Here is a 57,671-nt window from a genome sequence, read left to right as displayed (position 1 = left end):
ATCGTAGTCCTGGCCACCTTCATAGAGATGGACTTCCGCGCGGAAATACGTATCCGGGGAGCCGTCATCGTAATCGTCTGCCAGTTCCTTGTCGGGCTGACTGGCATCGGGCTTGAGTGTGGCCTTGGGATAGATGCCGTAAACAAACCCGGTTTCATCCCCCTGGCATACGGTCAGCTGGACCCACTGGTTGTGTTTCTCCGTGACGGTGGTCTCGTAGCCGTTTTTCCGTATTTCCTCGGCGAACTCCTCCAGCGCGGGCTTACCCACGTCCCGAATATATTCGTGGACCTCCGCCAGAGACGGCAGTTTGAGCGCATTTTTCAGTCGCCGCTGCCAGACTACGGGGTTTCTAGCACTGATAGGCGCGACAATGGCGGATTGGGTGGTGCGTTTAACGGTGTCTGTACGCAATGCCTTGACCAGCCCGTACATCGCGCATAACAGAATGGCCGAGAAAGGCAATGCGCTGGCGATAACCGCGGTCTGGAGCGAACCCAGGCCTCCCGCAAGAAGCAGTGCGATAGCAACAACGCCGATCAGTGCACACCAGAAAATCCGCTGCCAGAGTGGAGTTTCATCTTTTCCGTGAGAAGAGAGCATGTTGACGACCAGGGCACCGGAGTCGGCTGAGGTGACAAAGAATACGATCACCATGATGACCGCGACAAAGGAGAAAACCGACGAGAAGGGGAACTGCTCCAGAAACTGGAAGAGTGCTACCGACTGATCTTTCGCAACGATTTCCCCCAACTGTGTCATCCCCTGATCGAGAATCATGTGGATGGCGGAGTTGCCAAAAAAGGTCATCCATAGCATGGTCACCAGTGCCGGAACCAGCATGGCGCCAATGACGAACTCACGAATGGTCCTGCCCCGGGATATGCGCGCAATAAACAGGCCCACAAAGGGGGACCAGGACATCCACCAGCCCCAGTAGAGAATTGTCCAGCCTCCGAGCCAGTCGGTGGGCTCGTAGGCAAACAGGTTGAATGTCTTGCTGACGATTTCCGATACGTAACTTCCGAAGTTTTGCACGAACGCCTGCAGCAGGTATACCGTACTGCCCAGTAACAACACCATGATCAGAAGTATCGCGGCGAGGGTCATATTGAGCTGTGAAAGGCGCTTGATCCCGGCATCCAGCCCGAGAACTACCGAGACTGTGGCGAGAATGGTGGTAACCACAATCAATACGACCTGCACCGACTGTCCCACTGGTAGCCCGAACAGATGATTGAGCCCGGAGTTGATCTGCAATACGCCGTAGCCGAGCGTAGTGGCGACACCGCACACGGTACCGACAATGGCGAATACATCCACCGCGTGGCCAATGGGGCCGTATATACGCTCGCCGATCAGTGGATACAGGGCGGAGCGCAGGGTGAGAGGGAGTTTGTGGCGATAGCTGAAGTAGGCGAGTATCAGGGCCACAATGGCGTAGATGGCCCAGGCGTGGAAGCCCCAGTGGAAAAAGGTCAGCACCATGGCTTCGCGGGCGGCAAATACGGTACCCGTTTCGCCAACCGGTGGCTGCAGGTAGTGCATGACCGGCTCGGCCACGCCGAAAAACAGTAATCCTATCCCCATACCAGCGGAAAACAGCATGGCGAACCAGGAGGTAAAATCGTACTCGGGCTCCGCGTGCTCCGGCCCCATTTTAATTTCGCCGAATCGGGACATGGCAATAATGATGGTGCCAATCAGAATCACCGCCACCGTTAACACGTAGTACCAGCTCATATGCGTTACGATCCACGTCTGCATGGTTTTAAACGTGGATGTCGCGTGGTCGGGAGCCAGAACGGCATAGGCGACCATCATCAGCAGTACCGCGGTGGCCGAGTAAAATACCGGTGGATTGAAATGAGCCGGTTGTTTACTACTGTCGATAGTGTCAGGCATTCCCGAGTCCTAAAATGTACCACCCCTACGTAGAGGTATAATTTTGCGCCGATTGCTCACAGCATAGACGAAAGTTAGCCTTATAAACACAGCTCATATTATTGCCGGTTGATATGTGGAAAATTTCTCAAACTGTCGAAATTCCTCTGGAAGAAGTCGAGATGCACGCGATGCGGTCCGGTGGCGCCGGCGGCCAGAATGTCAACAAGGTGTCCACGGCGATTCACCTGCGCTTTGACATTCAGGCCTCCAGCCTTCCCCCCGTAATAAAGGAGCGCTTACTTGGCTTGCGCGATCAGCGGATTACCGCCGATGGCGTGGTGATCATCAAGGGGCAGCGCTTCCGTACCCAGGAAAAAAACCGGGCGGATGTACTGGAGCGCTTGAGTGAGCTGATTGTCAGCGTGGCGAAAGCCCCGAAAAAGCGGGTACCCACCAAGCCCACTCGCGGCTCCAGAGAGCGTCGCTTGCAGCACAAGTCCCAGAGGGGGAAGATAAAGTCTCTGCGTGGAAAAATCACCGATCACTGAACGCTCATATATCAGAAGGAGAATTCATGCCCACCCGATACAGCGCGCGTGACCTGAAACAATTTGCCAGCGATCTGTTTGCATCAACGGGCCTCGCTCGCGTACGTGCCGATGTGATGGCGGAAACGTTTTTGCAGGCGGATCTGATGGGGTTTACTACCCATGGGTTGCACCGTGTGGCGAGCAATCTCAATTGGCTGGAAAGCGGTGCTTCACGCATTGAGGGTAACCCTCATGTACTGTCGGACCGCGGAAACTGCTTTAACTGGGATGCGGAATTCTTACCCGGTCCCTGGATTGTCAGTCTGGCCATTGACCAGGCGCTCGAGCGGGTCCAGGAACACGGCGTTGTGACCGCAACCATTCGCCGCAGCCAGCATATTGCCTGTCTGGCCGCCTACCTTCCAAAGATTATCGAGCGCAATTGCGTAGGAATTCTCACCTGCTCCACCCCCGCAGAAGAAACCGTTTCTCCACAGGGCTGTAAAACGCCCCTGTTTTCCGCCAACCCTCTCGCTTTCTGCGCGCCTGCCGCAGACTACCCCCTGTTATTTGATATCAGTATGTCGGTGACCGCCGGTGGCTATGTCGCACGTGCGGAGCGAGAAGGTAAGCAGTTGCCGGAAAGATATCTCAAAGACAGTGACGGTAAGCTGTCTGCTGATCCGGCAGTCTTTGCCGAGGGCGGTAGTATTCTGCCCGTGGGGGGAGCAGATCACGGTTACAAGGGCGCGGCTTTGTCCGCCATGTTGGAAATTCTCACCATGGGGCTTGGCGGCTATGGTCGCGCAGATGATGTGGCAGCGGATGATGAAGCCAATTCTGTATTTCTGCAGATTATCGACCCTAAAGCATTTGGCAGTGAGCAGAGCTTTCTTCGCCAGACCGCAGCACTCACCCATCTATGGGAGTCCTGTGAGACGGATGGCGGCGGGGCCCCACGGGTACCCGGCAAGCGGGCCTGGGATCTGCGTCGCGAGCAGATGGCACAGGGCGTTTCACTTTATCCCACCATCGAAGAAGATTTGCAGAAGCTTTCCAGTGAATACGCCATTCCCATGCCGGCGGTGATAGGTGACTGAAAACCATTTTCAATTTCACCACTGGTGAAATATGGGTTACCGGGATAGCTGGTAACTTACTGTTCACTGACCGGTCATTTTAGTGGCACCTTAGTGTCACTTTGCCCCCGTATGGTGCTGTCAACTACACGGCGGGGCCAAGAGATTCCGTCGACTTTTCAACGACACACTCTCTGGGGGCAATCATGGCGTCTTTGCGTCACCTATTTCCTGTATCAACTCTCACCCTGGCAGTCCTTGCCAGCACCAATATCGCCAGTGCACAGGATGCCACTGTGACAACGGAAACGACCGGGCTCGAAGAGGTGGCAGTCACCGGTCAGCGTCTGTCCCGTACGCGGGCGCTGGATATCAAGCGGGACATGCCGGTGGTAATGGAAGCCCTGGCAACCGATGACCTTGGCCGCCTGCCGGACAAGAACGCGGCGGAATCCCTGAATCGCCTGCCCGGTGTCTCCATTCTCATTGAAAAAGGTGAAGGTCGCTTCGCGTCTATTCGCGGTATCAAACCTGACTGGAACCGGGTGAACGTCAATGGCTTTGTCACCGGATCTCCGGAAAAAGATGGCAGCGGTCGCTCCATGCCGTTGGACCTTCTCGGCGGTGAGTTGTTGCAGCGCGTGGAAGTGTACAAGGCGAAGACCGCGGATATGGACGGTGAGGGCATCGGCGGCGCCATCAATATCGTGACCAAGCGCCCTCTGGAAGGCGACGAATTCAATGCAACCGCAAACCTGCGCATGGGATTGGAAGAGGCGGATCAGGAAAATCCGTACTACGACGGTAAAAACCCTCAGAACTTCGACTTGGCCGTCTCCGGAAAAATCAGTGAAAAACTGGGCTGGAACCTGGGGGCTTCTTCAACGGAACGGGAGTATCTGGCGCAGGGTATCTATCAGGACGACTGGGCCGAAGTGGATGGCCTGATGTTCCCGGAGCAGACAAAAAACAACTACTACGTGATCGGACGCGACCGCGTAACCCTGATCGGTGGCCTGGAATACCGCCTCAATGACACCACCGATATTCTCGCTCAGGGTTTTTACAGTGAATTCGAAGAGTTCCAGCACCGCAATCGATTCCGTCAGGGTATCGAGCAGGATGCGGACCTGATCGACCGTATAGAGGGTGACAGGGTGTATATGGCCGAGGGCGGCACTTATATCCGCGCTGACCTGCGCCGTGAGGATGTGGAGAAAACCCTGACCAACTTCAGTCTCGCGGGCAACACGGATCTGGATCTGTGGAAACTGGATTACGGTGTCAACCTGAGCCGCAGTGAGCTGCACGAAACCAATTCGGACTGGTCTTTCCGTCAGGACGATTCTGTGGTGATGGGCCCGGACAGTTTTGTCGTTAACGGCGATGGCGTTGTCGAGATCAATCCAGGCGCGGCCGTGCACAACGTGGCCGAGAACCTGCGCTTTGACTCGGTCGGTTATCAGAATGATCGCGCAGAGCAGGACATCCAGAGTGCGCGTTTCGATGTGGAGCGTTTGTACGACTTTGCCGGATCCGAGTCGAGCGTGAAATTCGGCCTGAAGGTGACCGCCAACGAAAAGCACTTTGATTTCGGCAATCGGGATTACGGTGTGATCCGCGATACGCTGAGTAACTATCCAGTGACCGATGGCAGCTTCCAGAACGATGTCAATGGCATGCGCCAGGACAATCTCTGGTTTGATCTCGACGCACTGAATGCACTGTATGGCAGCAACCCCGGCCTGTTTGATGCCGACAGCGGCAATGTCGCTGCCCAGCTGGGGAGCGACCGCACTGTGGAAGAGACCACCTCTGCGGCCTATGTGATGAATACCCTGCGTTTCGATCGCCTGGATGTGATTGCGGGCCTGCGCTACGAGCAGACCGATCTCGCCTCCAGTGCCTCGCAACAGGATGCGGAAGGCAACTACTCCACCGTGTCGATTGAGGGTGACAGTGATGTGCTGCTGCCGTCCCTGGTGGCCAAATATCTGATCCGCGATGACCTGATCGCCCGCGCATCTTTCACTACCAGCCTCGGGCGCCCGGATTATGCCGACCTCAGCGCCAGCTCCCAATTTGGTGTTAACGATGACGGGGACGCGGTGCTGTCCATTGGCAACCCGGACCTGTTGCCCTATGAAGCGGACAACTATGACCTATCCATGGAGTGGTACCCCAGTGAGTCCAGCGTCATCTCCCTGGCCTGGTTCCGTAAAGATATTGATAACATCATCGTCAATGATGAGCAGGTAATTGACGGCGGGGTGTATCTGGGCAGTGACTACGGTGTGGAAGAGTTAACCGTGCGCACCGTCAAAAACGCGGATACCGCAGAGATTACCGGCTACGAATTCAATCTGCAGCATCAGCTGGTCAACCTGCCCGCGCCGTTTAATGGATTGGGGGCCAGTTACTCCTACACGGATATCGACGCGACCTTCTTTGACAGTAACCTGGGGGTAAACCGCAAGCTGGAAGGGCAGCCGGAGGAAATTCAAAGCTTTACCTTTTTCTTTGAAAACTACGGTTTCTATGCGGGGCTTACTTACAACTATAACGCCTCATTCCTGACCGACCTCAACAGCCTGGAAAATGTGGCGGATGATATTGAGCAGGGTGAGTTTGGACGCTGGGATTTCCGTGCCTCTTATGCGGCAACCGACAGCTTCTCGGTCTATCTGGATATCAATAACCTGAACAATGAACCCACCACCGAATTCCAGGGGGGGGATGAGAGTATGAATACAGAATACGAATATGTTGGCTCCACCTATTACCTGGGTGCCACTTACGCCTTCTGACGTATTTGGTGGGTTAATGGGCTCTCCCTGGGAGAGCCTTTTTTTGTTTCTACATTCTGAGAAAAAAGGTTGGCATGAAATTGGCAGAGTATTTTACAGGGTCGACAAGCAACGTCAGGCTAACAAGTGTCATGCAGCTGTTGCTGCTGTGGATAGTAGCAATATCGGTTACTGCGGATGAGCGATTGCGTGCAACCACCCTGGAGACATTCGATACTTTCGATGCAAGGCAGGGAATTGCAGTGGATAAGCAATTTTTTTATGCGGTGAACAATTTCCGTATCACCAAGCACCGCAAGTCCGATGGCGCACCGATACTGCAGTGGGATGGTATCAGTGAACAGGGGCCGTTGATACATATGGATAGCGGAATGGTGTGGAAAGGAAAACTTTACGCATCCCACTCAAATTATCCAGAATGGCCAATGACCAGTTCGGTGGAAGTATGGGATACCGAGACCATGGAGCATATCGCAACCCACAGTTTTGGCATCGAGCTCGGGTCCTTTACCTGGTTGGATCGCCATAACGGTTACTGGTGGGGTGCCTTTGGAAATTACGACAAGGTACAAAAAGGGCAGGAGATCGCCTACGGTCAGACCATACGCACACAGGTAGTGAAAATGGACGAGCGTTTTCAGGTTCTTGCGCGCTGGACACTGCCGGAAAATGTACTCGAGCGCATCGCGCCAATGAGCAATTCTGGGGGCAGTTGGGGCCCGGACGGGTATCTCTATCTGACTGGTCACGATCATCCGGAAATTTATGTTATGGAACTTCCTGCGCATGGTTCTGAGCTGCGCTGGGTCGCAACAATTGAGGCACCGGAAATACACGGGCAGGGAATTGCCTGGGATCGCAGTAGTCGCCAGCGAGAGATCTGGGGGATCCGCAAGCAGGATCGCAAGGTATTCCGCATGCAGGTTCCGCTAGTGACGGCGCCAGTTGACGCCGCGATCGGCAGTCAGATACGTGGCCCCGGACAGTTCAGCCAGGATTGAACGGCGGCATCGGGGCGGGTTGTTCGACGTGTATTTTGCCGAAACGGCGCCGTTTAGGTCTACATTAGGGGGACGTGTCTTAAAAAGACCGTTTCCCAGCGACGTTAGGCGAATACACAACACGGAGAATAGCGCCGATGACCGAGTTCCTTCGACTGTCTGCACTGGAATTGCTCAAGGGGTACAAGGAAAAACAATTCTCTCCGGTTGAAGTAACCCAGGCCATGCTCTCGCAGATAGAGCGCTGTAATCCGCTGGTGAACGCCTACAACCTAGTTGATGAAGAAACCACACTCACTTTTGCAAAAGAATCTGAGCAACGCTATCAGCAGGGGAATCCTAAGGGGACTCTTGATGGAGTGCCCGTCGCCATTAAAGATGTGTTCCTCACTCCGCAGTGGCCCACCATCAAGGGCTCCAAAACCATTGACCCGAACTCTACTCTTGGCAAGGAAGCGCCGAGTGTCGCGGCACTCAATCGCCACGGCGCCGTGCCATTGGGCAAAACCACCACGCCGGAGTTTGGCTGGAAAGGGGTGACCGACAACCCGGTAGATGGCATTACCCGAAACCCGTGGAACCCGGACAAGACGGCCGGTGGCTCAAGTGGCGGCAGTGCCGCTGCAGTTCCCCTTGGAATGGGACCTTTGGCGCTGGGTACCGATGCGGGAGGCTCCATCCGGATTCCCGCCGGATTCAGCGGCCTGGTGGGGCTCAAACCAAGCTTCGGCGAGGTACCGCACTGGCCCGCGAGCCCATTCGGCACACTCGCACACGCGGGCCCCATGACCTGGACGGTGGCGGACTGTGCACTGCTGATGAACGTACTTTCTGAAGCGGACTACCGGGATACCAACGCTATTCCCCGCCGTAATATCGATTACCTCGCGGCCCTGGAAGGTGAACCGCAGGATTTGCTACGCGGTGTGCATATCGCATTCAGCGCAACTCTCGGGTATGTGCAGGTGGACCGCGAGGTGGAAGAGAAAGTGCGCGCTGCAGCGGAGTTATTGCAGTCACTTGGCGCGGAAATCACCGAAGTGGCCCCCGGCTTTGATGATCCGCTTGCGGCTTTCGGTCATCTGTTTTACGGCGGGGCCGCCAATGCTCTGCGCAATATCAGCAAAAAACAGCGCATGATCATGGACCCTCAGCTGGTTGCGGTATCTGAAAAAGCCGCGCAGCTTTCCATGCTGGATTATCTGGAGGCGGTGAACGAACGCGCTGCGTTATGTGAGCGTATGGCGGCCTTTCACGGAAAATATGATTTGTTGCTGACACCCACATTGCCGATTACGGCATTTACCGCCGGTCGCGAAGTGCCCGAGGACTGGCCTAGCACTCGCTGGCCCTCATGGACACCTTTTACTTATCCGTTCAACATGACAGGACAACCGGCTATTTCGGTTCCCTGTGGCTTTGACAGTGCCGGTCTGCCCATTGGTTTGCAGCTTGTGGGAGCGCGCTTTGATGATCGCTCGGTTCTGCGCGCGGCTCAGGCTTACCAGTTGGCAGCGCCGCTCACCGACAAGCGCCCCGAGCTCTTCTTTGCGAATTCTGCAGCAGATACCACCGAAGGGGCCGGTTCATGAGTCGCATAGATTTTGATTTTTACGAATCGGAAGATCCGGTCTGGAACCCCGCACTGTTAACGATACCGGTGCCGGGAATTCGCAAGATGGTCAATATGGCGGCGTCCATGGAGGATGTTATCCATCTGTCCATCGGGCAGCCTGATGCGCCTACACCACCCCATGTGGTTCAGGCAACGGTGGATGCTTTGAATGCGGGGCAGACTGGCTACACCATGGATGCGGGTTTGCCGGAATTGCTCGACGCACTGGCGGAATATTACGGAGAGCGTTCGGGGCGCACAATCAGCCCGGAAAATATTCTGATTACCACCGGAGCCACCGAGGCAATTTATCTGGCACTGACCGCTGTCTCCGCGCCAGGTCGTGAATTCATCGTGCCTGACCCCTCATTTATGTTGTATGCGCCATTGATTCGTATGAATGGTGGGGAAGTAAAATACATTCCCACGCGGGCGGAAAACAATCATCAGCTGGACCCGCAGGAAGTTATCGATGCGATCGACACCAATACCCACGCCATTATTCTGAATTCTCCGAGCAACCCCACCGGCACGGTTTATCCGCGGGAAACCGTGGAAACCATTGTGCAGGAAGCGGCCTACCGTGGAATTTATGTGATCAGCGACGAGGTATACGATCATCTGATCTACGACGAGCGCGGCCTCGACAGTTACGCCAGTGTACTGTCCTGCTGTTCGGATCTGGATCATGTCATGGTCATGAGCAGTTTTTCCAAAACGTTCAGTATGGCGGGTATGCGGGTCGGCTGGTTGATTGCGAGTCAGGGCGCCATCCGCAAGTTGCGCCGCTACCATATGTTCACGACAACGGTGGCTAACACCCCGTGCCAGTGGGGAGGCGTGGCCGCTCTGAAGGGAGACCGAAGCTTTGTCAAAGATACGGTGAATACCTACAAAAAACGCCGCAATCGCCTGGTGGAACTGGTAGATGAAACGCCGTTTCTGGAAGGCTATGTACCGGAAGGTGCTTTCTATATGTTTCCCGCATTGCCCGAAGGGGTAAATGGCAACAATGTGGCACTGCGGCTGCTCCGGGAAACCGGCGTGTGCACGATTGCCGGTGATACCTTTGGAGATAGCTGTCGCAATGCCTTGCGGTTCAGTTACGCCACCTCCATCGAAAATATCGAGCGCGCTTTCGAGCGGATTATTCCGTGGATGGAAAAGCAGGATTTTGGCTGAGCAGAGATATTCGGCCGAGCCGAGTGTCGTCGACCCGCCCGCAAGCTTTTTCTTATGGCTTGCCGGGGCGGTTTCATGACGCCATTTTTATTTTTTGCATTGAATATTGATGCGACCCCTTAATTGCCCTACTCTGGTGCAGCTTCAATCCAGAAAACAATAATGAGATTTGGGTCACGATAGAATTTCGTGACGAAGTACAAAGCGATCTATCGGTCCCGATTTCATAAAAATAATAGGACGGGTAATTATGCGAGAATTCAGAACCAAGGCACTGACCCTGGCAGTAATGGCGGCAGCGGCACTGCCGGTATCACCGGCGTTTTCCCAGGAGCAGGGCGATCCCGCAAGCAGTGATCACGGGGTGATGGAAGAGGTCATCACCACGGGCACCCGCAAAGAGGGGGTGTCTCCTACCGAGACTCTTTCACCGGTGGATGTGCTCGGCGGCAGTAAATTTTCCGCTCAGGGCAGTTTTGATCTCACCGAGTCCCTGGCCAAAGTGGCACCATCGTTCAATACCCAGCGTTTTCCCATTGCCGATGGCACCGCGTTCATTCGTCCGGTGACACTGCGCAACCTTTCTCCGGATCAGACTCTGGTTCTGGTCAATGGCACCCGCCGTCACCGCTCTGCACTGGTGAACCTGCAGCTGGCACCGCTGGGCACCACAAATCAGGGTGCGCAGGCGGTGGACTTTGCGGCGCTGCCTTCCATGGCCATCGAGCGTGTTGAAGTGCTGCGCGACGGTGCTTCCGCACAGTACGGCTCTGACGCCATTGCCGGTGTGGTCAACGTGATTCTGAAAGACGACGCAGAGGGCATCGCGCTTTCCGCTCAGACCGGTGAATACTTCGACGGTGACGGTGCCCGTACCACGCTGGCGGCGAACGGCGGTTTTGCTTTGGGCGACCAGGGTTTTGTTAACGCCACCATCGAACATTCCACCGCCGACAAAACCTGGCGCGGTGCTGCGCGTCCGGATGCGGTTGCGGTCGCTGAAGAGGTCGGTGTGGAAAACGTACCGCTGGATGGACTCGGTCAGCGCTGGGGTGACCCGGAAGTGGAAGCGCTCAAGTTCTTCGTAAACACGGGCTTCGAGCTGAATGACGCCACCGAGCTGTACGGCAACCTGGGATATTCCAAAAACGAGACCATTTCCGATTTCTTCTACCGCGGCCCGGTACTGGATCCGTCTGCAGAATTCACCGCCCGTGAAACATTGCAGGCAGACGCAGACGGCGACTATATGCCGGACGATGCCCCCCAGTCTCTGGTGGACGATATTATTGCCCAGGGCCTGAACCCGGCAGACTATCTGGTGGCGGATAGCAGTAGCGATAGTGGCTTCGTACTGCGTAACCCCATCTACACCCAGTTCCCCGGTGGCTATAACCCGGCCTTCGGTGCGGATATTACGGATTTCTCTGCAGTGGTTGGTGCCCGTGGTGAATGGGCCAACGGTATCAGCTGGGACCTGCGTGCGCGCAGTGCCGAGAACGAGGTTTCCTACGTTCTGGAAAACTCCATCAACCCGAGCCTGGGGATCAATTCCCCGCTCACTTTCAATCCCGGCACACTCACCCAGTCCGAGACCAGCGTAAATGCGGACTTTGTAAAACCTATCGACGTTACCGCATTCGCCTCACCGCTGAATCTCGCATTTGGTATGGAGTGGCGGGATGAAACCTACGAGATCGGTGCCGGTGACGAGGCCTCCATTGCCGTGGGCCCGACCGCCTCGGTGTTCGGTGTTGGCTCCGATGGTTTCCAGGGTTTCCCGGTGGAGGCGGCCGGTGAGTACAGCAGTGTAAGTACCGCGGCCTATGTGGATCTGGAGGCGGATGTTACCGACAAGTTGCTGCTGGGTGCGGCGCTACGTTTTGAAAACTTTGAAGAGTTCGGCTCCACCTTCGACTGGAAACTGTCTGCCCGCTACGACTTCACCGAAAACTTTGCCCTGCGCGGCACCGCGAATACCGGCTTCCGTGCGCCAACCCCGGGGCAGGTGAATACCCTGAACGTGACGACCACTTCAGATGCGGATGGCAATCTGATTCCAAACGGCACCTATCCGGTGAATCACCCGGTGGCAATGGCGCTGGGGGCCAAGGAGCTGACACCGGAAGAGTCCACCAGCTTTACCCTGGGTGCGGTGTGGAGTCCGCTGGATAACACCAGTGTGACCATCGATTACTACAACATTGAGATTGAAGACCGCCTGGCACTGCGCAACAACACCATTGGTGATGCAGAAGTGGCGCTGCTGGAAAATGCCGGTGTAGCCAATGCGTCCCTGCTGAATGGCAGTAACGCCAACTATTTCGTCAATGCCTTTGATTCCGATGTTTCTGGTATTGATCTGGCGGTCACCAGTGATTTTGATGTGGCCGGTGGCCTTCTGGTGATGGACCTGCGTCATAACCACAATCAACAGAAGGTGGACAAGGTTGCCCCGGACACCATCAATCAGTCCCGGGTCTTTGATCTGGAAAACCAGGTGCCCAGCGATCGTACCACCCTGACCTTCGATTACGACTCCGGTGACCTGTTCAACGGCTACCTGCGTTTTAATCGTTACAGCGGTTGGGAGAGCACTTTCGGTCTGTTCGGCCCCGGTGATGCTTCCGATGCTTCTGCTTACGGCAGTGAGATCCTGGTCGACCTCGAAGCGACGATTACTCTGGCGGAGAACTACAAGCTCTCCCTGGGTGGCGAGAATATCTTCGATGTGCGCCCGGATGATGAAGCGGACCCGACACTGCAGTTTCTCGGTGTGCGCCAGTCACTGACCTCACCGTTTGGTTTCAATGGTGGTTTCTGGTATCTGAGAGCCAGCGCGGAATTCTGATTCCGTTACAATTTCATTGACGGTAAACAGGCCTCCCTCGGGAGGCCTGTTTTGTTAAGGGTTTCAGTGAAAGCTACGTACGTGCTGGATTTCTTTCCAGACAATACCGTCGAGCTTTTTCCCGATCAGATGGATCACAGAAAATTGCTGCTGTTTCGCGTCCCGGCTGATCTGCAGGTTGCCTTCAATCAATAGAATTTTTCCGCTGAGAATTTCCTTGCGGTAGCGCTCCTGTACCTGCTGCCACAGAACCACATTGATTACACCGGTCTCATCCTCCAGGGTCAGAAACAGCACACCGGCCGCACTGCCTGGGCGCTGTCGGCAGGTGACCAGACCGAGCACCCGTATTCTGTCGCCATCCCTGCGCCTTTCCAGATCGCAGGCGCGGACAAGATTGTTAAAGCGCTTCTGCCTGCGCAGCAGTGCCACCGGGTGTTCGCGCAGGGTCAGGCCGGTACTCTGATAATCGCTGTAGATATTGTCTTCCTGGCTGGTCTCCGGCTGATGTTGTGGCGGGGTCGCGTGCTCCAGTTGTGTGTTCAGTGCCTGCCAGGTGCTGTGGAAACGGTTCTCGCCAATACTGTAAAAACAGTTGGCATGGGCGAGGATGGCGCTCTGCTGTTGGGGGATATCGACCCGTTGGGCAAAGTCCTGCAGTGACTGGAAGTTGCCCTGAACTCGCTCTGTCTCAATAGTTTCCACGGTTTCTTCGGCCAACCCTTTTACCAGGCGCAAGCCCAGGCGGATGGCGGGGGCCACCGGAGTTTTGCCATCGGTACCCTTTGTGCCATCGGCCAGCGCCAGGCTGTGGTGCCAGCTGCTGTGATTCACATCCAGCGGTAGCACCTTCACATTGTGACGTTGGGCGTCGTATACCAGTTGCGCCGGGGCGTAAAACCCCATGGGTTGGCTGTTCAATAGCCCGCTGTAGAAAGCGGCGGGGTGGTGGCATTTGATCCACGCGGAAAAGTAGGCGAGCAGGCCGAAGCTGGCGGAGTGGGATTCCGGAAAACCGTAAGAGCCGAAACCTTTCATCTGCTCGAACAGCCGCTCTGCAAGGCTGTGCTCGTAGCCATTGGCCAGCATGCCGTTGATTAGTTTTTCACGAAACTGCAGCAGGTTGCCGTTCTTGCCCCAGCTGGCCATGGCGCGGCGCAGGGCATCCGCCTCACCGCCGCTGAAGCCGGCGGCCACCATAGAGAGCTTGATCACCTGCTCCTGGAAAATCGGCACACCCAAGGTGCGCTCCAGTACCGGGCGCAGGTTTTCATGGGGGTAGTTGACGGGCTCGAGTTTCTGCTTGCGGCGCAGATAGGGGTGCACCATGCCTCCCTGAATCGGGCCCGGGCGCACGATGGCAATTTCTATTACCAGCTCGTAAAAGGTCTGCGGCTGCAGGCGCGGCAGCATGCTCATCTGCGCGCGGGATTCGATCTGGAATACCCCCACGGTATCCGCGCGGCACATCATTGCATACACCGCCGGGTCGTCGGCGGGAATATCCTGCAGGCGCATGCGCTTGCCGTACAGTGCCATATAGCTAAGGGACTTGCGCAGGGCGGTGAGCATGCCGAGGGCGAGAATATCCACCTTCATCAGCTTCAGGTCTTCGATATCTTCCTTGTCCCACTGAATGATGGTGCGGTCATCCATGGCCGCATTTTCGATGGGCACCAGCTGGCTCAGCGGCAGCTCGGTAATCACAAAGCCGCCCACATGCTGGGACAGGTGGCGGGGGAAACCGTAAATCTGCTCCAGTAGCCTGGGCAGCATGCGCCCGGCTACGCTCTCTGGAGCGATGCCAACCTTTTTCATCTGCTGTGGAAAATCCTCCAGCTTGTCCCACCAGCTGCGTTCCGCCTGCAACTGTTCAATAACTGCTGCCCCGAGCCCCAGTGCCTTGCCGATATCCCGCAGTGCACTTTTAAAACGATAGGTGATTTTGGTGGCTGCGAGCCCGGCGCGCTCGCGGCCGTACTTGCGGTAGATGTACTGGATGATTTCCTCGCGCCGCTCGTGCTCGAAGTCCACATCGATATCCGGCGGTTCATTGCGTTCGCGGGAAATAAACCGTTCGAACAACAGGCCGATCTTGTGTGGATCAATCTCGGTGATAAACAGGCAGTAACACACCACCGAGTTGGCCGCGGAACCGCGCCCCTGGTAGAGGATGTGCTGTTTGCGCGCGTACTGGACGATGTCGTAAATGGTGAGGAAATAGTGCTCGTACTGAAGCTCGGCGATCAACGCCAGCTCGGTTTCGATTTGCTGACGAATATGCGCTGCTGGCCCATGAGGCCAACGGATCGGGATACCGGTTTCCACCAGGTCTCGCAGGTAGTCACTGGCACTTTTGTTTTGCGCAACTACTTCTGACGGGTAGTGGTATTGCAGTTCTTTCAGACTGAAGGTGCATTGCTCAGCAATTTTCAGTGTGTTGTCGATGGCACTCTGTGGATAAAGTGCAGTGATTTCCGGCAGGCTGCGCAGGTAGCGTTCCGCATTTTGCTGCAGGCGGTAGCCCAGCTGGTCCAGGGTACAGTTGTGGTAGTTTGCGTTCAATACATCCTGCAGTGGTTTGCGGCTACGGTTGTGCATAAGTACCGCGTTGGTAGCAACCAGCGGTAGCCGCTGGGATCTGGCAAAAGCCAGTAGCTTGTGCAGCCTCTGGTTTTCACTAGGGAGCAGGTGATGGCTCAGGGCGATAGAGAGCCGCCCGCCGAAATGTTGTTTCAGCGTATCGGGAAGTGTGAAGGGCTCGCTGCCTGGAAGCCACAGGCACAGTGCATGTTTGCAGTGATTGAGGAGGTCCTGAATAAACGTCCGGTACTGGCCTTTTTCGGCGCGCAGGCGCGAAGTGGAAATCAGCTGGCAGATTTCGCTGTAGGCAAGCCTGTCCGGTGCGAGTAAAACCACTTGCTGCGATTCTTCCTCCAGGCGAAAGAAACTGCCACAAATCAGCTTTAACTGACTGCCCTCGGCTTGAAGTTTCTCCAACTCTGCATAAGCCCGCACCACCCCCGCCATGGAGCATTCATCGGTAATCGCAATTGCGCAATAACCGAGTTGATGTGCGGCCGCAATCAGCTCCTGTGGATGCGAGGCACCCTGTAGAAATGAAAAGTTACTCTGACAAAAAAGTTCGGCGTACTGCATACCGATAAATATCCGATACGTCATACCGGTGTATTCCGGTATCAGTTGCTCGGTGGATTCGTTGGCCTCCTGTAACCTGGATCCCGGATCAAGTCCGGGATGACGAGGTGAATGGTTGAAGTGTTTACGTGAAACCCCATCGCTCGTCATGCCAGCGTAGGCCGGTATCCAGTTGCTCGGTGGTCGTTAGACTCCTGCAGCTGGATCCCGGATCAAGTCCGGGATGACGAGGTGAATAGTCGGAGTGTTTACGTGAAACCCCATCGCCTGTCATGCCGGCGTAGGCCGGTATCCAGTTGCTCGGTGGTCGTTAGACTCCTGCAGCTGGATCCCGGATCAAGTCCGGGATGACGAGGTGAATGGTTGAAGTGTTTACGTGAAACCCCATCGCCTGTCATGCCGGCGTAGGCCGGCATCCAATTGCTCGGTGGTCGTTAGGCTCCTGCAGCTGGATCCCGGATCAAGTCCGGGATGACGGGGGCGATTAGAGGATGTCGTAGTACAGATCTCGCCACTCTGGATTGCTACTTTCAATCAGGTTCAGCTTCCAGCTTCGCCGCCAGTTCTTTATCGCTTTCTCTTTTCGAATGGCACTTTCCATCGTGTCATGTAGCTCGTACCATGCAAGGTTTTTCACTCCATACTCCCGAGTGAAACCTTCGACAACGCCTTCCTTGTGTTGCCAGATACGCTGCACAAGGTTGGATGTAACACCCGTATAAAGTGTGCCATTACGCTGGTTTGCAAGAAGGTAAACACAGGGTTGTGTTAACCCAGTCATGAATAAACCCCGTGCAGATACCAGTCCTCTGACGCCAGATCCTGGTATACCCAGTAGAGACTGCCGTGGGCGCCGCGGGCGATGTAGTAATCGCGGGCGTGGCGGCGGTGTTGCCACCAGTAGCCGTCGATGCGTTCCGGACCCTGCAGCAAATGCAGCTCGCCGTCGTAAAACAGTTTGTGATCGCGCTGCTGGATGCGGTCGGGCCGCGGCAACAGCCAATTGGGGCGGGGCGCATTCACGGGCGTGAGCTGGTGGCTGCGGGATTTACTCTGCAGGGTGAGGCTGTCGGCGTTTTGCCAGGCTTGTTCCGGCAGGTAGCTTTCCTTGAGGGTGACGCCGGAGAGGGCCTGGTGCCCGAGGCGGGCCTTGAGCTTGTCGATCAGCTGGTAGCTTTCGTGCAGCTTGCTGTCCTCGTCAAAAAAATCCTCCCGCAGGCTGTGACTTTCAATGGGACGCAACTGCTGGCACTTGAGGGTCAATGCCTGCACCGGCTCTTTCAGTTCTACCCGTTCAAACTGTAATTTTGTCAGTGCGATCAGGCGTTGGGGGTCGAGCAGCGGGCGGGAGATATCCACATGGACCTGCTGGTGACCGCGGCTGCCGTAATCCAGAACCCAGCACAACTGCTGACTGTATAACTGCCGACGCTGCAACTGCCGGCACAGCTCACGCACCAGACGGCCGGCGGGGAATAGCAGTTGCTCACTGTTATCCAGTGGGCTCGGGAAAAACAGCTCGCTGTGAAATTCTGCCGGCGGCTCGAAGCTAGGTACCGGATCCGGGCGGGTGCCGTTCAGGCGGGCGAGGTAGTCGATGAATCCGCGACCGAAGCGACTGCCCACCTCCGACAGTGGAATTGCCAGCAACTGGCTGACGCGCTTGATACCGCAGGCATACAGCTTGGCGATGGCCTTGTGATTACAATCGAGCAGTTTGCTGGGGGCGAAGCTGATCCACTGGCGCCACTGTTGAGGGGCCGGGGCGGTTTTGGCTTCTGCCAGCCACTGGCGGTGTTCCGGCAACTGGCTGAGCAGGTGTGCGGCGCTGGGGCTGTGGCCCAGGCCCATAAAATGATGGATGCGCATCTTGCGCAGCTCTTTGCCCAGTTGTTGCAGCAGGGGCGCCAGGCCGTGGTGTGCCTTGAGGCTGCCACTGATTTCCAGATACAGGCAGGCGAAATTGTTGTCTGCCTGGTTCTGTTCGCGCTCGGCGTTGCGTGGGGAAACCACCGGGGTAAAGCTGTAGGCCCACTGGGCCAGTTGCTGTAACAGCTGTTCTTCCCGCTGCGGGTCCCGCTCCAGCAATTGCAGTTCGGCGCAGTAGGTGCAGGCGGTGGCGATGCTGAGTCCGGGTTCCACATTGTGGGCATTGGCCGCGGGGTTGGCTTCAATGATGAGACTGTTCTGGGCCACGGCCACCGCGGCACTGTCACCGGCGCGGTGGGCGCGGGTCAAGGCTTCCAGGGGAAGTTTGGGGAGCTGGATGCAGAGCCAGAGCATGTTGGGATCTCCTGTCGGAGCCTGGTTAATTGGTAGATGCGCTGCGCTTATCTACCCTACGGCCTTGTTGCTGGTGGCCGTTTGTAGGGTGGATAAGCGCAGCGCATCCACCAGGGGCACGCCGTTGATTCAGTGCAGCGGCTGGTCTCGCCGCACCAGGTCCGGGTTGCGCGCCAGATGCACGCGCTGGCCGGACTTGCCACTCAGTTGTTTGAACAGGTGCAGCGCCAGCTGCTCGCCGTCGCTCTTCAGTTGCAGGCGCAGTGCTGCCGGAGACGGGGTTTGTGCACAGGAGCCGGGGCGGAAGTGGAAGTGCAGGCAGTCGCCATCGCGGGCGGCTATCTGCAGCCGACGCAGGTCTTTGTCGGCCGGGGCTTCCCTGTTCTGCCACTGGATCAGCGCACCGCAGGCGCCGGATTGCAGGGACTGCTCTGCCGCCCACAGCTGATCCCGCTGTCCTCTGGGGTGCAGGATCAGCAGTTTCTCCAGTTGCACGCCGGCCTGTACCAGTGCCGGGGCGTAGGGGATATGCGGCGGGTTGATCAGGATCACCATGCGCCCCTGACGGGTGAGTTCCGCGAGGGTCGGCAGGATCAGTGACATCTCGCCGATACCAGCCTTGTCGACCAAAAACTCCGTGCTGGCCGCGCGGGGCCATCCGTGCCCGACCAGCAAGGCATCCAGCCCGCGGTAGCCGGTACTGATTCCGGTGCGGGGACGGCGCTGGCCACTGGCCAGTTGCCAGATGTCCGGGCGGGTCAGCAGTTGCTGCAGCGGCTCGTCACTGGCCTGCTTGGCTGGCTGATCACCTAACTGCTTGTTTTGCAAAAAGTTTTCGGCGCTGTTCACGATCGGCTCGCTCCACACGGGTGGTCTGATAGGGCTTTGCTGTATGGGTATACAGCGTCTACTGGTAATTTATACAGTAGTCGTCCAGTGTCGGCAAGCCCGCACCAAGTCTGTGTGCGTCAAATTCGACACGCCTCTGTGGCACTTTTTTGAACAAGGTAAAACGGCTATGATTCGGCCTCTTCAAATGACCGCCAGAAATGGACCAATACCAGATAAGCGAGGGGACAGGGTGAGCATCAAATCCGATAAGTGGATTCGTCGTATGGCTGAGAATGAAGGCATGATCGAGCCCTTCGAACCGGGCCAGGTACGCCACGGGGCCTCCGGCGATCGCCTGATCTCCTACGGCACCTCCAGTTACGGCTACGATGTGCGCTGTGCCAACGAGTTCAAAATCTTCACCAACGTGCACTCCGCCACCGTGGACCCGAAGGCGTTTGATGAAGACAGCTTCGTGGATGTGCAGGGCGACTACTGTGTCATCCCGCCCAACTCTTTCGCCCTGGCGCGCACCGTGGAGTACTTCCGCATCCCGCGTTCGGTGCTGACCATCTGCCTGGGCAAGTCCACCTACGCCCGCTGCGGCATCATCGTGAATGTGACGCCGCTGGAGCCGGAGTGGGAAGGGCATGTGACCCTGGAATTCTCCAACACCACCAACCTGCCGGCGAAGATCTACGCGAATGAAGGCGTGGCACAGATGCTGTTCTTCGAATCCGATGAAATCTGCGATGTGTCGTATAAAGACCGCGGTGGTAAATACCAGGGCCAGCGCGGCGTTACTCTGCCGAAGACCTGATCCTTAGACCACCAGCAAATGACAGACCTTCCCACCCAGGCCGATGTACTGATCATCGGCGCCGGCGCCGCCGGCCTGATGTGTGCCGCGGTGGCGGGCAAGCGTGGCCGCAGCGTGCTGGTGCTGGACCACGCCAACAAGGTCGGCAAAAAGATCCTGATGTCCGGCGGCGGTCGCTGCAACTTCACCAACCTGTACACGGCGCCGGACAACTTCTACAGCGAAAATCCGCACTTCTGTAAATCCGCCCTGGCCCGCTATACCCAGTGGGACTTTATTGCCCTGGTGGAAAAACACGGCATTCCGTATCACGAGAAAACCCTCGGCCAGCTGTTCTGCGATAACAAATCCCGCGACATCGTGGATCTGCTGCTGGCGGAGTGCCGCGAAGCGAAAGCCCAGATTCGCACCCGCTGTGAGATCCAGCGTGTTGAGCCTCTTAATGAAGAGGGTGCGAAAGGCTTTGAGGTGCACACCTCTCTTGGCAAAGTGGTGTGTGAATCCCTGGTAGTCGCCACCGGCGGCCTGTCGATCCCCACCATGGGCGCCACCGGATTTGGCTACGACCTCGCCAAGCAGTTCGGCCACAACATTATTCCCACTCGCGCCGCACTGGTGCCTTTCACATTGAACAAGCGTGCACTGGCGCGGCAGCAGGAATTACCCGGGACCTCACTGGCAGTGAATGCCAGCTGTGCCGAGGGCCATTTCCACGAGCAGATGCTGTTTACCCACAAGGGCCTGAGTGGCCCGGCGGTGTTACAGATCTCCAGCCACTGGAAAGAGGGGATGCCGGTCAGCTTCAACCTCGCACCGGGGCTGGATCTGTCCGGGTGGCTCTGTGAGCAGCGCGGCAAAAAGCAGGAGAGCTTTCTGCATACGGTGCTGGCGGAGTTGTGGAGCAAAAAGCTGGTACAGTTTTTCCTGCAGAGAAATGGCCTGGAAAGCAAACCACTCAAGCAGTACAGCGAACAGGCGCTAAAGGATGTAGGCGAAAAGCTGCAGATCTGGACGCTGATCCCCGAGGGCACGGAAGGCTACCGCACCGCAGAAGTCACCCTTGGTGGCGTGGATACCAATGAGGTGTCATCCCGGAGTATGCAAAGTATGAAGCAAGCGGGGCTCTACTTTATTGGTGAAGTGCTCGACGTGACAGGCTGGTTGGGCGGGTTTAACTTTCAATGGGCCTGGGCGTCTGCCCACGCGGCTGGCGGGGAGGTCTGATGGGTGACGTGCTGCCATTTAAGCGGAAAACCGCTTGGGAAAAACACAAGGGTAGCAGTTTGTGCCGCGAGGGTTTTCACAAGTGGAAGGTGGTGACCGAGCGCAAGTTTGATGTGAAACAGGGGAAGCTGGTAACGGAATATCGCTGCCAGCGCTGTGGAAAAACGAAAACAGAGCTCGTGTAGTCAATCGTCATACCGGCGAATGCCGGTATCCAGTTGTGCAGAGACTTTGTGCTCTCTTGCCACCCTCTTGCTGCTGGACCCCGGAACGCGTCCGGGATGACGATATTCTAAATTGGACGGTTACTGTGGTTTTTGTCCCTCTGGTGCAGCAACCCCCATCTCTTCCAGCAGATTATCTGCGTGGTCGACGTTTTCCATCACCCACAGCATATATTCCACATCTACGTGAATCGCGCGGGTATTGTCATTGAAGTCCCAGTCCGCGTTGATGCTGTCGTAGGTGCCATCAAATACCAGGCCGATAAATTCACCCTTACCGTTCATGGTGGCGGAGCCTGAATTACCGCCGGTGATGTCTACGGTGGTGAGGAAGTTCACCGGAACGGAGTCCAGGTTTTCATCATAGAAACGGCCGTACTCCTTGTTTTTGATCGCGTCCAGTTGTGCCTGGGGTGCATCGAAGGGGTCTTCACCGGTGTACTTGGCCTCGATACCGCGCAGGGTCGTGAAAGGCACAAAGCCGTCCTTGCCATCGTTGCCGTCAGCTGCGCCTTTGATGGTGCCTGCGGGCGGGGTGTAGCCTTTTACCAGACCGTAGGTGAGGCGCAGGGAGCTGTTGGCATCCGGGTAAACCGGTTTGCCCTGCTCGTTGTAATAGGCAATCAGCAGGTCCATATACTGCGGGCGCAGTTCGGCAAAACGGCCGGCCATGGTTTTCTCATGCTGTTCTATCGCGAGCCGGTCGTCATAGGTGGCTACCGCCAGCTGGATGAACGGATCATCGCTGTTGCGGAAGTCTTCCGGTGATTTTTCCATCCACGCGAGGCGGGTTTCGGTATCTGTGAGCCCGGTTTCTTCGTACATGGCAGAAAGCTTGCTCTGCAGAGCGTCGCCACTCAATTCCCCATCAAAGAAATTGTCGAAACTTTCCAGGTGCTGATCCTGGGGCAGGGCGTTATAGCGCTCGAGGAAGTAGGTCCAGATGGCCTGGTCCACACTTGGCTCAAAGCTCCGTTCGATGCGTTTCATGCTCTCGCTAAAACGGGTCATGTCGCGCTCCTGGTAACCGGGTTCACGCTCCATGTTCGGCTTTTGTTTCTCGAGGCTGAGACGGTAGAGGCGCTGTGCGCTACTCAGCATGGCCGAGCGGTTCATGTAGCCCAGCAGCAGATCGCGCTCCTGAGTGGATTGCTCTTCGGCGATTAACTGTTTCAGGTCCGCGATGACCGAAGCGTACTTCTTCTTGGATTCCGGATTGGCTTCGATCCAGGCCTGCAGATCTTTTTCCAGCTGCTGCTTGCGCTGTAGCAGATCGCTGCGCTCGTAGCCTTCCATCATACCGGTGAAATTTTTCGCGTAGTTATTGAGGCCGGCAACCAGGCTTGCGTACTTGAGCGCGGCATCCTTGTTGTCCTCGGTGGCTGAGCCGATCACCTCAGACCACTCCGCCAGCACTTTCTGCATGGTGGGGTAATACCAGCTGAAATTGTTGCTGACTTCTTCCGCGGTGCGGTAGCGGTTGGTGCGCCCCGGGTAGCCCGCAACCATCACGAAATCGCCTTCTTTCGGCCCTTCGGTAGCGACGGTCAGGTGGTGCTTGGGTTTGTAAGGCACATTGTCTTTGGAGAAGTCGGCAGGTTTTCCGTCCGGGCCCACATAGGCGCGGAGGAAGGAGTAGTCGCCGGTATGACGCGGCCACATCCAGTTGTCGATGTCGCCACCGAATTTGCCGATGGAGGCCGCTGGCGCGTGTACCAGGCGCACATCGCGAATGGCCAGCTGCTTGACCAGGTAGTAGCTGGCGCCGCCGTAATAGCTGTAGACCTCGCAGCGGTGACCCGGGTCGGATTCACACTCGGCCACCAGCGCTTTTTCCGCATCTTCGATGGCTTTGAAGCGGGTGGCGCCGTCCATGTCATCGCTGAGTTTGCTGTTGATCTTGTCCGTAACTTCGTTCATGTCCACGGTGACATAGATACGCGACCCCGGTGCGGCAGGCACCTCCTCTTCCAGGGTTTTGGCGAGGAAGCCGTTGGCCAACAGGTCGTTGTCTTCGGTGGAGTTGTAGGAAATGGAGCCGTAGGCGCAGTGGTGGTTGGTGGCGACCAGGCCCTGCGGGGAGACGAAGCTTGCGGAGCAGCCACCCAGGCTCACCACGGCATTCATCGGGAATTTGGTCAGATCCGTCATGGTTTTCGGATCCAGCTCCAGGCCGAGGCCTTTGAGTTTGTCACCGATTTCCGGTAGCTGGCGCGGCATCCACATGCCTTCGGTGGAGACGGTCTCGGCTACAGGGGCACTCTTCTCGGTGCTAGCCTCTGCGGAAGAGGCATCTTCCTCTGTGGGTTTGCCACAGGCGGTGAGCAGGGCAATGGATAGCGCCAGCCCGAATTTTTGTGTGAGCTTTATGTTGTTCACTGTCATTCCTTCAGCGGATTTATCAGGATCGTTTTTGTGGTTATTGGGGGATCTTCCCGGCTGCACAAAAAATGGTCGGCCACAGAGGTGGCCTGCCCTACATACTGCCATAGATCCTTAGGCACAAAAATTGATCGTGCGCCCAGAGGAGCCGATACCGGGCCAGGTTTGTTCCAGTGTAGAATCCAGCGGGAAACGGATGGAAGTTTTTGGGGCAAACATGCTTGATAAGCAGGATCTGGTCGATATCGCACGCACGGAAATGCCCTTTGGCAAGTATGCAGGGCGTGTACTGATTGATCTGCCTGAAGAGTATCTGCTGTGGTTTGCCAGAAAAGCTTTCCCCGAGGGGCGGCTTGGCTACCTGATGGCGCTGACCCTTGAAATAAAGGTCGAAGGACTGGAGGGATTGGTAAAACCGCTAAAAAAACAGTGAGCTCCTGAGGAGCCCACTGTCTGAGTCTGATTAACGGTAGACCCGACGACCGCGGCTGTCATAGTAGTAATGCTTTTTCTTCTCGCGATCGTAAAGCCAGCCACCAGCACCACCTAACGCAGCACCAACAGCGGCACCGCCAATATCACCGCCGGTCACCAGTGCTCCGGTCACCGCACCAATACCGATACCGGTACCTACCCGGCGATCCGTGTCACTCATATTGGCACAGCCGGCAGTCGTTAGGGAGAGCGCCAGGGCACATGTTACACCGGCGCGTTTTAGTGTCTGGAATTGCATAAATACTCCGCTTGTACTTGCTCTGACATAGCGCTTGGAGTGTATGGTGCCGGCATCCGGCTCCCAACTGAAATTCGCAGGGGGTCAGTGTTTTTTGTGCCACTGATCGTCGTCGCCTTTCTCGTACTTTTCCCTCACCGCAGACCAGGCCACTGCGTGAGCGACTTCTTCCCGGCTTTTGTCTCCCCTCCGGTCGTCGGGGTCCGCATATTGGTCCCACGCGCTATTGAAAGCGGATTGGTAAATATCCTGGGCGTGTGGGGGCAGCACACTTCTGACATTGTCGGGCAGTTCTGAGCGGCTGTCGTAGGGCATGGTTGACTTCCTCAATGGATGGATAGCGCGAGTGTAGGATTACCAAGTACCGGCCAGTAACCCCGGATGTCAGGGGGTGGTGGTTAGGAAGTGATGGGGAAGACTGAACCGGGAAGAAGGTAGGTAGACAATGTATTCATTAAAAGCAGTCAGAGCCCGATGTGTGAAAAAGACTTGGGAGCAGCCCGAGCCACTCTACACTGGTATCAGTCCCGGGAAGACTCCCCCATCGCAAGACGAGGTGGAGTGCCAACAACAAGCGGTCCGTAACTAGGACTGAACATGACCGTAAATAGGCCCACAGCGGGTGACCACTGATCTGAGATTGATGGATTTCAGCGAGTGAACGAGCGGGAAGTTTCAGTCAGCTTGATTGGGGAAATGGGGTGAAGCGGTCGACAGCGTTCGGCCGCTTTTCTTTTCCTGTACCTTCTTTCTTCATTCCCGCAGGTCGCAGAAGCGAAAAATACCGCCAGAAACGCAATCTTCTGTGTGACTTACCTCTCAGGACTGCCTTAGGGGGCTGGTCAAGGGAAGGGTCCGGGGGTATTGTGAAAGAGTAATGACACCGCTGTCATGATTTCATGAAGAATGACAGCGGTGTCATGGCGAAAAGAGGTACTGTTAAAGAAATAACAAAGAAGTACCGGTATCCAGATATTACTGAATGCCGTTCAATCGGGGGCAGCGCTGCCCGTTGAGGTAAGACGGACATTACACCGCTGCTCTCATTGATAGATCCTGATCAATAAAAGATAACGACAAGGTGAACATCAATGAAAGGGCTCACTCCCAGTCCCTGGCGCCGCGCGCTCCTTGCGCTCGGTCTCGCCACCAGCTCCACCGCCATTGCCGCACCCGGCGCCCCCACCATCGAGTGGATGGAAACCAGCTTTGCCATCATCGAGGTGGACGATGCGGCCACAGCCTACGAGCAGCTGATTACGGTAAACGACTACGCAGAAGTACCGGTTGAGTGGACCAAATGGTCCGGTGATCCGGCCACGACGGCGCAGTATCTGCTCAACGGGCAGGTGGTGCTGGAGCAGACCGTTACTGGCGGCGATACGCAAACTGGCTCCGCGACTCTGCAGATTGCCGAGGGCGGTCAGTACTCACTGCAGGTTGCACTGTGTAATGACGATGGCTGTGCGACTTCCGCAGCCACCGATATTGTGGTTGCGGACACCGATGGCAGTCACCTGGACCCGCTGACCATTACCGCTGGCGAGAATAACCAGCCGTACGAAAACACCAGTAATTCCGTAGTGGGTACCTACTTTGTGGAGTGGGGCGTTTACGGGCGCAAATTCTCCGTGGACATGATGCCGTCCTACAACCTGACCCACATCATCTACGGCTTTATTCCGATCTGTGGTGGTGACGGTATCAATGACAGCCTGAAGGAAATCGAAGGCTCTTTCCAGGCGCTGCAGCGTTCCTGTTCCGGTCGTGAAGACTTCAAAGTATCTCTGCACGACCCATTCGCTGCAGTGCAGAAGTCGCAAACCGGCCAGACTTACTCCGACCCGTATAAGGGTAATTTCGGTCAGCTGATGGCACTGAAGCAGGCCTATCCGGACCTGAAAATCCTGCCTTCCATTGGTGGCTGGACACTGTCAGACCCCTTCTACTTCTTCGGCGATGCGGCCAAGCGTCAGACTTTCGTAGACTCGGTCGAAGAATTCATGCGCACCTGGAAATTCTTCGACGGTGTGGATATCGACTGGGAATACCCGGGCGGCCAGGGCGCCAACCCGAATCTGGGCGATCCTGCCACCGATGGCGAAACCTATCGCCTGCTGATGCGCGACCTGCGCGCCATGCTCGATGGGCTCGAGCAGGAAACCGGTCGTGAATACCAGCTCACTTCAGCCATTGGTGCTGGCTCCGACAAGATCGAAGATGTGGACTACGCCGATGTACAGCAGTACATGGATTACATCTTCATGATGACCTACGACTTCTATGGTGGTTGGAGCAACGAGGTGCTTGGACACCAGGCGGCACTGTACGCTCCGGCCTGGCGCCCGGATACCGACTACACCACCCACAATGGCGTCCAGAACATGCTGAGCCTCGGTGTTGATCCCGGCAAGCTGGTGGTGGGTGCGGCCATGTACGGTCGCGGCTGGACCGGTGTATCCGGGTGGACCGGCAACGACCACATGACCGGTACTGCAAGCGGTATGGTCAATGGCACCTGGGAAGCGGGCGTCGTGGACTATCGCGATGTAGCAGAGCGTATAGCTACCGGCGAGTGGGAGGAGTACTACGACGAAACCGCCGAAGCGCCTTACATCTTCAAGCCGAGCACCGGTGACCTGATTACCTACGATAACCGCCGTTCGGTATTGGCCAAGGGCGCTTATGTCCAGGCCAACAACCTGGCGGGCCTGTTCTCTTGGGAAATCGACGCGGACAACGGTGACATCCTCAATGCCATGCACGAAGGCCTGGGACACGGCGGCGGTCAAAACAACCGTGCTCCGACGGCGCGGGCCGGTGGCGACCAGTCTGTGGATGGTGGTGCTAGTGTCACCCTGAATGGCAGCAGCTCCAGTGACCTCGACGGTGACCCGCTTACCTACAGCTGGGCGCAGGTTTCCGGTGCCAGTGTGAGCCTGCAGAACGCCAGCAGCGTTTCCGCCAGCTTCACTGCGCCTTCCGTTACTGCCGACGAAGATCTGGTGTTTGAGTTGACCGTCACCGACGACAGCGGCGCCAGTGATACCGATCAGGTAGTGGTCACGGTACTTGCCGACCAGCCGAATCAGGCGCCGAGTGCCGACGCAGGGGCCGATCAGATCGTTATCACCCCAGCCACCGTTACGCTTAACGGTAGCGCTTCCAGCGACCCGGATGGCGACGCTCTTACCTACAGCTGGAGCCAGGTTTCCGGAACGCCGGTAACCCTGAGCAGTGCTTCTGCGGCCAACCCGAGCTTCTCCGCTGCGGAAGTGTCTGCAGAGCAGGAACTGGTATTCGAGCTGAGCGTCAGCGACGGTTCTCTGAGTGACGATACCCCGGACCAGGTCAGCATCTTCCTGCTGCCACCGGACGCCAACACGCCTCCGGAGGTCACTGCTCCGGCCCAGGTCACCATCCAGGAAGGCGCTACTGACTCGATTACTGCAGTGGGCACCGATGCCGATGGCGACACGCTGACCTACACCTGGAGTGGTATGGAAAGCGGTACCGGCGACACCATCACAATCACCGCACCGCAGGTAGAAGCCGATACTGACTTCACCCTGACGGTAACCGTGAGTGATGGTATCGACAGTGCCAGCGCCAATGTCACCGTGACCGTAACCAACAGCACCGGTGGTGGCGGTTGTGAAATGACCGACCCGAATGCGGGTAACTACCCGGCCTGGCAGTCCGGCAGCACCTACCTCGGTGGTGATGAGGTCAGCCACGACGATCTGGTATGGGAAGCCAAGTACTGGACCCAGCAGGAGCCGGGCTTCAGCGCCGCGGACTGGAAGCTGATCAGCGACGTGGAAGTGCCCTGGAATGCCAGCACTGCCTACAACGGCGGTGACGAGGTCAACCACGATGGCAAGCGCTACCGCGCCAAGTGGTGGACCCAGGGGCAGGAGCCGAGCACGTCTTCCGACTGGGAAGAGATTGGCGATGCCACTTGTAACTAAGTGTTAAAGCTGTAAACAGAGGGCGCCACGGCGCCCTCTGTTCTTTTCGATGTCTGTGTAAGCAAACCTTCCAAAAATAACTTAGGAAAACGCTATGAAAAGGCAATTAATGAGCCTGCTTGCGCTCGGGTTGTTTTCGATCGAGGCCGCGGCAGTAGACTGTAGTGCGCGACCGGATTGGCAGAGTGCCGGTATTTATGTAGGAGACGATTCGGTTCAGCACCTGGGCAACGCCTATACCGCCAAATGGTGGACACAAAACGAAAATCCGGCGACCCACTCAGGTACTTGGGATGTGTGGGCTTACGACGGTGCCTGTGATGGCGGCTCGTCCTCATCCAGCTCTTCGTCAAGTTCCTCATCCAGCTCGTCCAGTTCTTCGTCATCGAGTTCTTCTTCCAGCTCTTCATCGAGCTCCAGCGGTGGATCCGGCGGCGGATCCTGTACCTCAATACAGTACGTGGCGGGTACCAGCTACACCGCGGGCCAACTGGTGCAGAATGTTGGTCTGGAATTTCAGTGCAACATTGCCGGGTGGTGTTCTTCCAGTGCCGCCTGGGCCTATGAGCCCGGGGTGGGTGCGCACTGGCAGGACGCCTGGAGCCAGGTCGGTGACTGCGGTAGCTCCTCATCTTCCAGCAGTTCATCCAGTGGTGGCTCGAGCTCGTCATCCAGTTCCAGCGGTTCGTCCGGTGGCAGCTCTTCAGGGGGGAACAGTGGCCTGCTGCCGAAACATGCGCTGGTGGGTTACTGGCACAATTTTGACAACGGATCCGGTTTGTACCGTATTAGTGAGGTTTCTGATGTCTGGGACGTGATTGTGGTGGCTTTTGTTGACGACGCGGGCAATGGCAGTATCGAATTCAACCTCGATCCGGGCCTCGATAAGCAGCAGTTTATTGCCGACATTGCCGCCAAGCGTGCCGCAGGGAAAATAGTGATCGCATCCTACGGTGGTGAGAAGGGCACCGTGACCCTCAACACCGAAGAAAACGTCACCAACTTCGTCAACAGCACCGCGGCGATGATTGATGAGTATGGCTTTGATGGAATCGATATTGATCTGGAGTCCGGTGCCGGTGTCATGCATGGTGCTCCGGTGATCCAGAATATGGTCAATGCGGTCAAACAGTTGAAGCAGCGTTATCCCGGAATGTACCTGTCCATGGCGCCGGAGCATCCCTATGTTCAGGGTGGCTACGTCTCCTATACCGGAATCTGGGGGGCATACCTACCCATGATTGACCAGCTGCGCGACGACCTGGATCTACTGCATGTGCAGCTGTACAACAACGGCGGTCTCGCAACTCCCTATCGCGGCCAGGCCTATGCGGCTGGTACCGTGGATATGATGGTGGCCTCAGCGTTGATGCTGATCGAAGGATTTCCCCTGGGATATGGTGATGCGGGATTCTTTGAAGGCTTGCGTCCGGATCAGGTTGGACTTGCACTGCCATCCGGTCCCAGTGCAGCGGGCAGTGGCCATGCAACGCCAGCGGATATTAACCGCGCCCTGGATTGCCTGACCCAGCAGCTGAACTGTGACACACTCACACCGTCACAGTCATACCCGACCTTCAATGGCGTTATGACCTGGTCCATTAACTGGGATATGCACGACGGGGGTATTTTCTCCGGGCCCGTAGGTAGCCACGTGCACAACCTGCCGTGACAGACCCGAGATAAAAATGAAAAGCCCCGGAAATTCCGGGGCTTTTCATTTCAGTGGTACTGAGAGTCTGAATAGAGAGATTGCTCAGAGCGGGAATCGAATAACAACGCCGCCCATAGTGTCGCCAATCTCGAAATCGGTGCGAGGACTGTCGACATGCTCATTGTGGCAACTGACACAGGCCGGGGATACGGCGACGTCAGGGTATATGGCAGTGAAATACTCGGTGTCACCCAGGGTTTCGGTGCCGTAGAAATTCTGCCCGGGGTTCTCATTGATAAACTCCAGGCCCTGTTGTTCCAGTTCCGTGCGAGGCTTGTTCTGTTTATTGATCGCCCATTCAGATAGCAGAGCATAGTTGAAACCTGATTCCTGTTCCGCCACACGCTCGGCACCCATGCGCATCATTTGCGCGGGGAGTGGTAGTGCTTTACTGTCCTTCCAGTGCTCCTCCGCTTTAATAACCTTTTCCTCATTGGCGAGGCGATTCACTACATAGTTGGTGTAGCTGGCTCTGTCTGCCTCGATAACAGCAAAAATGGCATCCGCCATTCTTTCCGGTGCGATACCACTTTTTTCTCCACAGCCTGATAAAAGGGCGGCTGAAATAACGATGGAAATGAGACTACGCATGTTCCCCTCCTGATGGGATTACTGAGTGGTTTTAATCCGGGCTATACGCTCGCGAATCAGCTCGAAAGTCTTGTGTTCCATTGCTGGCGCGTCGGAAAAATTATTCTCAATCAATGCCTTGTCCGCCAATGCGGCCACAGCGAATTCAACACCGTGACAGCTCAGGCACACCGGCAACATTTTTTCATTTGGACGCAGGTTATGATTCTGGTTGTGATTTACCAGAATCTGCCCATCATGCTCTTCCCTTGGCATATGACAATTTGCACAGCTAACGCCACCCGACTGCTGGTCACTCCAGAGACGGAAGTGCTGTGATTCCTGGTACGCCAGGCTATGAGTGTCGTTGTGACAGCCCAGGCAGGCCTCCACCGAGGCAACACGGGTATCGAGATCATGGGGGTTATGGCAACTGGTGCAGCTCAGTTCCTTCGCCAATTCGATGGCGTGGGGGTGCATTGGCAGTTTCGCTTCCTGAACATTCATGGGGAGTGCTTGTGGAAGGTCCGCAGAAAGCCGCATGCCGTGCTTGCCGCGGGTGAACTGTGCGAGCTGGCTGCTGTGGCAGTCGCCACAGCTCTCCACGACGACTGCCGTCTCCATCCCTGTCCCTCCGTTTTGGTGACAGGCACTGCAGTTGGTCCCGGAATGCGCGTGGGCTGAATTGCCCCAGGCCTGGGTGGCAGACGCAAGCGATACACCCTGCTGTGAATTGGCAACATCCACAGGGAAGTCGGCATCGGTTGCGCTGAGCGCGAGGCCGTCGGCGTCTTCAGCCTGCCATTTGAGTACAAGTGACCTCATCGGCAGCTGGCCTCCGGGAATCAATGCCGGGCTGTCAATGCGCGAAGCAAGGAATTCCTCGTACAGGTAACGGTTATCGTGATAATTATGGCAACCAGCGCTGGCACAGGTTTCAAAACCCAGACCGGAATGGTTGGGTCGGTTTTCGGCGATATCATTATGGCAGTGGAAACAAAAATCTCCCGCAAGAGACACGCCCATCTCATGGGTGATTTCAGGTTTGTGCTCGGTGTGACAGGAAATACACTGGCGTGCATCCAGGTGTGCCAGTAGGCCGGCGTTGCGCGGATCCAGAAACTTACTGCGGGGATGGCTATCGTTTGCCTGGATCAGCTCTTCCTGGTGACAACCCAAGCAGGCGTTCTGAATAAATTTCTGTCCAGCAAAACCATCACCGTGACAGGTAGAACAGGCCATTTCGATCTGATGGTGCCCATGGGTGACCTCGCCACTGAGAAAAAACGATTTGTCGTCAGCCTGGAGGTTGTAGGTGATCAACACTGCCGCAGCGAGAGTGACCATCAAGCCGTAGTGCCAGAATTTGAATTTATAATTTTTCATCTAGAAGTAATACACGGCGAAAATATGATAGAAAAGCAAAACCGGCAGGGTCCAGAGCAACGCGTAATGGACTCTTGACCACCACTTGCGGTGTTCGCGCAGTTTCAGGTCCGTCCAATGGTGATTGCGGGCCATGAATACGCCTACCAGGGAGCCGGTACAGGTGGCGGCAAGAAATACCAGCATCAACACCAGATTCAGATTTTCTCCCAGGCGAAACCCGGTATGTACCAATAGAACAAGCAGTGCTGCGAAACCGATAACACTGTGGAGATAGCGCCAGTGGTCGAGGTGCCCCAGGTTGATGCTCTGCAGGCGTTTGCGCATCGAAAGGCTCGCCGTCAACAGGCAAAGTGTCAGCAAGGTATAGCCACTGACCTGTTTCCAGAAACTGTCATACCAGATTTTTTTCAGATACCAGCTGACCTGCACACTGTCGGAAATGGGTGGGGGAGGAGCGATTACCGCAATGGCTATCAGAATGAGGGAAAGTATCGAGATAATCAGAATACCGCGTGCGTGGCGCATCACCAGGTTTGGTGCCGGAATATCCAACAGTTCGGCCATCAGCGGACGGCAACTGCCACAGGCCGAGCCAGCATTGGTCTCCAGCTCCAAGTCCTGCAGGGTGCGCTTGCCACGGGCGATTACGCCGCAGAGCTCCCCTTTACTTACACCATTACACTGACAGACCAGATAGTTGTCAGGCTGTTGCTTGATGGTCTGCACGGCAGCTTTCTGCCAGAGATTGCCATGCTCGCGGAAATTTGCCAGTTGTCGCTCGCTGACACTGGCACCATCTTCGATGGCCTGCTTCAGTAAGTGTGACTCATCCCAGCTCCCCACCATGACCGCGCCTATAAGCCGGCCATTGCGCACATACAGCTCCCGGTAATGACCCTTGAAGCGGTTTTCAAAGGTGTCTACCTGGACCTCCTGCAGATTGTCTGGTTCGGTTTCCCCGATCACGAGGCACGGAATATGGGAAATCTTCAGTTGGATATCGTTGCGGCTGCCGCGATACGACGGCGCATTCCTGGCTTGTTCTGTGGTTGCGCAGATATGTCTGCTGCAAATTTCAGCCTGCTCAAACCCAGGGCGTACCAACTGATAAAGCTGCTCGTCATACTCAGCGCATTCCCCCACCGCATAAATGTCCGGGTCACTGGTTTGCATATAGGGAGAAACCAGGATGCCGCGCTTAGTGTCGAGTCCCGATCGGGTAGCAAGGGTAGTTTCCGGGTTGATCCCAGTGCAGAGAACCACACAGTCGGTGCTTAGGCTGCTGCCATCTGACAGGTTAATCTGTTCCACAGCGTGGCTGCCAGAACAGCCGACCAGTCCGACGCCTTCGATTACTTCAACCTGCAGTGCACAAAGAGCGGCGCTCAAGTAGCTATTGGCAGTGCTGGAGAGGCGATTTCCCAACAGCCCTCTCCGCGCCAGCAGTACCACACGATTATTACTGGTTTTGAGCGCAGCGGCGGCCTCCAGTCCGAGGGCTCCGGCACCAACAACAACGAAGGTTTGCACCGTTTCTCGTAACTTGATCAGGTCACGTGCATCTTGAAGGTTGCGGAACCCGACGACATTTTTCAGCCCAATGCCTGGAAGTTCCGGCAAGATCGGTGTTGACCCGGTTGCCAGTATGAGCTTGCTGTAGGGTTGGTGCTGTCCGTCTCGATCTATCAGAAGCTTTCGTGTTCTGTCGATTTCGACAATATTGCGACCGTAAAACTCTGCGAGACGTGGATGGGGTTCACGAGAGACGGGGTTGTCCAGCTCGGACGACTCCAGGTTGTCCGCCAGATACTGAGACAGGCGCACACGATTATATGGCTGAGTGTCTTCGCCCCCGATCAGTACGACCTGAGCATCGCTACTGTATTCGAGCAAACGCTGCGCGCAACGAACACCGACCGGCCCCGCTCCGACAACGACAAAAGTCTGGTAGCCCTGCGTTTCAGAAAACGGCTTACCTACCTCGAGCGGATGTTGCTCGTGATCAAGTTCTGGAAGGTTATTAGTCACGGTTCGCCTCCCGAGTAGTTCTTCGCTTCACTCAGTGAAGCCATACCTCGAGCCATGTCTTTACCCGTTGTTATTGTTTTAGTTGTGCTGGGTTGATCGTCCCTGATCTACCCTAAAGGAGTGAGCATACTCCTGAAAAGCTACTGCCAGACTACTGGTAATCGGCCTGTCAGTTTGGGTTGTATAAGGTGTAAAGTTCTTTTTCCTCTAGCGATACCCGGCGGGTGAGTGCTTCACCAATCTTCTCGTACTCCCCTTTAAACCGAACCAGGTCTTCACGAGTGAGATTATCCCGCGAATAACGTTTGCAGAACTGGACTACCGCATTCGCGATATCGTTCATATCTGTGCGGAAGTCCTTGACGATCTGGAGCGTGTGACGATCCTCGGCAAGGGATTGTTCAAGGTACACATAGAAGCTGACGTTTTCTTTAATCAGATGCGCCTGGAATGTCGACTTGAAGACCCCAAGTAGTTCCGAGAGTTTGCGATAGTTCTGTTGCTCGTACCCTTCCGACCATATGCGATGATAGATGTTGATCAACTCGTGGTGGTCGTTTTTCAGGGCCAGAATAAGTGAGGGATCGTACTTGATCGTGCGCCGACTATTACTGCTACTATCCTGCTCTTTGTCGGTATCGCGGGACTTGTTGGAAAAGAGTCGGAACATGGAGGCCTGTCTCACTACTGGAATTGGTGGTTTTGAGAATAAAGTTCGGCTCAAAGGCTGTTCTTCGGGAACTTTTTACCATAGGCGCTTTTTTTAACTTATTTCTTGAACAGATGTGCCTCTTAGTTGTTCTGACTGTGAGGCTCGTCACAAAAAAATTAAAGCCGATAACGGGGTGCAATCGGTACTGAGGTACAGACGCGCGAATTTAAAAATCGGCAGCTTTCATTTTTGTACTTGTTTTGTATTTGCCGGACATCCCCGCACCGTTACCGGCGCAGGGATTTTTAGCGTGGGCTAAGCGATTACTTACGGCGCCCGCGCAGTCTATCAGCCGGCTCCCGCTCCGGCGCAGTACCTGCAACCAAAGTCTGTAGGTAGTTGTAGGCATTGTCTCCGAATACACCGCAGATGCGACGTCCTTCATCGACAGCGGCCTGGAAGTGTACGCCTGCCCATACCCGGCTCTGACCACAGTTCTCTTCCAGGGACGTCCAGGTAGGGAATTTCAGGGTCATATCATTGGCGGGGGTGACCCCAGGCTCGATACGGGAAGACCCTGCGGTGTAGGGGACACTCCAGTTCAGCGCGTCGCTGCCCAAGTACTGCCGCGCGGACTGCGCATGGGCGGTGCAAAAGCATGTAGACGCAGAGGGGTACTCGGGATGGTCGGCCTCTTCCAGGTAAGACTTCCAGGTGTTCGCAGGAATGCTCTGAGTGCCTTGCCCCGGACCACCCCAGGCGGTGACTGGCTGCTTGCCGTAAATATATTGAATGGCGCTGAACGGACGCACGGCATCGTAGCGGCGCTTCTCCTGCCACACAAAAATGCCTGCGTCATGGGCGGCCATGTTGGTCAGGAAGTCGAAATGGATAAACTCCATTAAGCTGAGTCCCTGTGACAGTGCGGCAAACCCTGCGGAGAACCCCAGAGATTCGATTTTGTTATCGAACAGTTCTGCCATCAGCTTTTGTTCATCAGTGAGGTTGGCTGATGCGGCGAGAACCTCGTCCGCTTGCTGTTTGTAGGCGGCAAAGTTCCAGTGGAAGCTCGCGAACGGCGGAAGGGCGCGGTATTTGCGCGGCGACTTGTATGAGTAAGGTTCGGTCAATGCATATTGTGGGGTGACAAACTGCTGGATTTTATACAGGCCCATCCCCTTACGCTGAATATCCGGCTGCCAGCGGGACGGGTTGAAGAGGGTATAGGCGGTATTGATCGGCTGGTATCCTGTGTAATCCATATAGGGCATTGGGTTGGCTGCGCGCAGGGGGCCCGATCGGGTTTCATCGCCCACCTGGTTCATGCCATCCCGCAGTCGCCCCTCGGCAACGGCCGCACCGGCGGCATTGCCAATGCCGATAGGGCTAGTGAGGTCTGTGCTGTTATCGTCCGGGTCCAATCCCTGTGCTTCCAGCATGGCGCGCCAGGTCGCGTGTTGCAGCGGCAGCAAGGTGTTCAGAACCCGATAACTGGCGAACAGCAGTGCGATATTGATGTTGCGGTTGTTTGCCGATTCGTTCGCCGGGCGCCGCCCGAGTCGTGAGTAAACACCCACTGCAGTGGGATGGTAGGGGGCGCTGGCATCAAACCAGGCGTTGGTTATCTGGGTGGTGATCCGCAGCACCAGGGTGGCGTCGCCGCCGGTGGCGGAGACGTACTCAAATGTGACCGGAGCGACGTATGGAATAACCGCTTCAATTGCGGCGTTGCCATTATCGAGATCCACTGGCGGTGGCGTAGTGGGTTGGGCCTGGGTATTTAAAGCGCAAAAAGCCAGTGCGGTGCCGCAAAGCACTGCACGGAGTAACATCCCTATTTTCATGTGTGTATTCCTGGGTTGGTGTTCGAAATACCGTGCTATGTGCCGGTGCCCCGGGTTATACAATAAATAGGTGAACGCTTGGTCACAGACTCGAGGTGTGAAACGCCATTATTTTTTTTATGCGGGCTAATCAGGAAAAAAACCTGAAGTGAGGACATAAAAAAACCCGGCGTTTGCCGGGTTTTCTGTTCTGGAGTAGCCGCTTAGCGGTTGTCCAGGGATACGTAGTCGCGTGCGGTGTAGCCGGTGTACAGCTGACGCGGACGGCCAATCTTGTAAGGGTTGGAGATCATTTCGTTCCAGTGGGCGATCCAGCCGGCGGTACGGCCGGTGGCGAAGATCACTGTGAACATGTCGGTAGGAATACCGATGGCCTTCATGATGATGCCGGAGTAGAAGTCTACGTTCGGGTAGAGCTTCTTCTCGACGAAGTACTCGTCTTCCAGAGCGATCTTTTCCAGCTTCTTGGCGATGCGCAGCAGCGGGTCGTTTTCGGCACCCATAGCGCCCAGAACTTCGTCGCAAATGCCCTGCATTACGCGGGAGCGCGGGTCGAAGTTTTTGTAAACGCGGTGACCGAAGCCCATCAGGCGGAACGGATCGTTCTTGTCTTTGGCCTTGGCAACGTACTCGTCGATACGGCTCTCGTCGCCGATCTCTTCCAGCATGTTCAGAACCGCTTCGTTGGCGCCGCCGTGTGCCGGGCCCCACAGGGTGGCAATACCGGAGGAGATACAGGCGAAGGGGTTGGCACCGGAGGAGCCGGCCAGGCGCACGGTAGAAGTAGACGCGTTCTGCTCGTGGTCTGCGTGCAGCAGGAAGATCACGTCCATGGCCTTGGCCACAACCGGATCGATCTTGCTCGGCTCGCAGGGGTTACCGAACATCATGTGCAGGAAGTTCTCGGAGTAGCTCAGGCTATTGTCCGGATACATGAACGGCTGGCCTTTGCTGTGCTTGTAGCACATGGCGGCCAGGGTTGGCATCTTGGCGATCAGGCGGTCCGCGGAGATCTTGCGGTGCTCTGGATCGGTGATGTCCAGGGAGTCGTGGTAGAAAGAGGCGAGGGCGCCAACCACGCCACACATCATGGCCATGGGGTGGGCGTCGTAACGGAAGCCCTTGAAGAAGTTGACCAGAGACTCGTGCACCATGGTGTGGTTCATGATGCTGTTTACGTATTCTTTCTTCTGCTCGGCGTTCGGCAGTTCGCCATTCATCAGCAGGTAGCAGGTTTCCAGGTAGTCGGATTTTTCTGCCAGCTGTTCGATGGGGTAGCCGCGGTGCAGCAGTACGCCTTTGGCGCCATCGATGTAGGTGATCTTGGATTCGCAGGAGGCGGTGGACATGAAGCCCGGGTCGTAGGTGAACAGGCCTTTGCTGGCCAGGCTGCTGACGTCTACAACGTCGGGACCGGCAGTGCCTGAGTAGACCGGCAGGTCGTAAGGTGCGTCGATACCGTCGACCGTGAGTTGAGCTTTCTTGTCGGACATTGTGGACTCCTAAAAACTATTCTTTCGCCAGCTTTTTATTTCCACACAAATCACTAAATGAATTCGGTGATTCCACGGCCCGGGGAGGGGCGCAATCCGCGTGCATCTGTGATCACCTTTTTATGGCAAGGTGTATCCAGATGTTTTCAGTACGCAAGCAAAACCCGGAAAGTGCCGGATTCTGCGGGCTCGGAGGGCCTTCGTTGGCGGCATCCGGACGCGGATATGGGGCTAGCGGGCTTTTGAGCGCGGCCAAACTTAAGTGCCGCGCCCCAAATTGTCAAACCAAATCGAATTGGTTGACCAATTCTGTGCCCGCAGGATCTTCCGCTCAGGGCATAGGTGGCAGGGATTTTGCCTGCTTGGGGAGGGATTCTGGCGTGTAAATTTGGGCGCGCTGGGAGCCGGGGCGGTATCGTGTCTCATACCATGGTCTGGTGTGTGTCGTGAATTGCAACTGGTACAAAGCCGCCACTGGCGACTTTCGGTTCGTTGTGTTTTGAATTTTGAATGCCTATAATCCGCGCGGCTTGCGCCTTGGTAAGGCCACTTTGTACAAGACCTCGTCAGGTTGCGTGGATAGTGAACAGCAAGCTCGCCCGGTAAACAGAAAACTAACGGGCGCCCCGTCTTTCAGGGCAACAAGGTGTTTTTCCTGTGAACAAAAACAGACCTGTCAATTTAGACATTTCTACTATCAAGCTCCCTGCACCAGCGTTGGTTTCAATTCTGCACCGTATTTCCGGTGTGGTGCTTTTCGCTGTCGTTGCACTTCTATTGTGCATGCTGGACTCCAGTCTGGAATCCGAGCAGGGTTTTAATAAAGTAGCTGAGTTTTTTACCAGCGTTCCGGCCAAGCTCGTACTGTGGGCTTCACTGGCCGCACTGATCTATCACCTGATCGCCGGTGTGCGTCACCTGATCATGGATCTGGGTGTGGGTGAGAGCCTGGAAGGTGGTCGTCGCGGCGCGGTCATCGTCTTGGTGCTTTCTATTGTGCTCATCCTGCTAGCGGGGGTTCTGGTATGGTAAAGGCTGTTACTGGCTTTGGCCGCAGTGGTCTGTACGACTGGTTTATTCAGCGCATCAGTGCCGTAGTGCTGGTGGCTTATACCTTCTTTATAGTGGGTTTCATTTTTCTCTCCAAAGATTTTGGCTACGCCAGCTGGTCCGCGCTGTTTGAACAGCGCTGGGTACGCGTTTTCAGTCTGGTTGCCCTGATTTCCACCCTTGCTCATGCCTGGATCGGCCTCTGGTCCGTGGTTACCGATTACCTCACAAACCGGATGATGGGCGGCAAAGCCACTGTTTTGCGCATCCTGGTTGAAGTGCTGTTGGGCGCGGTCGCCGTGTTCTACGCGGTGTGGGGCTTTGAAATTCTGTGGGGTGTGTAAACCATGTCGAATATGCGAACAATAACCTTTGACGGTATCGTGATCGGTGGCGGCGGCGCAGGTATGCGCGCGGCGCTGCAGATGGCCCAGTCCGGCTTCAAGACCGCGGTAATCACCAAGGTATTCCCGACCCGTTCTCACACGGTGTCTGCCCAGGGTGGTATCACTTGTGCGATTGCCAGTGATGACCCCAATGACGATTGGCGCTGGCATATGTACGACACCGTCAAGGGTTCCGACTATATCGGTGACCAGGACGCGATCGAGTATATGTGCTCCGTCGGCCCCGAAGCCGTGTTCGAGCTCGAGCACATGGGCCTGCCGTTCTCCCGTACTAAAGAAGGGCGTATCTATCAGCGTCCGTTCGGCGGCCAGTCCAAGGACTATGGACGCGGCGGCCAGGCTGCGCGTACCTGTGCGGCGGCGGACCGTACCGGCCATGCCCTGCTGCACACGCTTTATCAGAACAATGTCAAGCACAACACCGTATTCCTGAACGAATGGTTCGCGGTGGATCTGGTGAAGAACCAGGACGGTGCGGTGGTTGGTGTTATCGCCATCTGTATCGAAGACGGCGAAGTGGTATTCATCAAGTCCAAGGCGACCGTATTCGCCACCGGTGGTGCGGGTCGTATTTTCGCCTCTACCACCAATGCGCACATCAATACTGGTGACGGTGTTGGTATGGCGCTGCGCGCTGGTATGCCGGTGCAGGACATCGAGATGTGGCAGTTCCACCCCACCGGTATCGCCGGTGCAGGTGTACTGGTCACGGAAGGTTGTCGCGGTGAAGGCGGTTACCTGATCAACAAGGATGGCGAGCGCTTTATGGAGCGTTACGCACCGAATGCCAAAGACCTGGCATCCCGCGACGTTGTTGCCCGCTCCATGGTTCTGGAAATCCTGGATGGCCGCGGTGCCGGCCCCAATGGCGACCACGTATTCCTGAAGCTGGATCACCTGGGTGAAGAACTGCTGCACAGCCGCCTGCCTGGTATCTGTGAGCTGGCCAAGACCTTCGCTCACACCGATCCGGTAAAAGAGCCGATTCCGGTTGTGCCGACCTGTCACTACATGATGGGTGGTATTCCCACCAATGTGCACGGTCAGGCCCTGACCCAGGACGCTTCCGGTAACGACCAGGTGATCGACGGCTTCTACGCCTGTGGTGAAGTTGCCTGTGTATCCGTGCACGGCGCCAATCGTCTGGGGGGCAACTCCCTGCTGGACCTGGTGGTCTTCGGCCGCGCTTCTGGCCTGTTCATCGAGAAAGCCCTGCGGGAAGGTATCGAAAACCGCGAAGCGTCCGAGTCCGATATCGAAGCGGCCATGGATCGTCTGAACCGCCTCGAGACCACTAACGACGGTGAGAAAGCGGCCGACCTGCGCACCGAGCTGCAGGGCGTGATGCAGAACCACTTCGGTGTATTCCGTCGCGGCGACTACATGGCCGAAGGCGTGAAGAAACTGGAAAGCCTGCGCGAGCGTATCGCGAATGTGCGTCTGGATGACAAGTCCAGAGCGTTCAACACCGCGCGTATCGAAGCGCTGGAATTGCAGAACCTGCTGGAAGTGGCCGAAGCCACTGCCATCGCAGCAGAGGTACGCACCGAGAGTCGCGGCGCTCACGCCCGCGAAGATTTCCAGGAGCGCGACGACGAAAACTGGCTGTGTCACTCCATGTTCTTCCCGGCGGAAAAGCGTGTGGGTAAGCGCGCGGTCAACTTTGCGCCCAACACCGTAGACGCTTTCGAGCCGAAAGCGCGTACCTACTAATTCGGGAGCGGAAAGAATATGTTGAAAGTAAGCATTTACCGTTACAACCCGGAGACTGATTCTGCACCCTATATGCAGGACTACGAGCTTGACACCCAGGGTAAAGACCTGATGGTGCTGGACGTACTGGAACTGCTGAAAGCCGAGGACCCGACCCTGGCTTTCCGTCGCTCCTGTCGCGAAGGTGTTTGTGGCTCCGACGGCATGAATATTTCCGGTAAGAACGGTCTTGCCTGTATCATGCCGATCTCTGAAGCAGCGCCGAAAGGCAAGCTGGTACTGCGTCCGCTGCCCGGACTGCCGGTCATTCGCGACCTGGTGGTAGATATGGAGCAGTTTTACACCCAGTACAAGAAGATTGAACCTTATCTGCAGAACAGCTCGCCGGCTCCGGCCATCGAGCGCCTGCAGTCCCCGGAAGACCGTGCAAAACTGGATGGCCTGTACGAGTGTATTCTCTGCGCCTGTTGTTCCACGTCTTGTCCTTCTTTCTGGTGGAACCCGGACAAGTTCATCGGCCCGGCGGGCCTGTTGCAGGCGTACCGCTTCCTGGCGGACAGCCGCGATGACGCCACCGACGAACGTCTCGGCAACCTGGATGACCCGTTCAGCGTATTCCGTTGCCACGGTATTCAGAACTGCGTCAACGTTTGCCCCAAAGGTTTGAATCCTACCCGGGCGATCGGACATATCCGCAACATGCTGATAACCCGCGCCGTGTAGGGAATTTCCCTCTTGGGGAACGCGGGTTTCCCACCAAAAATAATCACAATTAGGCCGACAGCAGCGCAGGTGTCAGGTCTATACGAAAAAGGGGAGGTGTCTTTTCAGCACCTCCCCTTTTGTGAGTGAAAAGACAGGAAAGAGCGGCGCAAAATTCAAGGGTGCGCGCCGTCAATTGAGGTAGGCATTAATGCACGAAAGCTCTATGGAGGCGCTCTGGCGGACTTCGCATATCTCTGGTGGTAACGCCGGATACGTGGAAGATCTGTACGAGACCTATCTGCACGACCCCAGTGGTGTACCGGAAGAATGGCGCAGTTACTTTGACAGTCTGCCGCGGGTAAATGGCGGTGATGTCTCACATGCCGCGATTCGTCAGCATTTTGAGCTGCTGGCGAAAAACCGTACCCGCCCACTCGCCGCTCCCGGCGCCGGCTCGGTCAATATTGAACACGAGCGCAAGCAGATTAAAGTTCTGCAACTGATCAATTCCTACCGTCACCGCGGCCACAAAAAGGCCACCCTTGACCCGCTGGGCATCATGGCCCGCGAGCAGGTGCCGGATCTGCAACTGAATTATCACGGCCTCACCGAAGGTGACTTCGATACCACCTTCCAGACCGGAGATCTGTTCTTCGGCAATGGCGAAGCCACGTTGCGCGAAATCGTTGAGGGCCTGGAAAACACCTACTGCCGTAATCTCGGTGCCGAGATCATGCACCTGTCGAATCTCGACGAGCAGCAGTGGTTCCAGCAGCGCCTTGAGCGCAGCCAGTCCAAGCCGACCTTCGGCAATGACATTCGCGTCGAAATTCTGCAGCGCCTGTCAGCGGCAGAAGGTCTCGAGCGCCACCTGGACTCCAAATACCCCGGTACCAAACGTTTCGGCGTGGAAGGTGGCGAGAGCCTGATTCCGCTGATGGATGCGCTGATCCGTCGCTCAGGTACCTATGCGGTCAAGGAAATTGTCATCGGCATGGCCCACCGCGGTCGTCTGAACACACTGGTCAATATTCTGGGTAAGAACCCGGCAGACCTGTTTGAAGAGTTCGAGGGCAAGAAGACCCTGGATACTTCCGGTGATGTTAAATACCACCAGGGTTTCTCTTCCAATGTGATGACCCCCGGTGGCGAAGTGCATCTGGCACTGGCATTCAACCCCTCGCACCTGGAAATCTGTGCGCCGGTGGTCGAAGGCTCCGTACGTGCCCGTCAGGACCGTCGTGGCGACAGTACCGGCGAGAAGGTGATGCCGATCAATATTCACGGTGATGCGGCCTTTGCTGGTCAGGGTGTTGTGCAGGAAACCCTGCAGATGTCCCAGACCCGCGGATACTACACCGGCGGTACCATTCACCTGGTATTGAACAACCAGGTGGGCTTCACCACCAGCAAGCGCGAAGACGCCCGCTCTACCGAGTATTGTACCGACGTGGCGAAGATGATCGACGCCCCGGTACTGCACGTTAATGGCGACGATCCGGAAGCGGTAGTGCTGGCCGGTCTGCTGGCGGTGGATTACCGCTACGAATTCAAGAAAGACATCGTCATCGACTTGGTGTGCTACCGCCGTCGCGGCCACAACGAGACCGACGACCCGTCTGGCACTCAGCCACTGATGTACCAGACCATCCGCAAGCACAAGACCACCCGTACCCTGTACGCGGAAAAGCTGATTGCCGAGGGTGTACTGGACAAGGCGGCGGCGGACAAACTGGCCAACGATTACCGGGACAAACTGGACCGCGGTGAAGATGTGGCCACCGGCCTGGTGAAAGAGCCGGACTCTTCCATGTTTGTGGACTGGCGCCCGTATCTAAATCACGAGTGGACCGCCGAGGGCGACACCAGCTTCCCGATGAAGAAGCTGAAAGACGTGGCCACCCGCATGACCACCGTGCCCGATGGCATTGTCATGCAGCGCCAGGTTGCCAAAATTTACGATGACCGCCGCAAGATGGCCGGTGGTGGCCTGCCGCTGAACTGGGGTATGGCAGAAACCCTGGCTTACGGCACGTTGTTGGAAGAGGGCTATATGGTCCGCTTCACCGGTGAGGACGTGGGGCGCGGAACCTTCTCCCACCGCCACGCGGTTATCCACAGCCAGAAAGATGGTCAGAGTTATGTGCCTTTGCAGCACATGTACGAAGGTCAGCCGCGCTTCGATATGTACGACTCACTGCTGTCCGAAGAAGCGGTGCTGGCGTTCGAATACGGCTATGCCACCACCACGCCTAAATCCCTGGTGGTCTGGGAAGCGCAGTTCGGTGACTTCGCCAATGGTGCCCAGGTGGTGATTGACCAGTTCATCACTTCCGGTGAACACAAGTGGGGTCGTATGTGCGGCCTGGTGATGCTGTTGCCGCACGGTTATGAGGGCCAGGGACCGGAGCACTCCTCCGCCCGTCTCGAGCGCTTTATGCAGCTGTGTGCCGAGCACAATATCCAGGTGTGTAACGCCACTACCCCGGCTCAGATCTTCCACCTGCTGCGCCGTCAGGCCATTCGCCCGATGCGTCGTCCGCTGGTCATCATGAGTCCCAAGTGGATTCTGCGGCACAAGCTGGCCACTTCCAGCCTGGACGAGCTGGCCAATGGCAAGTTCCACAATGTTATCCAGGATGACGCTGTGGATCCCGCCAAGGTGAAGCGCTTGGTGATCTGCTCCGGTAAGGTCTACTACCATCTGCTGGAAGCGCGCATGGAGCGCGAGCAGGAGGATGTTGCTCTGGTTCGACTTGAGCAGCTGTACCCCTTCCCGGACGATGAGTTCCTGTCTGCGGTTTCCGCATTCAAGAACATCAAGAGTGTCGCCTGGTGTCAGGAGGAGCCCATGAATCAGGGCGCCTGGTACTCCAGCCAGCACCACCTGCGTCGCTTGCTGAAAGAAGCACATCCCAAGCTGGAACTGGAATATGTCGGCCGCGCAGCCTCCGCTGCACCGGCGGCGGGCTATATGTCCACCCATCTGGAAGAACAGAATAAGTTCATCAACGAGGCGCTGACTGTCGAATAAGGCAGCAGTACAACGAAGAGCAGGGCGTTGGTCAATCTGGCGCCCAAGACAATCTCAGGAAACAGGAACAATGACCATCGAGATTAAAGCGCCAACATTCCCGGAATCTGTACAGGACGGCACCGTTGCTACCTGGCACAAACAACCGGGTGAAGCTGTGTCCCGCGATGAACTGATCGTGGATATCGAAACTGACAAAGTTGTGCTGGAAGTAGTTGCACCGGCTGACGGCGCCATTAGCGAAATTATCAAGGGCGAGGGCGATACCGTTCTGTCCAATGAAGTTATCGCCAAATTTGAGGAAGGTGCCGGCGGCAGCGCTGGTGATTCCTCTGAAGCCGCACCGGCTCCAGCCGAAGCACCGGCCGCGGAAGCCCCGGCTGCCAGCGGCGAAAAAATTGCCATGCCGTCTGCCAAGAAAATGGCGGCGGAAAAAGGCGTAGACCTGGCCGGTGTTGAAGGCACTGGTAAAGGTGGTCGCGTTCTGAAAGAAGACGTGATGAAAGCCGGCTCCGCCCCTGCGGCGAGCGCACCGGCGGCTGCCGCCCAGGTTGAAGTTGCTGCGGGTGAGCGCGTTGAGAAGCGTGTACCCATGACCCGTATGCGCAAGCGCATCGCCGAGCGTCTGCTCGACGCGTCCCAGTCCACCGCCATGCTCACTACCTTCAACGAAGTGAACATGAAGCCGATCATGGATCTGCGCAAGAACTACAAAGACCTGTTCGAGAAAACCCACAACGGTACTCGCCTGGGCTTTATGGGCTTCTTCGTAAAAGCGGCCGTAGAAGCACTGAAGCGCTACTCAGCGGTGAACGCGTCCATCGATGGTGACGATATTGTTTACCACGGCTACCAGGATATCGGTGTTGCGGTTTCCTCCCCGAAAGGTCTGGTGGTCCCGATTCTGCGTAACGCGGAAAACATGGGGCTGGCGGATATGGAAAACAATATCCGTGATCTGGGCGTTCGTGCCCGCGATGGCAAACTGTCCATCGAAGAGATGACTGGTGGTACCTTCACCATCACTAACGGTGGTGTGTTCGGCTCCCTGCTGTCCACCCCGATCCTGAATCCACCGCAGACAGCGATCCTGGGTATGCACAAAATCCAGGAGCGCCCGATGGCGGTCGACGGCAAGGTAGAAATCCTGCCGATGATGTACCTGGCGCTGTCTTACGATCACCGCCTGATCGACGGCAAGGAAGCGGTTGGCTTCCTGGTTGCGATCAAGGAAATGATCGAAGATCCTGCGCGCATCCTGCTGGAAGTGTAAGCAGAGTATTTTGGAGATGGGGTGGCAGTCGTTGCTGCTGCCCTAAACAATGAGTCAGCCATTCGCGCTGGCATCAACGGCATCAAGACCGTCTCAGGGAATACCGGGAGCTCCCCGGTTATGCGGGTAAATACTCGCATACGTTGAATCCACTCAAATTTGGAACAGACCATGTCAGAAAAATTTGACGTAATCGTAATCGGCTCCGGCCCCGGTGGTTATGTCGCTGCTATTCGCGCAGCGCAGCTGGGTCTGAAAACTGCCTGTGTTGAAAAATGGGTAAGTGAAGAAGGCAAGACCGTAAATGGCGGTACCTGTCTGAACGTGGGCTGTATTCCTTCCAAGGCGCTGCTGGACAGCTCCTGGAAATACCATGAAGCCAAAGACTCTCTCGACGTGCACGGCATCGATACCGGCAAGGTAAAGATCGACGTCAAGAAAATGATCGAGCGCAAAGAAGGCGTCGTAAAGCAGATGTCTGGCGGCATCTCCGGCCTGTTTATGGCCAACAAGGTTACCTCGATCCAGGGCACCGGCAAGCTGCTGGCTGGCAAGAAAGTGGAAGTAACCGATAAAGACGGCAAGACCACCACCTACGAAGCGGAGAATGTCATTCTCGCTTCCGGTTCTGTACCGGTAAATATTCCGCCGGCACCGGTGGACAATAAAGTGATTGTTGACTCCACCGGCGCACTGGAATTCACCGAAGTGCCCAAGCGCCTCGGTGTGATCGGTGCTGGTGTTATCGGCCTGGAATTGGGCTCCGTGTGGAATCGCCTGGGATCCGACGTGGTGGTACTGGAAGCGCTGGACAGCTTCCTCGCGATCATGGACCAGCAGATCGCCAAAGAGTCTCAGAAAATCTTCAAGAAGCAGGGTCTCGATATCCGTCTTTCCTGCCGCGTAACCGGCAGTGAAGTGAAAGGCAAAGAAGTCGTTGTCACTTATCAGGACAAAGACGGCAAAGAGCAGACCGAAACCTTCGACAAGCTGATCGTGTGTGTGGGCCGTCGTCCGTACACTGAAGGTCTGCTGTCTGAAGATGCCGGTGTAAAGCTGGACGAGCGCGGTTTCATCTACGTCAACGACCTGTGCATGACTTCTGCACCGGGCGTATGGGCGATCGGTGACGTGGTGCGCGGCCCGATGCTGGCTCACAAGGCGTCTGAAGAAGGCGTAGTGGTTGCCGAGCGCATCGCCGGCCAGAAGCCAATGATGAACTATGACGTGATCCCGAACGTGATCTACACCCACCCGGAAATCGCTGCGGTTGGCCGCACCGAAGAGCAGGTGAAGGCCGACGGCGAGCCCTACAACGTAGGTGTGTTCCCGTTCCTGGCGGTAGGCCGTGCGGTTGCGGCGAACGAATCCGGCGGTATGGTGAAGATCATCGCTCATGCCGAAACCGATCGTGTCCTGGGTGCCCATATCGTAGGCCCGAGCGCTTCCGATCTGGTGCAGCAGGTAGCGATTGCCATGGAATTCGGTTCCAGCGCGGAAGACATCGGTATGACCGTATTCGGGCACCCGACTTTCTCCGAAGCGGTCAAGGAGGCGGCACTCGCCGTCAACGGTCACGCCATTCATATGGCCAACCGTAAAAAGCGCAAGTAAGCGACCCGTTATACCGGGGCGGAAAGCAGTTTCCGCCCCGGATTCATTTCAGGGTGCTGATTTTTGTAATGAAGCAGAGTCAGAATCCTGTCTAAAGGTGCAGAGCAATCTGCAATTGGTAAACACATTTCAAATGTGAATTGGTATTGACTATGAACTTGCATGAGTATCAGGGCAAACAACTGTTTGCAGCATACGGATTGCCGGTTTCCAAAGGCATTGCAGCGGAAACCCCGGCAGCGGCAGCAGCGGCAGCAGATGAAATCGGCGGCGACAAGTGGGTTGTTAAAGCCCAGGTACACGCTGGTGGCCGCGGTAAAGCGGGCGGCGTAAAGCTGGTAGATTCCAAAGCGGAAATTGAAGAATTTGCGAAAAAGTGGCTGGGTAACAACCTGGTAACTTATCAGACAGACGAAAACGGCCAGCCGGTTTCCCGCATCCTTGTGGAAAGCTGCACCGACATCGAACAGGAACTGTACCTGGGTGCGGTGGTAGACCGCTCTACCCGTCGTATCGTTTTCATGGCCTCCACCGAAGGTGGTGTCGAGATCGAGAAAGTTGCGGAAGAGACTCCGGAAAAAATCCTGAAAGCCACCGTTGATCCGCTGGTAGGCGCTCAGCCTTATCAGGGCCGTGAACTGGCGTTCAAGCTGGGCCTCGAAGGCGACCAGATCAAGCAATTCACCAAGATCTTCCTGGGTCTGGCGAAAATGTTTGAAGAAAAAGATCTGGCGCTGCTGGAAATCAACCCGCTGGTCATCACTCCAGAGAAGAACCTGCACTGTCTGGACGCCAAGATCGTGATCGACAGCAACGCGCTGTACCGTCACCCAGACCTGCGTGAAATGCACGACCCGTCTCAGGAAGACGAGCGCGAAGCACACGCAGCCAAGTGGGACCTGAACTACGTAGCGCTGGATGGCAACATCGGCTGCATGGTAAACGGTGCTGGCCTGGCAATGGGTACCATGGACATCGTCAACCTGCACGGCGGCAAGCCGGCCAACTTCCTGGACGTTGGTGGCGGTGCGACCAAAGAGCGCGTTGTTGAAGCGTTTAAAATCATCCTGTCTGACGAGAACGTAAAAGCCGTTCTGATCAACATCTTCGGCGGTATCGTGCGTTGCGACATGATCGCAGAAGGCGTAATCGGCGCTGTGAAAGAAGTGGGCGTTAAGATTCCGGTAGTTGTTCGCCTCGAAGGTAACAACGCAGACCTGGGTGCCAAGGTTCTGAGCGACAGCGGCCTTAACATCATCGCTGCAACCAGCCTGACCGATGCTGCAGAGCAAGTGGTTAAAGCTGCGGGCTGACATAGTCCGGAAACTGAGTGTTTCCGCAGCTTTGTCAGCGACCGGCCATGGATGGCCGGGCCGGAATGCGGCTCCAGGGATGGATATCACTCCGTAGCGAGCAAGAATTTGAGGACTCATCAATGAGCGTTTTGATTAACAAAGACACTAAAGTAATCTGTCAGGGCTTCACCGGCTCTCAGGGTACTTTCCACTCCGAGCAGGCGATCGAGTACGGTACAAAAATGGTCGGCGGTGTAACCCCGGGCAAAGGCGGCCAGACTCACCTGGGCCTGCCAGTATTCGATACTGTGAAAGAAGCTGTAGAAGCTACCGGGGCAGAAGCCTCGGTCATCTACGTGCCGGCGCCTTTCTGTAAGGATTCCATCCTGGAAGCAGCCAACGGCGGCATCAAGCTGATCGTGTGCATCACCGAAGGCATCCCTACTATGGACATGCTGGACGCCAAGGTTAAGTGTGACGAGCTGGGCGTACGCCTGATCGGCCCGAACTGCCCGGGCGTGATCACTCCCGGTGAGTGCAAAATCGGTATTATGCCGGGTCACATCCACAAGCCGGGTAAAGTGGGCATCGTTTCCCGCTCCGGTACTCTGACTTACGAAGCCGTAAAGCAGACTACTGACCACGGCTTCGGCCAGTCCACCTGTGTGGGCATTGGCGGCGACCCCATCCCGGGCTCCAACTTCATCGACATTCTGGAACTGTTCCAGAACGATCCACAGACCGAAGCGATCGTTATGATCGGTGAGATCGGCGGTTCCGCTGAAGAAGAAGCGGCTGCTTACATCAAGGAAAACGTCACCAAGCCGGTCGTTTCCTACATCGCGGGTGTAACCGCTCCTCCCGGAAAGCGCATGGGCCACGCCGGTGCGATCATCTCCGGTGGTAAAGGTACCGCGGACGAGAAATTTGCTGCTCTGGAAGATGCCGGTGTTAAAACCGTACGCTCCCTGGCGCAAATTGGCGATGCACTGAAGGAAGTAACCGGCTGGTAAGTTTTGCCATTTGTGTTCTTTCGAAAAACGGGCCTCATCGAGGCCCGTTTTTTTATGTGCGCTCTAATCACTTCCCGCCTGAAGGTATTCAATTACCTCATGGCGACGACCCCGATACAGGGTGCGCTCGGCTTTGCTTGCTATCTGGTGCTGATACATTGGGTCGTAGTAGTCCCGTAGCAAGAGGGTGATCCAACACCGGTGTCTGCTGGTGTCGCCGCAATCGAGTTGTTGCCGCAGCGCCTCCTGCATAATGGCATCGACTTCCTGAAAACGTTTTCCGCCGAGGCGTTTAGCAATCCTGAACAGGTTTTGACGGAGCGATGCCGCGTAAATCTCTGCGCCACGTTCACGACCGTGCGCTCGAATAAATGCGTCACAGAGTTTAATGACATAGTCGTCAAGGATACGATCAACCCGTTGTTCGAAATCGTCTTCAAGCCATACGATGGGGCTTTGCTGCATTTTTCGGTGAAGGGAAAAAGGGATGGAGCATTTCCCGATCAGGCGACTCTCGTCTTCCAAGACAAAGTGATTCTGTTTACGGGCGCGGCGCTTTAACAGGTCAATGGCCAGTCCATTCTCAAAGTTGATCTGCGTCGGTTGGGGCGTGGCCTTTTTGCCGAAACTGGAGCCGCGGTGATTGGCATGCCCTTCAAGATCTATGGCATTCGATAGTTGCGCGATGATTTCTGTTTTTCCAGTGCCAGTCATGCCGCTCAGGATGGTAAACCGGCAATCGTGTGCGGCAATTTCCAGTTCATCAATCAGGAAGTTTCGCATGGCTTTGTAGCCACCGGTAATCCGCGGGTAATCAATACCGGCTTCGTGCAGCCAATGCTGGCTGATTTGGGAGCGCAGGCCACCGCGAAAGCAGAATAAGTAGCCGTCTGGGTTGTCTCGGGCGTATTGTACCCAGGCGGATACTCGTGCTTCCTTGGTCTTGCCGGACACCAATTCGTGCCCAAGAGCAATGGCTGCCTGTTGGCCCCGCTGTTTGTAACAGGTGCCCACCGCTTCGCGCTCGCTGTCGCTCATCAATGGTAGATTGATAGCGGTGGGAAAGGACCCTTTGATGAATTCCGTGGGTGCACGGGTATCAATCAGTGGCCGGTCGTCTAGAAAGACTGACCGGTAGTCTGCGGTATCGGACCGATGATTTTCTCGCACCGCTTATTGCCTCATTCCACAATTACAGCCGGGCCGCCGGTGTACGAATTTTCCAGCGTTCCGATCGGCAATAATTGCAGTCCATTCTGAGCCGCCGTGGAGAGAAATTCCGCGTTGCCTTCAGGTTCTACGGCAAGCAACAGGCCACCACTGGTCTGCGGGTCGGCCAGTAGAGGTTTTTGTAACTCACTGGCAAGTCGTACCCGCTTGCCGTAACTGTCGAAATTGCGCTCGGTACCACCGGGGATACACCCCTGATCCACGTAGTATTCCACTCCATCAAGTCGCGGCACGGCATCGTAATTGATACGCGCGCAGAGCCTGCTGCCATCCGCCATTTCCACCAGGTGGCCGAGTAAACCAAAGCCGGTGACGTCGGTCATGGCTCTAACCTGCGGGAGTTTTGCAAACACGCTGCCAGCACGGTTAAGGGTGCACATTTGCTGCAATGCGCTGCCGATATCTTGTTCTCGCAGCTTTCCCTGCTTTTCCGCTGTGGTGAAAATGCCGATGCCCAGTGGTTTGGTGAGGTACAGCGCGCAACCAGCGGTTGCGGTGTTATTTCGTTTCAATTGCTGTTTGTCGACGATTCCGGTTACCGCGAGTCCGAAAATGGGCTCCGGTGCATCAATGGAGTGACCTCCGGCAAGTGGAATACCAGCGTCTGCGCATACGGCTCGCGCGCCGCGAATGACTTCTCGTGCCACTTCCGGCGGCAAAAGGCTGACTGGCCAACCGAGTATGGCGATAGCCATTATAGGGGCTGCCCCCATGGCGTAGATGTCACTGATGGCATTGGTGGCGGCAATGCGGCCAAAGTCGTAGGGGTCGTCTACGATGGGCATAAAAAAGTCGGTGGTGGATACCACGCCACGGGATTCATCAAGGGCGTATACGGCCGCATCGTCGCGGGAATCATTACCTACCCAGAGGAGGGGATCCGCGCTGCTTCCACTGTTTGCCAGAATCCTGTCCAGCACCGCGGGAGCGATCTTACAGCCGCAGCCTGCGCCATGACTGTACTGTGTCAGACGAATGGCTTTGTCGATATTGGAAGCTGGCATACTGGTCTCATTTTGCTTCGCACCCTGTAAGTTGGAGCAGTTGGTGTCAATTGGCGTTCATTTTAGCAGTGGGTGTGTCTGGGTTCATTCAATGTGGGCATGAGTGCACTATGGTTTCCTCTGTTTCCTAATGATTCCGGTGCGCGGTATCCGGATCCAATATCGCGATAATCTGAGGAGCAGAACGTGAAAAAAGACGACTCGAAGCGCACGACCAATGACGCCGGTATTCCGGTAGCCAGTGACGAATACTCTCTGACAGTGGGCGCCCAGGGCCCCATCATTCTGCAGGATCACTATCTGATCGAGCAGATGGCCAATTTCAATCGGGAGCATATTCCAGAGCGCCAGCCCCACGCGAAAGGTTCCGGTGCTTTCGGGCACTTTACGGTTACCCGGGACGTGAGTGCATATACCAAGGCTGCGGTATTTCAACCCAATACCAAAACCGACACACTGATCCGGTTTTCTACCGTGGCCGGAGAGAAGGGCAGCCCGGACACCTGGCGCGACCCACGGGGTTTTGCACTTAAATTTTATACCTCCGAGGGTAACTACGATCTGGTGGGTAATAACACGCCGGTATTTTTTATCCGTGACCCGATGAAGTTCCAGCATTTTATCCGCTCCCAGAAACGCCGCGCGGACAACGGATTGCGCGACCACGATATGCAATGGGACTTCTGGACCCTGTCGCCGGAGTCTGCCCACCAAGTAACCTGGTTGATGGGTGACCGTGGTATTCCCAAGTCTTATCGACATATGAATGGCTATTCCAGCCATACCTATATGTGGGTGAATGCCAAAGGAGAACGCTTCTGGGTGAAATATCACTTCAAGTGCGACCAGGGTGTGGAGTGCCTGACTCAGGAAGAGGCGGATCGTATTGCCGGGCAGGATTCTGATGCACACCGTCGCGACCTGTTTGAGGCCATCGCCAGCGGAGATCACCCCAGCTGGACACTACACGTGCAGATCATGCCCTATGAGGAAGCCGCGAACTATCGCTTCAACCCTTTTGATCTGACCAAAGTGTGGCCGCACGGAGACTACCCGCTGCACGAAGTTGGCAAACTGGTGCTGGATCGCAATCCGACGGATTTCCACACCGAGATCGAACAGGCGGCGTTTGAGCCCAACAACGTGGTACCGGGTATCGGTTTCAGTCCAGACAAGATGCTGCAGGCACGGGTGTTCTCATATGCGGACGCCCACCGCGCGCGTATGGGGGTCAACTACAAACAGATCCCGGTAAACCGGCCAAAATGCCCGGTACACAGCTACAGCAAGGATGGTGCGTTGCGGGTCGACAATGTTACCGATCCAGTATATGCCCCCAATAGCAAAGGAGGGCCCAGTGCAAACCATAGCTACACCGAGAAATGGGAAGCCAGTGGTGAATTTATGCACGCTGCCTATATCCCCCACAAAGAGGATGACGATTTTGTGCAGGCAGGTACGCTGGTGCGTGAGGTCATGGACGATGGGGGCAGGGAACGCCTGGTGTCCAATGTCGTGGGGCACCTCTCCGCTGGCGTCTCCGAAGAAGTCCTGAAGCGCGCTTTCGAGTACTGGCGCAACGTGGACAGGGACATCGGTGACCGTATTGAGAAGGGCGTGAAAGGGCAGTGATCAAGGGGCCCGCACTGCGGGCCCTCTGTTTTTCCGCCGGGCTGAGCCCGGCTACCCGGCTCTCCTCAGCATCCGCTTATCGCACCCGTTCTCACCTTATCGAATCCCCCCTTGCAGCCGGGCCGACAATCTATTTGAATGATCGGCGCGTATAACAATATGACCGGTCGACCGGTTCTGGCTGTCAGGTGGAGTCTCTTTTGTCGAATACGTCCGTGCACCGCACTCTATTTCCCTTGTTGTTCCTGCTGCTTGTAAGTGTGTTTACGGGCTGGAGCACACTGTCTTCCGCTCAGGAAACGGCCAGTGGCGACCATGTAAACGTTCGCTGGCTGGCGCCGGATACCTTCGGTCCCGGTGAGGAAACCATTGGTTTTTACTTCGAGGTTGATCCCGGTTGGCACGTCTACTGGCGCAACGCTGGCGATTCCGGTGCTGCACCGCGCTTTGATTTTATCGGTGCCAGCGGCAAGGTTGGCGAGATCCAGTGGCCGTTCCCGGTGCGTTTACCCATCGAGCACCTTACCAACCTCGGCTATGAAGGTGACGTGGCCTACCTGTTCACAGTGACACCGGAAGCCGAGCGCATGGAGCTGGTGGTGAATCTGGAGTGGCTGGTGTGCAAGGTGGACTGTATCCCCGGCTTCGGTGCCATGAGCCTATCGCGCCCGGTGGCGGACCAGGTGGTGTGGCCGCAAGGCGACAGAGCGCTGCGAGATCGGTTTGCCGCGCAGATTCCGCTTGCGGTCAGCGGCAATACCGGTTTTCCCTGGTCTGTGCGGAACGTTACCGCGGAAGCGGACGGCGACAGTCTGCAGCTGGTACTGGAAGCGGGTGAAGGCGCTTCCTCGGAAGCGCCGGCGGTCTTCCCCCTCGATGGAAACCTGCTGACCGCCAAAGCCCCTCAGATTGCACAGTCCGGCAGCACCACCGGCTACACCTTCCAGCGGGTGCCCGGTGCGCCCTTACCGGACAGCACCGGTTTTGTGATCAGCGATGGCTCTCGAGCCTGGCAGCTGGAGCAATTAGATATTCAGGCGGCGGCCACTGCTGCGCCGAGTCCGGTGGATGGCGGACAGCCTCTATGGCTGCTGGTGCTGGCGGCCATTGCCGGAGGGGCCATTCTCAACCTGATGCCCTGCGTGTTTCCGGTGCTGTCGATCAAGCTGTTTGGCCTGGTCGGCCCGGAAAAGCACGCCGGTGAGCGTCTGAACGAGGGCCTGCGCTATGCCGCCGGGGTTCTGGTGACCTTTGCTGTGCTGGGAGCGCTGCTGCTGGTTCTGCGGGCCGGTGGCGCAGCGATTGGCTGGGGATTCCAGTTGCAGTCGGCACCGGTGGTGCTGGGGCTGATTCTACTGTTCTGGGTTATGGCGCTGTCGTTCAGTGGTCTGTACGAGTTTGGCCATCACCTGATGAACCTGGCCGGAAACAGCCGCGGGGGATCTTTTGTCACCGGCGTACTGGCGGTATTTGTGGCAGCTCCCTGTACGGGACCGTTTATGGGTGCCGCGCTGGGTGCCGCCACCTTACTGCCGGCATACGGCGCCATGGCGATCTTCCTCGGGTTGGGCATCGGGCTTGCATTGCCGTTTGTTCTGCTGTGTGCTTTTCCCGCGTTGCTAAACCGCTTGCCGGCGCCGGGGCCCTGGATGGAGACCCTGCGTCAGTTCCTTGCTTTCCCGCTGTACGCCACGGTGATCTGGTTGCTGTGGGTGCTGGGTCGCCTGGTGGGTGAAAGCGGTTGGCTGATTGGGGCCATGCTGATGCTGACCATCGTGTTCGCTTTCTGGCTCGGGCGCCATGGGTTCCGCGGTAGCCGCTGGCTTGCCTGGGGGCTGGTGCTGGCGGCACTGGTATTGAGTTTTGGTGCCGCCAACAAGCTGCAGCATAGTGGCGCCGCAGGAGCGGCACTGGCGCAGGAGAGCAGCAATTGGCAGCCCTACGATCGCAGTGCGATCAATCAGGCGCTGTCCCGTGAGCAGGGCGTATTTATCGACTACACCGCAGCCTGGTGTATTACCTGTCAGGTGAACAAAAAGCTGGTGCTGGAGTCCCAGGAAGTTGAGGCGCTGTTCCGGGAGAATGACGTGTATCTGGTGCGGGCCGACTGGACCGACCAGAACCCGGAAATCACCCGGGCACTGGGGGAGCTGGGAAGAAACTCGGTACCGGTTTACGCCTGGTATGCACCGGGAGAAACGGAGCCAGTATTGCTGCCGCAGATTTTGAAGACGGACATGATTGAAGCCCTATTCGACAACAAGTAATTTTTTACCCTATTTTCAACCAAGAGGATGCGTCATCGTGAATACTCAGCGTGTAAGTGGTAAACGGTCTTTTCGTCAATTTATCAGCAGTGTCGCGCTGTTTGCGCTACCGGCGTTGGCAATGGCAGTCGCGGTCCCCGGCGAGCAGGCACCGGCGTTCAGTGAGGTGGATGCAAAAGGCGAGACCCGCAGCCTGGAAGACTACAAAGGTCAGTGGTTGGTGCTGGAGTGGTTCAACAAGGACTGCCCTTATGTGAAGAAACATTACGGTAGTGGCAATATGCAGGCACTACAGAAAAAGTACACCGACCAGGACATCAACTGGCTGACCGTTATCTCTTCTGCGAAAGGCAAGCAGGGCTACCTGGAACCGGCGCAGGCATTGGAAGTGGCGGAGAGCCACAAGCTCGCGGCAAGCGCTCCCTTCCTGTTGGATACCGACGGCAGTATGGGGCGCGCGTACGGGGCCAAGACTACACCACATATGTTTATCATTAACCCGGAAGGGCAGGTAGTTTACGCCGGTGCGATCGACGATAACGATTCCGCCAATCCCGCGGTCATCCCCACCTCCAACAATTATGTGGCCGCAGCATTTGATGCGGCACTGAAAGGCGAGCAAGTGGCGGTGGCTTCGAGTCGTGCATACGGCTGTAGCGTCAAGTATTGATTTCGTTATTGCTGAATCACAAGTCGTGCAAATAAAAAGGCCCTCGGGGAAGTATCCCTGAGGGCCTTTTCAGTTGGTGCTCTTAGTTCCCGGGTACGGAAATCAGTTCGCCGTACAGGTGGGCTCTACATAGCTTCCGGTATGAGTACCCTGTAAACCGAAGCTGGCACTCGCACCGGGCTGCAGGTTGCCGTTCCATGCCAGATTGCTAACGGTGACCAGAGTGCCCCCATTTTCTGCGGTGAAGTTGCCACCCCAGCCGCTGTCAAAGGTATTGCCCCCGCTGAAGTTCAGTTTGACCTCCCAGCCGCTTACCGCGCTGTCGCCGTTGTTGGTGACAGTGATGGTGTTAAGTACAAATCCGTCTGTCCAGCTGTCGGCTTCACCGGGTACACAGGCAATGTCGGATTCCGGTTCTGGATCCGGTATCACTTCATCAACCACCTGAATCTGTACACTATCCGTTGCAGACAGCTCGATACCCGCGCTGTCCAG

General features: G+C 56.4%; 42 protein-coding genes (2 of these 42 cut by a window edge). 25 read left to right on the top strand and 17 right to left on the bottom strand.

Going from position 1 to position 57,671, the window contains the following annotated elements:
- Window positions 1–1,905: the 5' portion of a choline BCCT transporter BetT gene (locus AAFH99_RS14030; RefSeq protein WP_043318663.1), read on the bottom strand. The gene continues 87 nt to the left of window position 1, outside the view; only the first 1,905 of its 1,992 coding nucleotides appear in the window; the start codon lies at window positions 1,903–1,905; its stop codon lies beyond the left edge, outside the window.
- Between the two features lie 113 nt (window positions 1,906–2,018).
- On the opposite strand from AAFH99_RS14030, the gene arfB reads away from it, so the two are divergent.
- From arfB to AAFH99_RS13995, 7 genes are all read left to right on the top strand, one after another.
- On the top strand, window positions 2,019–2,435 hold the full coding sequence (gene arfB, locus AAFH99_RS14025; RefSeq protein WP_043318662.1) for an alternative ribosome rescue aminoacyl-tRNA hydrolase ArfB: 417 nt from the start codon (window positions 2,019–2,021) through the stop codon (window positions 2,433–2,435).
- Between the two features lie 26 nt (window positions 2,436–2,461).
- Entirely contained in the window at window positions 2,462–3,517 is a 1,056-nt protein-coding gene (locus tag AAFH99_RS14020; protein ID WP_043318660.1) for an Ldh family oxidoreductase, read from the top strand.
- Between the two features lie 185 nt (window positions 3,518–3,702).
- Entirely contained in the window at window positions 3,703–6,303 is a 2,601-nt protein-coding gene (locus AAFH99_RS14015) for a TonB-dependent receptor (protein WP_043318657.1), read from the top strand.
- Between the two features lie 131 nt (window positions 6,304–6,434).
- Window positions 6,435–7,304: a hypothetical protein gene (locus tag AAFH99_RS14010; RefSeq protein ID WP_406828016.1), complete on the top strand. Its 870-nt coding sequence runs from the start codon at window positions 6,435–6,437 to the stop codon at window positions 7,302–7,304.
- Between the two features lie 137 nt (window positions 7,305–7,441).
- Window positions 7,442–8,896: an amidase gene (locus AAFH99_RS14005; RefSeq protein ID WP_406828015.1), complete on the top strand. Its 1,455-nt coding sequence runs from the start codon at window positions 7,442–7,444 to the stop codon at window positions 8,894–8,896.
- The gene (locus tag AAFH99_RS14000) at window positions 8,893–10,101 is read left to right on the top strand and encodes a pyridoxal phosphate-dependent aminotransferase (protein ID WP_043318655.1); all 1,209 of its coding nucleotides are present in this window, start codon (window positions 8,893–8,895) and stop codon (window positions 10,099–10,101) included. The genes AAFH99_RS14005 and AAFH99_RS14000 overlap by 4 nt, the downstream gene beginning before the upstream one ends.
- A gap of 250 nt (window positions 10,102–10,351) precedes the next feature.
- Window positions 10,352–12,952: a TonB-dependent receptor plug domain-containing protein gene (locus tag AAFH99_RS13995; protein ID WP_406828014.1), complete on the top strand. Its 2,601-nt coding sequence runs from the start codon at window positions 10,352–10,354 to the stop codon at window positions 12,950–12,952.
- A gap of 63 nt (window positions 12,953–13,015) precedes the next feature.
- Here the strand turns inward: AAFH99_RS13995 and AAFH99_RS13990 are convergent, their stop codons facing one another.
- The 4 genes from AAFH99_RS13990 to imuA all read right to left on the bottom strand — a co-directional run bounded on the left by AAFH99_RS13990 (window position 13,016) and on the right by imuA (window position 19,243).
- The gene (locus AAFH99_RS13990; protein WP_406829184.1) at window positions 13,016–16,111 is read right to left on the bottom strand and encodes an error-prone DNA polymerase; all 3,096 of its coding nucleotides are present in this window, start codon (window positions 16,109–16,111) and stop codon (window positions 13,016–13,018) included.
- Window positions 16,112–16,595: 484 nt separating this feature from the next.
- Window positions 16,596–16,892 (bottom strand): GIY-YIG nuclease family protein, encoded by a 297-nt coding sequence (locus AAFH99_RS13985; RefSeq protein WP_043318650.1) that lies wholly within the window; start codon window positions 16,890–16,892, stop codon window positions 16,596–16,598.
- Window positions 16,889–18,394, bottom strand: a complete 1,506-nt coding sequence (locus tag AAFH99_RS13980) for a Y-family DNA polymerase (protein WP_406828013.1) — start codon at window positions 18,392–18,394, stop codon at window positions 16,889–16,891. The genes AAFH99_RS13985 and AAFH99_RS13980 overlap by 4 nt, the downstream gene beginning before the upstream one ends.
- A gap of 129 nt (window positions 18,395–18,523) precedes the next feature.
- Complete coding sequence (imuA, locus tag AAFH99_RS13975; protein WP_043320235.1) at window positions 18,524–19,243, bottom strand: translesion DNA synthesis-associated protein ImuA; 720 nt, start codon at window positions 19,241–19,243, stop codon at window positions 18,524–18,526.
- Between the two features lie 232 nt (window positions 19,244–19,475).
- Here imuA and dcd point away from each other — a divergent pair, with 232 nt between their 5' ends.
- Genes dcd through AAFH99_RS13960 form a run of 3 tightly spaced genes read left to right on the top strand, consistent with a single transcriptional unit; the run spans window position 19,476 to window position 21,454 of the window.
- Window positions 19,476–20,045 carry a dCTP deaminase gene (dcd, locus tag AAFH99_RS13970; RefSeq protein ID WP_043318646.1) on the top strand — a complete coding sequence of 190 codons (570 nt, stop codon included), beginning with the start codon at window positions 19,476–19,478 and terminating at the stop codon, window positions 20,043–20,045.
- An 18-nt stretch (window positions 20,046–20,063) separates the two neighbouring features.
- Window positions 20,064–21,269 carry an NAD(P)/FAD-dependent oxidoreductase gene (locus tag AAFH99_RS13965; RefSeq protein WP_043318644.1) on the top strand — a complete coding sequence of 402 codons (1,206 nt, stop codon included), beginning with the start codon at window positions 20,064–20,066 and terminating at the stop codon, window positions 21,267–21,269.
- Window positions 21,269–21,454, top strand: a complete 186-nt coding sequence (locus tag AAFH99_RS13960; protein ID WP_043318642.1) for a hypothetical protein — start codon at window positions 21,269–21,271, stop codon at window positions 21,452–21,454. The genes AAFH99_RS13965 and AAFH99_RS13960 overlap by 1 nt, the downstream gene beginning before the upstream one ends.
- 120 nt (window positions 21,455–21,574) lie before the next feature.
- On the opposite strand, the gene AAFH99_RS13955 is transcribed toward AAFH99_RS13960, so the two are convergent.
- Window positions 21,575–23,872, bottom strand: coding sequence for a S46 family peptidase (locus AAFH99_RS13955; protein ID WP_406828012.1), 2,298 nt, complete (start codon window positions 23,870–23,872; stop codon window positions 21,575–21,577).
- A gap of 220 nt (window positions 23,873–24,092) precedes the next feature.
- On the opposite strand from AAFH99_RS13955, the gene AAFH99_RS13950 reads away from it, so the two are divergent.
- A complete protein-coding gene (locus AAFH99_RS13950) occupies window positions 24,093–24,308 on the top strand; it encodes a DUF3820 family protein (RefSeq protein ID WP_043320233.1) in 216 nt (71 codons plus the stop codon).
- Window positions 24,309–24,338: 30 nt separating this feature from the next.
- On the opposite strand, the gene AAFH99_RS13945 is transcribed toward AAFH99_RS13950, so the two are convergent.
- On the bottom strand, window positions 24,339–24,608 hold the full coding sequence (locus AAFH99_RS13945; protein WP_043318639.1) for a glycine zipper domain-containing protein: 270 nt from the start codon (window positions 24,606–24,608) through the stop codon (window positions 24,339–24,341).
- An 84-nt stretch (window positions 24,609–24,692) separates the two neighbouring features.
- Entirely contained in the window at window positions 24,693–24,923 is a 231-nt protein-coding gene (gene chaB, locus AAFH99_RS13940) for a putative cation transport regulator ChaB (protein ID WP_255874216.1), read from the bottom strand.
- 776 nt (window positions 24,924–25,699) lie between these two features.
- On the opposite strand from chaB, the gene AAFH99_RS13935 reads away from it, so the two are divergent.
- Together AAFH99_RS13935 and AAFH99_RS13930 are read left to right on the top strand one after the other, a co-directional pair.
- On the top strand, window positions 25,700–28,579 hold the full coding sequence (locus AAFH99_RS13935; RefSeq protein WP_406828011.1) for a glycosyl hydrolase family 18 protein: 2,880 nt from the start codon (window positions 25,700–25,702) through the stop codon (window positions 28,577–28,579).
- A 94-nt stretch (window positions 28,580–28,673) separates the two neighbouring features.
- A complete protein-coding gene (locus tag AAFH99_RS13930) occupies window positions 28,674–30,251 on the top strand; it encodes a glycosyl hydrolase family 18 protein (RefSeq protein ID WP_406828010.1) in 1,578 nt (525 codons plus the stop codon).
- A gap of 84 nt (window positions 30,252–30,335) precedes the next feature.
- Here the strand turns inward: AAFH99_RS13930 and AAFH99_RS13925 are convergent, their stop codons facing one another.
- The 6 genes from AAFH99_RS13925 to gltA form a co-directional block, all read right to left on the bottom strand.
- Window positions 30,336–30,884 carry a DUF3365 domain-containing protein gene (locus tag AAFH99_RS13925; protein ID WP_043318630.1) on the bottom strand — a complete coding sequence of 183 codons (549 nt, stop codon included), beginning with the start codon at window positions 30,882–30,884 and terminating at the stop codon, window positions 30,336–30,338.
- A gap of 18 nt (window positions 30,885–30,902) precedes the next feature.
- Window positions 30,903–32,249, bottom strand: a complete 1,347-nt coding sequence (locus tag AAFH99_RS13920) for a cytochrome c3 family protein (protein WP_406828009.1) — start codon at window positions 32,247–32,249, stop codon at window positions 30,903–30,905.
- Window positions 32,250–34,280 carry an FAD-dependent oxidoreductase gene (locus AAFH99_RS13915; RefSeq protein ID WP_406828008.1) on the bottom strand — a complete coding sequence of 677 codons (2,031 nt, stop codon included), beginning with the start codon at window positions 34,278–34,280 and terminating at the stop codon, window positions 32,250–32,252.
- Between the two features lie 169 nt (window positions 34,281–34,449).
- Window positions 34,450–34,950, bottom strand: coding sequence for a hemerythrin domain-containing protein (locus AAFH99_RS13910; RefSeq protein ID WP_406828007.1), 501 nt, complete (start codon window positions 34,948–34,950; stop codon window positions 34,450–34,452).
- Window positions 34,951–35,255: 305 nt separating this feature from the next.
- Window positions 35,256–36,776, bottom strand: a complete 1,521-nt coding sequence (locus AAFH99_RS13905) for a vanadium-dependent haloperoxidase (RefSeq protein WP_406828006.1) — start codon at window positions 36,774–36,776, stop codon at window positions 35,256–35,258.
- 203 nt (window positions 36,777–36,979) lie between these two features.
- Entirely contained in the window at window positions 36,980–38,269 is a 1,290-nt protein-coding gene (gene gltA, locus AAFH99_RS13900; protein ID WP_043318620.1) for a citrate synthase, read from the bottom strand.
- Between the two features lie 657 nt (window positions 38,270–38,926).
- Here gltA and sdhC point away from each other — a divergent pair.
- The 9 genes from sdhC (at window position 38,927) to sucD (ending at window position 50,373) form a co-directional block, all read left to right on the top strand.
- Window positions 38,927–39,301 (top strand): succinate dehydrogenase, cytochrome b556 subunit, encoded by a 375-nt coding sequence (gene sdhC / locus AAFH99_RS13895; protein WP_043318618.1) that lies wholly within the window; start codon window positions 38,927–38,929, stop codon window positions 39,299–39,301.
- A complete protein-coding gene (gene sdhD, locus AAFH99_RS13890) occupies window positions 39,295–39,663 on the top strand; it encodes a succinate dehydrogenase, hydrophobic membrane anchor protein (protein WP_043318617.1) in 369 nt (122 codons plus the stop codon). The genes sdhC and sdhD overlap by 7 nt, the downstream gene beginning before the upstream one ends.
- Window positions 39,664–39,666: 3 nt before the next feature.
- Window positions 39,667–41,439 carry a succinate dehydrogenase flavoprotein subunit gene (gene sdhA, locus AAFH99_RS13885; RefSeq protein ID WP_043318614.1) on the top strand — a complete coding sequence of 591 codons (1,773 nt, stop codon included), beginning with the start codon at window positions 39,667–39,669 and terminating at the stop codon, window positions 41,437–41,439.
- A gap of 18 nt (window positions 41,440–41,457) precedes the next feature.
- A complete protein-coding gene (locus AAFH99_RS13880) occupies window positions 41,458–42,162 on the top strand; it encodes a succinate dehydrogenase iron-sulfur subunit (protein ID WP_043318613.1) in 705 nt (234 codons plus the stop codon).
- Window positions 42,163–42,352: 190 nt separating this feature from the next.
- Window positions 42,353–45,178, top strand: coding sequence for a 2-oxoglutarate dehydrogenase E1 component (locus AAFH99_RS13875; RefSeq protein WP_043318612.1), 2,826 nt, complete (start codon window positions 42,353–42,355; stop codon window positions 45,176–45,178).
- Window positions 45,179–45,248: 70 nt separating this feature from the next.
- The gene (odhB, locus tag AAFH99_RS13870) at window positions 45,249–46,451 is read left to right on the top strand and encodes a 2-oxoglutarate dehydrogenase complex dihydrolipoyllysine-residue succinyltransferase (protein ID WP_043318610.1); all 1,203 of its coding nucleotides are present in this window, start codon (window positions 45,249–45,251) and stop codon (window positions 46,449–46,451) included.
- Window positions 46,452–46,622: 171 nt separating this feature from the next.
- Complete coding sequence (gene lpdA / locus AAFH99_RS13865; RefSeq protein ID WP_043318607.1) at window positions 46,623–48,065, top strand: dihydrolipoyl dehydrogenase; 1,443 nt, start codon at window positions 46,623–46,625, stop codon at window positions 48,063–48,065.
- Between the two features lie 152 nt (window positions 48,066–48,217).
- The gene (sucC, locus tag AAFH99_RS13860) at window positions 48,218–49,378 is read left to right on the top strand and encodes an ADP-forming succinate--CoA ligase subunit beta (RefSeq protein WP_043318605.1); all 1,161 of its coding nucleotides are present in this window, start codon (window positions 48,218–48,220) and stop codon (window positions 49,376–49,378) included.
- A gap of 122 nt (window positions 49,379–49,500) precedes the next feature.
- The gene (sucD, locus tag AAFH99_RS13855) at window positions 49,501–50,373 is read left to right on the top strand and encodes a succinate--CoA ligase subunit alpha (RefSeq protein ID WP_043318603.1); all 873 of its coding nucleotides are present in this window, start codon (window positions 49,501–49,503) and stop codon (window positions 50,371–50,373) included.
- A 63-nt stretch (window positions 50,374–50,436) separates the two neighbouring features.
- On the opposite strand, the gene mnmH is transcribed toward sucD, so the two are convergent.
- Window positions 50,437–51,543, bottom strand: a complete 1,107-nt coding sequence (gene mnmH / locus AAFH99_RS13850; protein ID WP_406828005.1) for a tRNA 2-selenouridine(34) synthase MnmH — start codon at window positions 51,541–51,543, stop codon at window positions 50,437–50,439.
- An 11-nt stretch (window positions 51,544–51,554) separates the two neighbouring features.
- On the bottom strand, window positions 51,555–52,592 hold the full coding sequence (selD, locus tag AAFH99_RS13845) for a selenide, water dikinase SelD (protein WP_406829183.1): 1,038 nt from the start codon (window positions 52,590–52,592) through the stop codon (window positions 51,555–51,557).
- Window positions 52,593–52,793: 201 nt separating this feature from the next.
- On the opposite strand from selD, the gene AAFH99_RS13840 reads away from it, so the two are divergent.
- The 3 genes from AAFH99_RS13840 to AAFH99_RS13830 all read left to right on the top strand — a co-directional run bounded on the left by AAFH99_RS13840 (window position 52,794) and on the right by AAFH99_RS13830 (window position 57,176).
- Complete coding sequence (locus AAFH99_RS13840; RefSeq protein ID WP_406828004.1) at window positions 52,794–54,239, top strand: catalase; 1,446 nt, start codon at window positions 52,794–52,796, stop codon at window positions 54,237–54,239.
- Between the two features lie 200 nt (window positions 54,240–54,439).
- Window positions 54,440–56,506 carry a protein-disulfide reductase DsbD family protein gene (locus tag AAFH99_RS13835; RefSeq protein ID WP_406828003.1) on the top strand — a complete coding sequence of 689 codons (2,067 nt, stop codon included), beginning with the start codon at window positions 54,440–54,442 and terminating at the stop codon, window positions 56,504–56,506.
- 37 nt (window positions 56,507–56,543) lie between these two features.
- Window positions 56,544–57,176, top strand: a complete 633-nt coding sequence (locus tag AAFH99_RS13830; protein WP_043318596.1) for a thioredoxin family protein — start codon at window positions 56,544–56,546, stop codon at window positions 57,174–57,176.
- A gap of 102 nt (window positions 57,177–57,278) precedes the next feature.
- On the opposite strand, the gene AAFH99_RS13825 is transcribed toward AAFH99_RS13830, so the two are convergent.
- Window positions 57,279–57,671, bottom strand: partial view of a cellulase family glycosylhydrolase gene (locus AAFH99_RS13825; RefSeq protein WP_406828002.1) — the final stretch only. The gene runs 1,497 nt beyond the window's last position; the window shows 393 of its 1,890 coding nt (coding positions 1,498–1,890); its start codon lies beyond the right edge, outside the window; the stop codon is at window positions 57,279–57,281.

Origin of the sequence: Microbulbifer sp. ARAS458-1, assembly GCF_045348205.1 — a bacterium.
Taxonomy (GTDB): domain Bacteria; phylum Pseudomonadota; class Gammaproteobacteria; order Pseudomonadales; family Cellvibrionaceae; genus Microbulbifer.
This window is presented reverse-complemented; position numbering and strand designations above follow the sequence as displayed.

What these genes read in the sequence shown, in the direction of transcription:
- AAFH99_RS13960 (WP_043318642.1), top strand. Translation starts at nt 21,269, where the DNA reads ATGGGTGACGTGCTGCCATTTAAGCGGAAAACCGCTTGGGAAAAACAC.
- sucD (WP_043318603.1), top strand. Translation starts at nt 49,501, where the DNA reads ATGAGCGTTTTGATTAACAAAGACACTAAAGTAATCTGTCAGGGCTTC.
- AAFH99_RS14020 (WP_043318660.1), top strand. Translation starts at nt 2,462, where the DNA reads ATGCCCACCCGATACAGCGCGCGTGACCTGAAACAATTTGCCAGCGAT.
- arfB (WP_043318662.1), top strand. Translation starts at nt 2,019, where the DNA reads ATGTGGAAAATTTCTCAAACTGTCGAAATTCCTCTGGAAGAAGTCGAG.
- AAFH99_RS14005 (WP_406828015.1), top strand. Translation starts at nt 7,442, where the DNA reads ATGACCGAGTTCCTTCGACTGTCTGCACTGGAATTGCTCAAGGGGTAC.
- AAFH99_RS13950 (WP_043320233.1), top strand. Translation starts at nt 24,093, where the DNA reads ATGCTTGATAAGCAGGATCTGGTCGATATCGCACGCACGGAAATGCCC.
- sucC (WP_043318605.1), top strand. Translation starts at nt 48,218, where the DNA reads ATGAACTTGCATGAGTATCAGGGCAAACAACTGTTTGCAGCATACGGA.
- AAFH99_RS13930 (WP_406828010.1), top strand. Translation starts at nt 28,674, where the DNA reads ATGAAAAGGCAATTAATGAGCCTGCTTGCGCTCGGGTTGTTTTCGATC.
- AAFH99_RS13875 (WP_043318612.1), top strand. Translation starts at nt 42,353, where the DNA reads ATGCACGAAAGCTCTATGGAGGCGCTCTGGCGGACTTCGCATATCTCT.
- AAFH99_RS14000 (WP_043318655.1), top strand. Translation starts at nt 8,893, where the DNA reads ATGAGTCGCATAGATTTTGATTTTTACGAATCGGAAGATCCGGTCTGG.
- AAFH99_RS13910 (WP_406828007.1), bottom strand. Translation starts at nt 34,950, where the DNA reads ATGTTCCGACTCTTTTCCAACAAGTCCCGCGATACCGACAAAGAGCAG.
- AAFH99_RS14015 (WP_043318657.1), top strand. Translation starts at nt 3,703, where the DNA reads ATGGCGTCTTTGCGTCACCTATTTCCTGTATCAACTCTCACCCTGGCA.
- sdhD (WP_043318617.1), top strand. Translation starts at nt 39,295, where the DNA reads ATGGTAAAGGCTGTTACTGGCTTTGGCCGCAGTGGTCTGTACGACTGG.
- AAFH99_RS13880 (WP_043318613.1), top strand. Translation starts at nt 41,458, where the DNA reads ATGTTGAAAGTAAGCATTTACCGTTACAACCCGGAGACTGATTCTGCA.
- AAFH99_RS13935 (WP_406828011.1), top strand. Translation starts at nt 25,700, where the DNA reads ATGAAAGGGCTCACTCCCAGTCCCTGGCGCCGCGCGCTCCTTGCGCTC.
- AAFH99_RS13990 (WP_406829184.1), bottom strand. Translation starts at nt 16,111, where the DNA reads ATGCAGTACGCCGAACTTTTTTGTCAGAGTAACTTTTCATTTCTACAG.
- AAFH99_RS13995 (WP_406828014.1), top strand. Translation starts at nt 10,352, where the DNA reads ATGCGAGAATTCAGAACCAAGGCACTGACCCTGGCAGTAATGGCGGCA.
- AAFH99_RS13905 (WP_406828006.1), bottom strand. Translation starts at nt 36,776, where the DNA reads ATGAAAATAGGGATGTTACTCCGTGCAGTGCTTTGCGGCACCGCACTG.
- AAFH99_RS13925 (WP_043318630.1), bottom strand. Translation starts at nt 30,884, where the DNA reads ATGCGTAGTCTCATTTCCATCGTTATTTCAGCCGCCCTTTTATCAGGC.
- gltA (WP_043318620.1), bottom strand. Translation starts at nt 38,269, where the DNA reads ATGTCCGACAAGAAAGCTCAACTCACGGTCGACGGTATCGACGCACCT.
- AAFH99_RS14010 (WP_406828016.1), top strand. Translation starts at nt 6,435, where the DNA reads ATGCAGCTGTTGCTGCTGTGGATAGTAGCAATATCGGTTACTGCGGAT.
- lpdA (WP_043318607.1), top strand. Translation starts at nt 46,623, where the DNA reads ATGTCAGAAAAATTTGACGTAATCGTAATCGGCTCCGGCCCCGGTGGT.
- AAFH99_RS13980 (WP_406828013.1), bottom strand. Translation starts at nt 18,394, where the DNA reads ATGCTCTGGCTCTGCATCCAGCTCCCCAAACTTCCCCTGGAAGCCTTG.
- chaB (WP_255874216.1), bottom strand. Translation starts at nt 24,923, where the DNA reads ATGCCCTACGACAGCCGCTCAGAACTGCCCGACAATGTCAGAAGTGTG.
- AAFH99_RS13965 (WP_043318644.1), top strand. Translation starts at nt 20,064, where the DNA reads ATGACAGACCTTCCCACCCAGGCCGATGTACTGATCATCGGCGCCGGC.
- odhB (WP_043318610.1), top strand. Translation starts at nt 45,249, where the DNA reads ATGACCATCGAGATTAAAGCGCCAACATTCCCGGAATCTGTACAGGAC.
- AAFH99_RS13945 (WP_043318639.1), bottom strand. Translation starts at nt 24,608, where the DNA reads ATGCAATTCCAGACACTAAAACGCGCCGGTGTAACATGTGCCCTGGCG.
- AAFH99_RS13985 (WP_043318650.1), bottom strand. Translation starts at nt 16,892, where the DNA reads ATGACTGGGTTAACACAACCCTGTGTTTACCTTCTTGCAAACCAGCGT.
- sdhA (WP_043318614.1), top strand. Translation starts at nt 39,667, where the DNA reads ATGTCGAATATGCGAACAATAACCTTTGACGGTATCGTGATCGGTGGC.
- AAFH99_RS13920 (WP_406828009.1), bottom strand. Translation starts at nt 32,249, where the DNA reads ATGAAAAATTATAAATTCAAATTCTGGCACTACGGCTTGATGGTCACT.